This is a genomic window from Dokdonella ginsengisoli (genome assembly GCF_042652785.1).
In the GTDB taxonomy this organism is placed as follows: Bacteria; Pseudomonadota; Gammaproteobacteria; order Xanthomonadales; family Rhodanobacteraceae; genus Dokdonella_A; species Dokdonella_A ginsengisoli.
Map to the genome: position 1 here is coordinate 115,343 of NZ_JBHSHD010000007.1, position 53,938 is coordinate 169,280.

General features: G+C 68.4%; 57 protein-coding genes (2 of these 57 cut by a window edge). 20 read left to right on the forward strand and 37 right to left on the reverse strand.

Going from position 1 to position 53,938, the window contains the following annotated elements:
* From ACFO6Q_RS08140 to ACFO6Q_RS08150, 3 genes are all read left to right on the forward strand, one after another.
* Positions 1-921, forward strand: partial view of an amidohydrolase family protein gene (locus tag ACFO6Q_RS08140; RefSeq protein ID WP_380020131.1) — the 3' portion only. 453 nt of this gene lie to the left of the window's left edge; the window shows 921 of its 1,374 coding nt (coding positions 454-1,374); its start codon lies off the left edge, out of view; the stop codon is at positions 919-921.
* A 91-nt stretch (positions 922-1,012) separates the two neighbouring features.
* Positions 1,013-1,681: a dihydrofolate reductase family protein gene (locus ACFO6Q_RS08145; RefSeq protein ID WP_380020132.1), complete on the forward strand. Its 669-nt coding sequence runs from the start codon at positions 1,013-1,015 to the stop codon at positions 1,679-1,681.
* A gap of 200 nt (positions 1,682-1,881) precedes the next feature.
* Positions 1,882-3,126, forward strand: a complete 1,245-nt coding sequence (locus ACFO6Q_RS08150) for a TCR/Tet family MFS transporter (protein ID WP_380020133.1) — start codon at positions 1,882-1,884, stop codon at positions 3,124-3,126.
* A gap of 52 nt (positions 3,127-3,178) precedes the next feature.
* Here the strand turns inward: ACFO6Q_RS08150 and ACFO6Q_RS08155 are convergent, their stop codons facing one another.
* Entirely contained in the window at positions 3,179-4,096 is a 918-nt protein-coding gene (locus tag ACFO6Q_RS08155) for a hypothetical protein (RefSeq protein WP_380020134.1), read from the reverse strand.
* On the reverse strand, positions 4,093-4,782 hold the full coding sequence (locus tag ACFO6Q_RS08160; RefSeq protein WP_380020135.1) for a GNAT family N-acetyltransferase: 690 nt from the start codon (positions 4,780-4,782) through the stop codon (positions 4,093-4,095). The genes ACFO6Q_RS08155 and ACFO6Q_RS08160 overlap by 4 nt, the downstream gene beginning before the upstream one ends.
* A 166-nt stretch (positions 4,783-4,948) precedes the next feature.
* On the opposite strand from ACFO6Q_RS08160, the gene ACFO6Q_RS08165 reads away from it, so the two are divergent.
* Positions 4,949-5,530, forward strand: coding sequence for a hypothetical protein (locus ACFO6Q_RS08165; RefSeq protein ID WP_380020136.1), 582 nt, complete (start codon positions 4,949-4,951; stop codon positions 5,528-5,530).
* A gap of 84 nt (positions 5,531-5,614) precedes the next feature.
* Here ACFO6Q_RS08165 and ACFO6Q_RS08170 read toward each other — a convergent pair whose 3' ends face one another.
* On the reverse strand, positions 5,615-7,093 hold the full coding sequence (locus ACFO6Q_RS08170) for a LysM peptidoglycan-binding domain-containing protein (RefSeq protein WP_380020137.1): 1,479 nt from the start codon (positions 7,091-7,093) through the stop codon (positions 5,615-5,617).
* Between the two features lie 225 nt (positions 7,094-7,318).
* Between ACFO6Q_RS08170 and ACFO6Q_RS08175 the strand changes: the two genes are divergently transcribed.
* Both ACFO6Q_RS08175 and ACFO6Q_RS08180 read left to right on the forward strand, forming a co-directional pair.
* On the forward strand, positions 7,319-8,230 hold the full coding sequence (locus tag ACFO6Q_RS08175; RefSeq protein ID WP_380020138.1) for a prohibitin family protein: 912 nt from the start codon (positions 7,319-7,321) through the stop codon (positions 8,228-8,230).
* Between the two features lie 169 nt (positions 8,231-8,399).
* Positions 8,400-8,903, forward strand: coding sequence for a cytochrome C (locus tag ACFO6Q_RS08180; RefSeq protein WP_380020139.1), 504 nt, complete (start codon positions 8,400-8,402; stop codon positions 8,901-8,903).
* Positions 8,904-8,993: 90 nt separating this feature from the next.
* On the opposite strand, the gene ACFO6Q_RS08185 is transcribed toward ACFO6Q_RS08180, so the two are convergent.
* The 3 genes from ACFO6Q_RS08185 to ACFO6Q_RS08195 form a co-directional block, all read right to left on the reverse strand.
* On the reverse strand, positions 8,994-9,320 hold the full coding sequence (locus ACFO6Q_RS08185; protein ID WP_380020140.1) for a hypothetical protein: 327 nt from the start codon (positions 9,318-9,320) through the stop codon (positions 8,994-8,996).
* Between the two features lie 12 nt (positions 9,321-9,332).
* Entirely contained in the window at positions 9,333-9,722 is a 390-nt protein-coding gene (locus ACFO6Q_RS08190; RefSeq protein WP_380020141.1) for a GFA family protein, read from the reverse strand.
* 139 nt (positions 9,723-9,861) lie between these two features.
* A complete protein-coding gene (locus ACFO6Q_RS08195; RefSeq protein WP_380020720.1) occupies positions 9,862-10,329 on the reverse strand; it encodes a LuxR family transcriptional regulator in 468 nt (155 codons plus the stop codon).
* A 22-nt stretch (positions 10,330-10,351) separates the two neighbouring features.
* Between ACFO6Q_RS08195 and ACFO6Q_RS08200 the strand changes: the two genes are divergently transcribed.
* A complete protein-coding gene (locus ACFO6Q_RS08200; RefSeq protein ID WP_380020142.1) occupies positions 10,352-11,023 on the forward strand; it encodes a hypothetical protein in 672 nt (223 codons plus the stop codon).
* On the opposite strand, the gene ACFO6Q_RS08205 is transcribed toward ACFO6Q_RS08200, so the two are convergent.
* Positions 11,024-12,460, reverse strand: coding sequence for an MATE family efflux transporter (locus ACFO6Q_RS08205; RefSeq protein WP_380020144.1), 1,437 nt, complete (start codon positions 12,458-12,460; stop codon positions 11,024-11,026).
* Positions 12,461-12,754: 294 nt separating this feature from the next.
* On the opposite strand from ACFO6Q_RS08205, the gene ACFO6Q_RS08210 reads away from it, so the two are divergent.
* A complete protein-coding gene (locus ACFO6Q_RS08210; RefSeq protein ID WP_380020146.1) occupies positions 12,755-13,348 on the forward strand; it encodes a hypothetical protein in 594 nt (197 codons plus the stop codon).
* A 50-nt stretch (positions 13,349-13,398) separates the two neighbouring features.
* Here ACFO6Q_RS08210 and map read toward each other — a convergent pair whose 3' ends face one another.
* Together map and ACFO6Q_RS08220 are read right to left on the reverse strand one after the other, a co-directional pair.
* Positions 13,399-14,145, reverse strand: a complete 747-nt coding sequence (gene map, locus ACFO6Q_RS08215) for a type I methionyl aminopeptidase (protein ID WP_380020147.1) — start codon at positions 14,143-14,145, stop codon at positions 13,399-13,401.
* Between the two features lie 160 nt (positions 14,146-14,305).
* Complete coding sequence (locus ACFO6Q_RS08220) at positions 14,306-16,948, reverse strand: choice-of-anchor Q domain-containing protein (protein ID WP_380020148.1); 2,643 nt, start codon at positions 16,946-16,948, stop codon at positions 14,306-14,308.
* Between the two features lie 98 nt (positions 16,949-17,046).
* Here ACFO6Q_RS08220 and ACFO6Q_RS08225 point away from each other — a divergent pair, with 98 nt between their 5' ends.
* Entirely contained in the window at positions 17,047-19,779 is a 2,733-nt protein-coding gene (locus tag ACFO6Q_RS08225) for a serine/threonine-protein kinase (protein WP_380020149.1), read from the forward strand.
* A gap of 70 nt (positions 19,780-19,849) precedes the next feature.
* Here ACFO6Q_RS08225 and ACFO6Q_RS08230 read toward each other — a convergent pair whose 3' ends face one another.
* From ACFO6Q_RS08230 to ACFO6Q_RS08240, 3 genes are all read right to left on the reverse strand, one after another.
* Complete coding sequence (locus tag ACFO6Q_RS08230) at positions 19,850-20,443, reverse strand: ECF-type sigma factor (protein ID WP_380020150.1); 594 nt, start codon at positions 20,441-20,443, stop codon at positions 19,850-19,852.
* 190 nt (positions 20,444-20,633) lie between these two features.
* Positions 20,634-20,903, reverse strand: a complete 270-nt coding sequence (locus ACFO6Q_RS08235; RefSeq protein ID WP_380020151.1) for a hypothetical protein — start codon at positions 20,901-20,903, stop codon at positions 20,634-20,636.
* Between the two features lie 12 nt (positions 20,904-20,915).
* A complete protein-coding gene (locus ACFO6Q_RS08240) occupies positions 20,916-21,290 on the reverse strand; it encodes a hypothetical protein (protein ID WP_380020152.1) in 375 nt (124 codons plus the stop codon).
* Between the two features lie 156 nt (positions 21,291-21,446).
* Between ACFO6Q_RS08240 and ACFO6Q_RS08245 the strand changes: the two genes are divergently transcribed.
* Positions 21,447-21,602: a hypothetical protein gene (locus ACFO6Q_RS08245; protein ID WP_380020153.1), complete on the forward strand. Its 156-nt coding sequence runs from the start codon at positions 21,447-21,449 to the stop codon at positions 21,600-21,602.
* Positions 21,599-22,054, forward strand: a complete 456-nt coding sequence (locus tag ACFO6Q_RS08250) for a VOC family protein (RefSeq protein ID WP_380020154.1) — start codon at positions 21,599-21,601, stop codon at positions 22,052-22,054. The genes ACFO6Q_RS08245 and ACFO6Q_RS08250 overlap by 4 nt, the downstream gene beginning before the upstream one ends.
* Before the next feature lie 288 nt (positions 22,055-22,342).
* On the opposite strand, the gene ACFO6Q_RS08255 is transcribed toward ACFO6Q_RS08250, so the two are convergent.
* On the reverse strand, positions 22,343-22,996 hold the full coding sequence (locus ACFO6Q_RS08255) for a hydrolase (protein ID WP_380020155.1): 654 nt from the start codon (positions 22,994-22,996) through the stop codon (positions 22,343-22,345).
* A 187-nt stretch (positions 22,997-23,183) separates the two neighbouring features.
* On the opposite strand from ACFO6Q_RS08255, the gene ACFO6Q_RS08260 reads away from it, so the two are divergent.
* The gene (locus ACFO6Q_RS08260) at positions 23,184-24,080 is read left to right on the forward strand and encodes a LysR family transcriptional regulator (RefSeq protein ID WP_380020156.1); all 897 of its coding nucleotides are present in this window, start codon (positions 23,184-23,186) and stop codon (positions 24,078-24,080) included.
* A gap of 3 nt (positions 24,081-24,083) precedes the next feature.
* Here the strand turns inward: ACFO6Q_RS08260 and ACFO6Q_RS08265 are convergent, their stop codons facing one another.
* The 3 genes from ACFO6Q_RS08265 to ACFO6Q_RS08275 all read right to left on the reverse strand — a co-directional run bounded on the left by ACFO6Q_RS08265 (position 24,084) and on the right by ACFO6Q_RS08275 (position 27,415).
* On the reverse strand, positions 24,084-24,380 hold the full coding sequence (locus ACFO6Q_RS08265; RefSeq protein WP_380020157.1) for a hypothetical protein: 297 nt from the start codon (positions 24,378-24,380) through the stop codon (positions 24,084-24,086).
* Between the two features lie 77 nt (positions 24,381-24,457).
* Positions 24,458-26,902 (reverse strand): ADOP family duplicated permease, encoded by a 2,445-nt coding sequence (locus tag ACFO6Q_RS08270; RefSeq protein WP_380020158.1) that lies wholly within the window; start codon positions 26,900-26,902, stop codon positions 24,458-24,460.
* 171 nt (positions 26,903-27,073) lie between these two features.
* A complete protein-coding gene (locus tag ACFO6Q_RS08275) occupies positions 27,074-27,415 on the reverse strand; it encodes a YciI family protein (RefSeq protein ID WP_380020159.1) in 342 nt (113 codons plus the stop codon).
* Positions 27,416-27,681: 266 nt separating this feature from the next.
* On the opposite strand from ACFO6Q_RS08275, the gene ACFO6Q_RS08280 reads away from it, so the two are divergent.
* Positions 27,682-28,173 carry a hypothetical protein gene (locus ACFO6Q_RS08280; RefSeq protein ID WP_380020160.1) on the forward strand — a complete coding sequence of 164 codons (492 nt, stop codon included), beginning with the start codon at positions 27,682-27,684 and terminating at the stop codon, positions 28,171-28,173.
* Positions 28,174-28,455: 282 nt separating this feature from the next.
* Here the strand turns inward: ACFO6Q_RS08280 and ACFO6Q_RS08285 are convergent, their stop codons facing one another.
* The 12 genes from ACFO6Q_RS08285 to hutU all read right to left on the reverse strand — a co-directional run bounded on the left by ACFO6Q_RS08285 (position 28,456) and on the right by hutU (position 38,024).
* The gene (locus tag ACFO6Q_RS08285) at positions 28,456-28,971 is read right to left on the reverse strand and encodes a YybH family protein (RefSeq protein ID WP_380020161.1); all 516 of its coding nucleotides are present in this window, start codon (positions 28,969-28,971) and stop codon (positions 28,456-28,458) included.
* Between the two features lie 53 nt (positions 28,972-29,024).
* Positions 29,025-29,306, reverse strand: coding sequence for a hypothetical protein (locus ACFO6Q_RS08290; protein WP_380020162.1), 282 nt, complete (start codon positions 29,304-29,306; stop codon positions 29,025-29,027).
* 98 nt (positions 29,307-29,404) lie between these two features.
* Positions 29,405-29,797, reverse strand: coding sequence for a hypothetical protein (locus ACFO6Q_RS08295; protein ID WP_380020163.1), 393 nt, complete (start codon positions 29,795-29,797; stop codon positions 29,405-29,407).
* A gap of 54 nt (positions 29,798-29,851) precedes the next feature.
* On the reverse strand, positions 29,852-30,313 hold the full coding sequence (locus ACFO6Q_RS08300; RefSeq protein WP_380020164.1) for a hypothetical protein: 462 nt from the start codon (positions 30,311-30,313) through the stop codon (positions 29,852-29,854).
* Between the two features lie 334 nt (positions 30,314-30,647).
* Positions 30,648-31,157, reverse strand: a complete 510-nt coding sequence (locus ACFO6Q_RS08305; protein ID WP_380020165.1) for an HIT family protein — start codon at positions 31,155-31,157, stop codon at positions 30,648-30,650.
* Between the two features lie 122 nt (positions 31,158-31,279).
* The gene (locus ACFO6Q_RS08310) at positions 31,280-31,771 is read right to left on the reverse strand and encodes a nuclear transport factor 2 family protein (RefSeq protein WP_380020166.1); all 492 of its coding nucleotides are present in this window, start codon (positions 31,769-31,771) and stop codon (positions 31,280-31,282) included.
* 105 nt (positions 31,772-31,876) lie between these two features.
* Positions 31,877-33,049 (reverse strand): hypothetical protein, encoded by a 1,173-nt coding sequence (locus tag ACFO6Q_RS08315; RefSeq protein ID WP_380020167.1) that lies wholly within the window; start codon positions 33,047-33,049, stop codon positions 31,877-31,879.
* A 675-nt stretch (positions 33,050-33,724) separates the two neighbouring features.
* Complete coding sequence (locus tag ACFO6Q_RS08320) at positions 33,725-33,946, reverse strand: hypothetical protein (protein ID WP_380020168.1); 222 nt, start codon at positions 33,944-33,946, stop codon at positions 33,725-33,727.
* A 307-nt stretch (positions 33,947-34,253) separates the two neighbouring features.
* Positions 34,254-34,481: a hypothetical protein gene (locus tag ACFO6Q_RS08325; RefSeq protein ID WP_380020169.1), complete on the reverse strand. Its 228-nt coding sequence runs from the start codon at positions 34,479-34,481 to the stop codon at positions 34,254-34,256.
* Positions 34,482-34,895: 414 nt separating this feature from the next.
* Complete coding sequence (locus ACFO6Q_RS08330; protein ID WP_380020170.1) at positions 34,896-35,339, reverse strand: hypothetical protein; 444 nt, start codon at positions 35,337-35,339, stop codon at positions 34,896-34,898.
* An 89-nt stretch (positions 35,340-35,428) separates the two neighbouring features.
* Positions 35,429-36,124: a toll/interleukin-1 receptor domain-containing protein gene (locus tag ACFO6Q_RS08335; RefSeq protein WP_380020171.1), complete on the reverse strand. Its 696-nt coding sequence runs from the start codon at positions 36,122-36,124 to the stop codon at positions 35,429-35,431.
* Positions 36,125-36,353: 229 nt separating this feature from the next.
* Positions 36,354-38,024, reverse strand: a complete 1,671-nt coding sequence (gene hutU / locus ACFO6Q_RS08340; RefSeq protein WP_380020172.1) for a urocanate hydratase — start codon at positions 38,022-38,024, stop codon at positions 36,354-36,356.
* A 143-nt stretch (positions 38,025-38,167) separates the two neighbouring features.
* Between hutU and ACFO6Q_RS08345 the strand changes: the two genes are divergently transcribed.
* The 3 genes from ACFO6Q_RS08345 to ACFO6Q_RS08355 all read left to right on the forward strand — a co-directional run bounded on the left by ACFO6Q_RS08345 (position 38,168) and on the right by ACFO6Q_RS08355 (position 41,365).
* The gene (locus ACFO6Q_RS08345) at positions 38,168-38,749 is read left to right on the forward strand and encodes a TetR/AcrR family transcriptional regulator (protein ID WP_380020173.1); all 582 of its coding nucleotides are present in this window, start codon (positions 38,168-38,170) and stop codon (positions 38,747-38,749) included.
* Complete coding sequence (locus ACFO6Q_RS08350; RefSeq protein WP_380020174.1) at positions 38,733-40,172, forward strand: nitrilase-related carbon-nitrogen hydrolase; 1,440 nt, start codon at positions 38,733-38,735, stop codon at positions 40,170-40,172. The genes ACFO6Q_RS08345 and ACFO6Q_RS08350 overlap by 17 nt, the downstream gene beginning before the upstream one ends.
* A gap of 161 nt (positions 40,173-40,333) precedes the next feature.
* On the forward strand, positions 40,334-41,365 hold the full coding sequence (locus ACFO6Q_RS08355) for a hypothetical protein (RefSeq protein ID WP_380020175.1): 1,032 nt from the start codon (positions 40,334-40,336) through the stop codon (positions 41,363-41,365).
* Between the two features lie 371 nt (positions 41,366-41,736).
* Here ACFO6Q_RS08355 and ACFO6Q_RS08360 read toward each other — a convergent pair whose 3' ends face one another.
* The 4 genes from ACFO6Q_RS08360 to ACFO6Q_RS08375 all read right to left on the reverse strand — a co-directional run bounded on the left by ACFO6Q_RS08360 (position 41,737) and on the right by ACFO6Q_RS08375 (position 43,503).
* A complete protein-coding gene (locus tag ACFO6Q_RS08360; RefSeq protein WP_380020176.1) occupies positions 41,737-42,114 on the reverse strand; it encodes a hypothetical protein in 378 nt (125 codons plus the stop codon).
* Positions 42,111-42,443: a heavy-metal-associated domain-containing protein gene (locus ACFO6Q_RS08365; protein WP_380020177.1), complete on the reverse strand. Its 333-nt coding sequence runs from the start codon at positions 42,441-42,443 to the stop codon at positions 42,111-42,113. The genes ACFO6Q_RS08360 and ACFO6Q_RS08365 overlap by 4 nt, the downstream gene beginning before the upstream one ends.
* Positions 42,444-42,454: 11 nt before the next feature.
* The gene (locus ACFO6Q_RS08370; RefSeq protein WP_380020178.1) at positions 42,455-43,114 is read right to left on the reverse strand and encodes a hypothetical protein; all 660 of its coding nucleotides are present in this window, start codon (positions 43,112-43,114) and stop codon (positions 42,455-42,457) included.
* Positions 43,115-43,185: 71 nt separating this feature from the next.
* Positions 43,186-43,503 (reverse strand): hypothetical protein, encoded by a 318-nt coding sequence (locus tag ACFO6Q_RS08375; RefSeq protein ID WP_380020179.1) that lies wholly within the window; start codon positions 43,501-43,503, stop codon positions 43,186-43,188.
* Positions 43,504-43,661: 158 nt separating this feature from the next.
* On the opposite strand from ACFO6Q_RS08375, the gene ACFO6Q_RS08380 reads away from it, so the two are divergent.
* Positions 43,662-45,566 carry a hypothetical protein gene (locus tag ACFO6Q_RS08380; RefSeq protein ID WP_380020180.1) on the forward strand — a complete coding sequence of 635 codons (1,905 nt, stop codon included), beginning with the start codon at positions 43,662-43,664 and terminating at the stop codon, positions 45,564-45,566.
* Positions 45,567-45,575: 9 nt separating this feature from the next.
* On the opposite strand, the gene ACFO6Q_RS08385 is transcribed toward ACFO6Q_RS08380, so the two are convergent.
* On the reverse strand, positions 45,576-46,634 hold the full coding sequence (locus ACFO6Q_RS08385) for an NADH:flavin oxidoreductase/NADH oxidase (protein ID WP_380020181.1): 1,059 nt from the start codon (positions 46,632-46,634) through the stop codon (positions 45,576-45,578).
* A 391-nt stretch (positions 46,635-47,025) separates the two neighbouring features.
* On the opposite strand from ACFO6Q_RS08385, the gene ACFO6Q_RS08390 reads away from it, so the two are divergent.
* Both ACFO6Q_RS08390 and ACFO6Q_RS08395 read left to right on the forward strand, forming a co-directional pair.
* Positions 47,026-47,631 carry a cysteine dioxygenase gene (locus ACFO6Q_RS08390; protein WP_380020182.1) on the forward strand — a complete coding sequence of 202 codons (606 nt, stop codon included), beginning with the start codon at positions 47,026-47,028 and terminating at the stop codon, positions 47,629-47,631.
* 355 nt (positions 47,632-47,986) lie between these two features.
* Positions 47,987-49,231: an alkaline phosphatase family protein gene (locus ACFO6Q_RS08395; RefSeq protein WP_380020183.1), complete on the forward strand. Its 1,245-nt coding sequence runs from the start codon at positions 47,987-47,989 to the stop codon at positions 49,229-49,231.
* Positions 49,232-49,285: 54 nt separating this feature from the next.
* Here the strand turns inward: ACFO6Q_RS08395 and ACFO6Q_RS08400 are convergent, their stop codons facing one another.
* Genes ACFO6Q_RS08400 through ACFO6Q_RS08415 form a run of 4 tightly spaced genes read right to left on the reverse strand, consistent with a single transcriptional unit; the run spans position 49,286 to position 53,223 of the window.
* The gene (locus ACFO6Q_RS08400) at positions 49,286-50,359 is read right to left on the reverse strand and encodes an NAD(P)-dependent alcohol dehydrogenase (protein ID WP_380020184.1); all 1,074 of its coding nucleotides are present in this window, start codon (positions 50,357-50,359) and stop codon (positions 49,286-49,288) included.
* 52 nt (positions 50,360-50,411) lie between these two features.
* On the reverse strand, positions 50,412-51,404 hold the full coding sequence (locus ACFO6Q_RS08405) for an aldo/keto reductase (RefSeq protein ID WP_380020185.1): 993 nt from the start codon (positions 51,402-51,404) through the stop codon (positions 50,412-50,414).
* A gap of 24 nt (positions 51,405-51,428) precedes the next feature.
* Positions 51,429-52,430, reverse strand: a complete 1,002-nt coding sequence (locus ACFO6Q_RS08410; protein ID WP_380020186.1) for an aldo/keto reductase — start codon at positions 52,428-52,430, stop codon at positions 51,429-51,431.
* Between the two features lie 43 nt (positions 52,431-52,473).
* A complete protein-coding gene (locus tag ACFO6Q_RS08415) occupies positions 52,474-53,223 on the reverse strand; it encodes an SDR family oxidoreductase (RefSeq protein ID WP_380020187.1) in 750 nt (249 codons plus the stop codon).
* A gap of 79 nt (positions 53,224-53,302) precedes the next feature.
* On the opposite strand from ACFO6Q_RS08415, the gene ACFO6Q_RS08420 reads away from it, so the two are divergent.
* Positions 53,303-53,938, forward strand: the 5' portion of a protein-coding gene (locus ACFO6Q_RS08420; RefSeq protein ID WP_380020188.1) for a LysR family transcriptional regulator. The gene runs 279 nt beyond the window's last position; 636 of the gene's 915 nt are visible here — the first part of the coding sequence; the start codon lies at positions 53,303-53,305; the stop codon falls past the right edge of the window.

A 53,938-nucleotide genomic window follows, 5' to 3' on the forward strand; every position in this document is an offset into this window, starting at 1 on the left:
CGCTACGGCCACTTCAGCGTGACCAACGCGGATGAGGCGCGCTGGATCGTGCGGCTGGCGAAGACCAACGGCTACGAGTTCATCAAGGTTTACAACGACCTGTCGCCGGAGGCCTTCGCCGCGCTGGTCGAGGAAGGCCGCGCGCAGGGCCTGCCGGTGGTCGGCCACGGCGTCACGCGCGTCGGGCTGCAGCGCCAGCTCGACGCCGGCCAGCTGATGGTCGCCCACGCCGAGGAGTTCCTCTACGCGTTCTTCCCCACGTCCGACGCCGCGCCCGACGCCGCGCCCGACGCGCAGCGCATCCCCGAGGCGATCCAGACGATCCGGCGCAACCGCGCCTTCGTCACCGCGGACCTGAACACCTACGCGACGATCGCGCGGCAATGGGGCCGGCCCGACGTCGTCGCCGGCTTCCTGCGCCGGCCGCAGACGCGCTGGCTCGCGCCGCAATGGCGCATCGACTGGAGCGGCAGCGGTTACGCGAAGCGCAGCGGCAGCCTCGATGCGAAACTCGCCTTCCTCGCGCGCTTCATCAAGGCGATGAGCGACGCCGGCGTGCCGCTGCTCGCCGGCACCGATGCGCCGACGATTCCCGGCGTCGCGCCGGGCACGTCGCTGCACGACGACCTGCAGGCGCTCGAGCGCGCCGGCCTGAGCCGCTACCGCGCGCTGGAGACCGCGACGCGCACGCCGGGCGAACTGATCCGCCGCGCGATGCCCGGCGCCGAGCCGTTCGGCACCGTCGCGCCCGGCAGCCGCGCCGACCTGCTCCTGCTCGCAGCCAACCCGCTCGAGGACCTGTCCACCGTGCGCACGCCGCTGGGCGTGATGACGAACGGTCGCTGGTACGCGCGCGAGGATCTGCGCAAGCTGCTCGACGACGTCGCGGCGACGTACGCGCGGGCGACGACGCCGCGCTGACACCGGTCGCGCCGCGCGCCGGTTCGCGGATGTCGATCCGCGTCCCTCCCGCTCGTCATTGTCATGAACTTCCGAACGCAGAGGCACGACGATGAAACTGGTGGTAGGCACTTTCATCACCCTGGACGGCGTCATGCAGGCGCCCGGCGCGCCGGAGGAGGACCGCAGCGGCGGCTTCGCGCACGGCGGCTGGCTGGTGCCGTGGTTCGACGAGCGCATGGGCGAGCTGGCCGCCGGCTGGAGCGAGGCGGCCGACGCGCTGCTGCTCGGGCGCCGGACCTACGAGATCTTCGCCGCGCACTGGCCGCACGTCGGCGACGAGGATCCGATCGCGGCCAAGCTCAACCGCGTGCGCAAGTACGTCGCCTCGCGCACGCTCGATGTGCTCGACTGGGACAACTCGGTGCTGCTGCGCGGCGACGTCGCCGCGGAAGTCGCGCGGCTCAAGCAGCAGCCCGGCGGCGAGCTGCAGGTGACCGGCAGCGGCGAGCTGGTGCAGACCCTGCTGCGGCACGACCTGGTCGACGAATTCCGGCTGTGGGTGTTCCCGCTCGTGCTCGGCCGCGGCAAGCGGCTGTTCGCCGACGGCGCGCTGCCGGCCGCGCTGACCCTCACCGACACGATCATGACCAGCACCGGCGTGGCGATCCATCTGTACCGTCGCGCCGGCAAGCCGGCCTACGGTTCGTTCGCGCTGGAGCAGCCCTCGCCCGCCGAGATCGAACGCCGCCGCAGCATCGAGGCATCGGTGCGCTCCTGATGCGCACGTCGCATCCGGCGGCTCGACGCGCTTGCGCGAGCCGCCGGACGAGGTATCATCGCGCGCTCTCGCAACACCCGTTCCGAGGTCCGCCGCTATGCAAAGTGTCGTCAGCTGCTGAATAGCGCCTCGACGGACGCCTTCCGCGTCCGCCGGACTTCCATGCGCGCCTTCCGCGCGCCCGCCTCGGAAAAATCCCCATGTCCTCTCCCGCCTTTCGCGCCGGCAAGGCCGCGATCGCGTTCATCCTCGTCACCGCGATGCTCGACATCGTGGCGATGGGCATCGTCATTCCCGTCCTGCCGCCGCTGATCGAGCAGTTCACCGGATCGAGCGCCCGCGCCGGCATCATCAACGGCATCTTCGTCGCGCTGTGGGCGCTGATGCAGTTCGTCGCCTCGCCGATCATCGGCTCGCTGTCCGACCAGTACGGGCGGCGTCCGGTGATCCTGCTGTCCACCGCCGGCCTCGCCGCCGACTACGTGCTGATGGCGCTGGCGCCGAACCTGTGGTGGCTCGCGCTCGGCCGTCTCGTCGCCGGCGTCACCTCGGCCAGCTTCACCACCGTCTACGCCTACATGGCCGACATCACCGCGCCCGAGCACCGCGCGCGCGGCTACGGTCTGGTCGGCGCCGCGTTCAGCGCCGGCTTCGTCGCCGGCCCGCTGCTCGGCGGCGTGCTCGGCGAATGGTCGCCGCGCGCGCCGTTCTGGACCGCCGCGGCGATGAGCACGATCGCGTTCCTGTACGGTGCCTTCATCCTGCCCGAGTCGCTGCCGCCGGAACGGCGCATGGCGTTCTCGTGGCGCCGCGCCAATCCGCTCGGCGCGCTGCGCCTGCTGCGCTCGCACGCGGAACTCGCCGGTCTGGCGGTGGTGAACTTCCTGCTGTACTTCGCCCATCACGTGTTCTCGGCGGTATTCGTGCTGTACGCCGGGCACCGCTACGGCATGACGGCATGGCAGGTCGGCCTGCTGCTGGCGCTGGCCGGCGTGCTCGAACTGATCGTGCAGGGCGTGCTGACCGGCGCGGCGGTGAGGCGTTTCGGCGACCGCCCGGTGATGGTGTTCGGCCTGCTCGCCGGCAGCATCGGCATCGCCTGCATGGGACTGGCGCCGAACGGCTGGACCTTCACCCTGGCGCTGTTCCCGAACGCGCTGTGGGCGCTGGCGATGCCGACGCTGCAGTCGCTGATGACCCAGCGCGTGTCCGAGTCGGAACAGGGCCAGCTGCAAGGCGCCAACAACAGCGTCGGCAGCATCGCCGGGGTGGTCTCGCCGCTGTTCTTCGGCGCCGTCTACGCCGCCTCGATCGGGCCGGACGCGCCGCTGCCGCACGCGGGCACGGCCTTCCTCGTCGCCGCGCTGGTGCTGTTCGCCGCCTGCGTGCTCGGCGCGCGCGTCGCGCGGCGGGCGGCCCGCAGCGAGGCTGCGGCGTCCGACTAGGCCGGGCCGGCCGCACCGGGCCGGTCCGTCATCGGGCCGGCCCTGCGGCGCGTTAGCCGAACGTCACGCCCGGACGCAGCACGCACTGGAACAGCAGCAGCAGGGCCAGCACCGCCGCCGCCGGCCACGCCAGCGGCAGCGGTTGGCCGTGGCCGCGCGCCGGCACCGCGCCGACGCGCCACGCGCCGGCCTGCATCCAGACCAGGCCGATCGCGGCGACCACCAGCGGCACCACGATCACCTCGATCCACTCGCGCGGCACGCGGAACGCGACGATCGGCAGCAGCGAGAGCAGCAGCGGCACGGTCGCGACGCGGAACACGAAGCGCGTGCGCGCACCGACGCCGTCGATCGAGGCCGCCGCGTCGGCGAGTCGGAGCAGCTCGCGCACCAGCCACAGCGCCAGCGGCGGCATCGCCGCCAGCGCGAGCAGCGCGATGGCGGTCTTCGTCGCCGCGTTCAATCGCAGATAGTCCATCGCCATGCCGACGTCGCTGCCGCCGCTGAGCGCGCCGACGACCAGCTGCGGCAGCGCCATGAACGCACCGCAGTAGGCCATCCAGACCAGCAGCAGCCGCCACGCCGTCGAACGCACGCGGCTCGAGCGCAGCAACGCCATGCACGCCAGCGCCACGATCAGCGTCGCCAGCACACCGGTGCCCTGGAAGAGCCTGGCCAGCGGATGCTCGCCCTGCCAGCGGTGGTCGTTGTGGAACAGCGTCGCGCTCAGGCCCGGCGTCAAGGCCTTCGGCAGCACCAGGAACAGCTCCTGCACGAAGAAGATCAGGTTGAAGGCCAGCGTGTAGAGCAGCGCCGACAGCAGCGTCAGCCGTGCATTCCACGCAACGTGCGGCGCCGCCGCGCCGCGCGTGCGGCGCGCGCGCCGCCAGCCGGCCAGCGCGAACGCGAGCGGACCGGCGAGGAGCACCAGCGCCGTGCCGAGCGCGATCGCGATGCCGCCGGCGCTCACGCCGCCTCCTGCGGGCGCTGCAGCGACCAGAACGGAATGTCGCGGCGCAGGCGATAGCCGATGCGCTCGTACAGCTGCCCGGCGCGCGGATTGTCGTGGCTGACGTGCAGGAACGGCGCGACGCCGCGCGCGAGCACGTCGTTGGTCAGCATCGCGGTCAGCCGGCGCGCGTAGCCGCGGCCGTTGAAATCCGGATGCGTGCAGATCGCGCTCATCTCGCGGGTCGTGCCGGTGCCGAGGCGTTCGCCGATCATCGCGGCCAGGCGCCCGTCCTCGTAGAGGCCGAAGTAGCGGCCGAGCTGCATCGTGCGTTCGCGGAAATAGTGCGGATAGACCAGCGCGGTCAGCGCCAGCACGTCGGCACGATGCGCATCCGACAAGGCGACGACGTCGGGGCCGTCGACCGCGTCGAGCGGTTCGTCGCGGACCATCTGCGCCAGCGGGCGGAACGCCTGCAGGCGCCAGCCGGGCGGCACGCGCGGCGCGACGCCGAGCAGATAGACGCTTTCGCCGGGCGCGACCAGGGTCGCCAGCGCCTCGGTGACGTCGGCATCGGCATCGGCCACGCCGAGGAACGGCGCGTAGTCGGACGGATAGCGCGCGGCGAGGCCGGCATCGAGTGCGATCGCGCGATGACGGCTGCGCAGCGAGGACCAGAACGGGTTGTCGAGTTCGGAAAGTGGCATACGCGAAGTGTGCGTGGCCGCAGCGAAAACGGTCAACGCGTGCGGATGGCTCCATCGGATGGGCGCGCTTGTGTCCTTTCCCGGCCGGCGCCGCGGCGATACACCGTGCAGGCGCCCGGCGAAAGCCGCCGCGGACGCTCCCTGGATCACCCAACGAGGATCGAGCATGACATCCGCACGCATCGTACCGGCCGCCGCCTGCCTGGCGCTGGCACTCGCCGCCCCCGTCCACGCCACGCAGGACAATCCGCAGCCGCTGAAGAAGACCGATCTCGCCGGCCTGCACGCGTTCGACCATCGCACCGGCCAGTGGACGGCCCACCACCGCCGTCTGAAGGAGCGCCTGGCGGGCAGCACCGAATGGGTCGAGTTCGACGGCACGCAGACCGCCTGGCCGCTGATGGACGGCTATGCCAACGTCGACGAGAACGTCTTCGACATGCCCGGCGGCGGCGAGTACCGCGGCGTCACGCTGCGCGCCTACGACCCGGCCAGCGGCCAGTGGGCGATCTGGTGGCTCGACGGCCGCAATCCGTTCGGCAGCCTGGAGCCGCCGGTGAAGGGCCGCTTCGAGAACGGCGTCGGCACCTTCTACGCCGACGACGTGCTGCGCGGCAAACCGATCCGCGTGCGTTTCATCTGGTCCGGCATCGCGGCCGATTCGGCGCACTGGGAACAGGCCTTCTCCGCCGACCGCGGCAAGACCTGGGAGACCAACTGGGTCACCGATTTCCGCCGCGTGCGCTAGGCGCAGGCCGCCCTCGCGCGGTTCGACGGCGAACGCACCGCCGAGCGGAAGGCCGCTTGCGCATTCCGCTCGGCGCTCCCTTCGTCAGCTCGGATAGCCGGAAGCGTTGAGGCCGGCGTCGAGGCCGCGCGAGGCGGCGTCGATGTCCTGCTCGCTCCACGTGACCCAGCTCGCGTCGCCGGGGTCGCGCGGGTTGGCCGGCGCGTCCAGTTCCTCGAAGCCGAGGCGCAGGCCGCCTTCGACGGTGTAGAGCGGTCCGTTGTCGGCGGTCGCGTCGTCGATCAGGCCGGCGGAGACGCCGAAGAACTCCGATGCGCCCGCCAGCGCGACGGCGGCGGCCGGCGTGGCCGCGCCCGCGGAAAGGATCGAGAACCCGACCGCGGCGCCGGTCAGGGCGGCGCGGAACATGTCGTTCTGCCGGTTCCTGTCGTCGGTGATCGCCTGCACGCGATCCAGGCCGCCGCCGATGACGGCGCCGGACACGACGCCGACGGTGAACGGACTCAGGCCGATGCGATCCAGGCCGCTGTCGACGATGAAGTCCTGCGCCGCCTGCGCGATCGCGGCCGGATCCTTGCCGCCTTCCAGTTCGAGGTAGCGCTCGAACACGTTCGCCAGCGCGCCGATGGCGCCGGCCGCGTCGGTGTCGAGATTGAGTTCGTGCTTGCGGTCGATGCCGGCGGCGAGCAGGTTGCTCAGGGTGGTCAGCGCGACCGGGTTGTCGGACTTGTCCGCCAGGAACCCAGCGCTGGTCGTGGCGGCATCGAGATCGACCCGGCCGGCCACCTGCGGATCGGCCAGCACGGCGGCGTTGCGCGCCAGCACCATCTCGACCAGGTCGGCGGCGTCGCCCTTGCCGTAGCCGTGCTCGACGGCGCGGTTGATCGCGTTCAGCTGGTTGCTGACGAAGGCAGCCTGCGCGTCCGCGTCCAGCCCCGGCGGCACCGGCGAGGAGGCCAGCACGTTGGCGATGTCCTTGGCGCTGATCGTGCCGTCGCCGTACGAACCGCTGTTCGCGCCGTAGCCGATCTCCTGGTACAGCCCGCCGTCCACGCCGCGCGAATCGCGGATCTGCACGATCGCCTGGCCCTCGGCGCTGGCCGGATCGACGGTCGCGGCGTAGGCGTCGATCTCCTGCTCGGACAGCTTGCCGTTGCCGTCGGTGTCGATGGCGTCGAAGTTCCTTTCCAGCACGTAGGCGCCTTCGGCGACGTCGATGCCGTCGGAGGCGTCGACCACCTCGCTGCGGCCCGCGGCGGGCGCTGCCGGCGGAGTCTGCGCGACGGGCTCGTCCAGCGGCGGCAGGACCAGTTCGTCGCCCGGCAGCAGCACGTCGTCGGTGCGGGTGCCGTTGGCGGCGGCGATGCGCTCCATGTAATCGACGATCTGCGCCTGGCTCGGGTTCTGGATGCCGCCGTGCACGAGGTGGTCGCGCGCGATGCCGTAGTAGCTGTCACCGGCCTTCACCGTGTACGTGATGTCCGCGTCGGCCGCGCGCGGCGCGAAGGAGGCCCTGGCGTCGAAGAAATGGCGGCTGACCGTGCTGGAATTGAGGAGCGTCATGGCGTGGATTCCTGTTCCGGTGGAAGTCTCGCGGACCGGCGGCTCGATGCCGGCGGTCCGCCTCATTGACAGGGTTCGGAATCCGGCGGCGGAACGGCTCATCCATCCGGCCCCGCCCGCCGGACGGCGCACGCGGGCCGGCGGCAGGCGAGCCGGAACGCGCCGCCCCGCGTGGTACGCTCGCGCGCCTCGAGGGACCCGCCGACCACGAAAAGGGAGAGAGACATGTCGCGCTACCGTGGCCCGAGTGGCCAGTTCCAGCCGGAAAAGATCGTCCGCGACGCCGCCATCGCCGCCGTCGCCGTCCTGCTCGTGTGGACGTTCTGGCCGTTCCGCCAGGTGCCCACCGGTTCGCGCGGCGTGCGCACGCAGTTCGGCGCGATCAAGGGCATCGAGTCGGAGGGACTGGTCTTCGTGCCGCCGTGGCAGAACGTGAACCTGTTCTCCGTGCGCGCCGAAGCCGCGCACATCGACAAGGCGACCGGCTCGACCAGCGACACGCAGCCGGTCGACACCGACCTGACCGTGCGCTACTCGATCCTTCCCGACCGCGTCAGCGAGGTGTACGAGAAATACAGCCACAACGGCGACCTGTCCTCGTACGTGCAGACCGCCACGCAGGAGGTGTTCAAGGCCGTCACCGCGCGCTACAACGCGCCGGACCTGATCGGCAAGCGCGCACAGGTGTCCAACGACATCCTCGAACAGCTGCGCCAGAAGCTCGAGAAGTACGGCGCGCAGGTGATCAACATCGACATGCGCACCTTCGCCTTCTCCGAGAGCTACATGAAGGCGATCAACGACAAGGTGACGCAGGAACAGCTGCGCCTGGCCGCCGAGAACAAGGTGCGCACCGTCGAAGCCGAGCAGAAGCAGAAGGTCGCCGTGGCCGAAGCCGAGGCGAACGCGCTGAAGGCGCAGGCCGACGGCGAAGCCTACGCGACGATCAAGGCCGCCAATGCGCAGGCCGAAGCGCTGCGCGTGCAGAACGAGGCGCTCGCGCGCAGCAAGGAAGTGCTCGAGCTGCGCCGCATCGAGGTCGAGCGCACCAAGGCCGAGCGCTGGAACGGGCAGCTGCCGACGAACATCTACGCGGGCACGCCGATTCCGTTCTTCGATCCGCAGAAGGGCGGATGAGGCGCGGAAGCGGAAATCGCCGTTCGCGGCATGCGCCGCCTTGAAGCAGGCCGGTGGCCGTCCGGCTGAACGACTCCGCCCGCGAAGGCGTGTCGCGCGATAGGAAATCCCGCGCGGCTCCGTTATTGCCGACGTAGGACCGCATCGTGCCGGTCGTTCGGACGTTCCCATGCTCAGGATTCTCATCACGGCGAGCCTGCTGCTCGCCGCGCTTTCCGCCGTCGCGGCGCAACCCGCCGCCCCCGCTTCCGACCCCGACAGGATCCGCCGCGGCCGCTACGTGGCGCTGATCGGCGGCTGCAACGACTGCCACACGAAAGGCTTCGCGCCGAGCGGCGGAAAGGTTCCCGAGTCGCAGTGGCTCACCGGCAGCGATCTCGGTTTCAGCGGCGCCTGGGGCACGACCTATCCGGGCAACCTGCGCACGAAGATCGGTGCGATGGACCTGCCGACCTGGAAGGCCTACGCGCGCGCGCTGACCACGCGTCCGCCGATGCCGTACTGGGCGCTCAACGAGATGAGCGAGGCAGACCTGGAAGCGCTGTGGGCATTCGTCCATTCGCTCGGCGCTTCCGGCGACGCCGCGCCTGCGGCGCTGCCGCCCGGACAGGAGCCGTCCGGACCGGCCGTGCGCTTTCCGATGCCGCCGCCGGAATCGGGCGGGAAGCATTGACGGACCCAGTGGGCGTTCGCCTCGCGTATCCCAGGGAAGGGATTGCCGGAAGCTGCAACACCGAAGGCCCGGCGCAGGCGACGGGAATGATCAGACCGCACGGCGTGACGGCACGGCCTCGTAGCCGTTTCCGCGGCCGCTGAGCCAGTTCAGATGCGCCTTGCCGACGTCGCGCAGATGCGCCGCGGCGGCGAGGAACAGCGGGTGACCGAGGTCCGCGTCGGCGAGCAGGCGACGCTGCCCGTCCGATTCCAGGCACAGGAAGTGCGCCTCGTCCGACGTGTCGGTGTAGCTGCGCGCGACGAAGCAGAGGCCGTCTTGCGTGAAGCGATAGACGTCGTACTCGTAGTGGTACTCGTACGTGCCGTCCGCATCGGGTTCGCTGGCGTCGACTTGCCGGACGCATTCCACGTGCATGGATCGCCCCGCCTAGGACCAGTAGTCCGCGACGCAGCGGCCGTCGCGCGGCAGGTCCTCGAAGGTGTCCAGTCCGTCGAAGTGGTCGATCGGAACGTCCGCGACGGCGCCGGGCTCGGCCAGGCGCAGGTTGACGGCGACCCGCCGGCGTCCCTGCTCGTCGATCCGCTTGCCGCGCCAGAAGACCATGCAGCCGCAGACCGGACAGAAGTGGAAATCGAGCGCGGTGCCGCGCGCGAACGGCTGCGTGCGGCCGGAGACCGAGATGCCTTCGTTTTCGTAGTCGTAGGCCCACAGCACGCCGTAGCGACGGCAGGCCGTGCAGTTGCACGCCGTCGCTCCGTCGGGCCGGCCGGCGAAGGTCCAGCGCACCGCGCCGCAGAGACAGGAGCCTTCGATCACGACGTCACCTCCTCGTTCGATTGCCGCCCTTCCCGGACCGCAAAGGCATGAATGGATTCCCGCGTTCGCGGGAATGACGCCGTGATACGAGGCTCGCTTGCGCAGCGTCCGGGTTCGCGTGCGTACCCGCCGGCGAAGTTCAGGATTTCTCGGGCACGCGATTGAAGACCACGGTGCGCATCGCCGGCGTGCCGTCCTTCTTGAAGTACGCCTCCGTCTCGGTCAGCGCCTTGCCGTCTTCGCTCAGCGAATAGACGCGCGTCGAGGTCGGCGCGCCCTTGTACGCGAACTGCATCACCAGCACGTTCGGCGCCGGCATCTTCGCCGCACAGGTATCGACCCAGTACGTGCCGGACGCCTGCCCCGGCGTGCCGTCCAGGGACAGCATCGACTCCGAGTACAGCGTCTTGTCGGCCTGGTCGACGATCTCGACGTGCGTCTTCCATTTTCCGTCGGCCGCGCTGCGGAATTCGAGGTCGACGCGCTTGGGCCGCATCTCCTGCGGCATCGGCAAGGTGCCGACGTCCAGGCTCCAGTGGCCGGCCAGCGACGAGCCGGCGGAAGACTTGGCGGACACGGGCGCGGCTGCGGCAACGGCGGCGGTCATCAGGGCGGCGAGTATCGTTTTCATGGGGTTCCTCGTGATGGAGAGACGTGCAGCGCCGATGGAGCCGATGCAGCGAAAGCCGCATCGTTCCGACGCCTTGGCCGCCGTACCCCGAGAACGCCGGCAGCGCGCCGATCATCGACGCCGACCGGCGGCCGGTCAAGCTGATCTCCTGCGCGAATTCATGGAGCTGCGCGCCGACGTCGTCGAAAAAAGCATTCCGCCGCGTTCCGCGCTACCGTTGCCTGCTGCAGCGAGCCATCCGGCGCGCCCGATCACGCCCAGAGGCACATCCGCAATGAGCTACATCGTCATTTCCAGCTTCGAGAACGTCGACACCGGCGATCTTCAATCCGAGGGCGAAGCGATCGCCGTGTTTCCGTCCGAAGCGCCGGCTCGCGCCCACTTCGCCGATCGCGCATCGACCATTGCTGCCGCCGTCCGCAATGCCCGCGAAGGCGACGCCGACGCGACGTTCGTCACCTGGCTGATGATCCTGCGCATGCCGCTGGAGGTCGCCGGCGTCGAAGATGCGCTGGAAGACCTGGAGCTGGTCATCGAGGAAACCGACGCGGTCGACGACCCGTTCGGCGAACTGGTCGTCGACTACCAGGGGCGCCGGCATGGACCGTCCGGAGAAGCGGAGCATCCGCGCAAGGACGCGCTGCAGACGCTCGAAGCCTGGCTGACCTGACTACACCTTCGCCTGCTTCCACGTTCCGCGCGTGAACAGCCATAGGGTGAACAGGCCGACCGAAGTCTCCGAGACGAACACGCCCCAGAACACGCCCAGCTCCTTCCAGCCCAGGTGGATCGCCAGCAGGTAGCACAGCGGGATCTGGATCAGCCAGAAGAACACCGCGTTGATCTTGGTCGGCGTGATCGTGTCGCCGGCGCCGTTGAACGCCTGCACCGTGACCATCCACCAGCCGTAGACGAAGAACGAATACGACAGGATGCGCAGCCATTCCGCGCCGACCTTGACCACTTCCGGATCGCTGCTGAAGAAGGCGACCAGCGATTGCGGGAAGGCGAAGAACAGCACCGACACGCCGACCAGATAGGCCATGTTGTACCAGCCGATGCGCCACACCGACGCCTCGGCGCGGTCGGCGTGGCCGGCGCCGAGGTTCTGTCCGACCAGGGTCGCCGCCGCGTTGGACATGCCCCAGGCCGGCATCATCGTGAACATCATGATGCGGATCGCGATGGTCGCGCCGGCCACCGCCTCGCTGCCGATCGCGGCGAGGATGCGCATCAGGAAGATCCACGCCGTCATCGCCACGATCATCTGGCCGATGCCGCCGAGCGAGGTGCGCACGATGTTCCACAGCATCGCGCCGCGCCAGACCAGCTGCTCCAGGCTTACGCGCAGATGCTTGCCGGCATGGAACAGCATCCACAGCTGGAACAGCACGCCGCAGCCGCGGCCGATGTTGGTGGCGATCGCCGCGCCCTCGATGCCCAGCGCCGGCACCGGGCCGAAACCGAAGATCAGCAGCGGGCACAGCAAGATGTTGAGTCCGTTGGACAGCCACAGCACGCGCATCGCGATCGCCGCGTCGCCGGCGCCGCGGAAGATCGCGTTGATCACGAACAGCAGCACGATCACCGCGTTGCCGCCGAGCATCCATTGTGTGTAGCGGTAGCCGTGCTCGATCACCCAGGCGTCGGCGCCCATCAGGCGCAGCAGGTCCTGTGCGTAGAAGACGCCGACCAGCGCCGGCAGCACCGCCACCAGCAGGGCGACGAAGATCGCCTGCACCGCGGCGACCGCCGCCTCCTCGCGCTTGCCCTCGCCGATGCGCCGCGCCACCACCGCGGTCACCGCCATCGCCAGGCCCATCGCCACCGCGTAGAGCAGGAACAGGTAGCTCTCGGTGAGGCCGACCGTGGCCACGGCCGAAGGGCCGAGCTTGGAGACGAAGAAGATGTCGACCACCGCGAAGGTCGATTCCAGCACCAGCTCCAGCACCATCGGCACGGCCAGCAGGAACACCGCGCGGCGCAGCGGGATCGTGGTGTAGTCCGCGTCGGTGCCGCGCACGGCGTCGCGCAGCTCGCGCCAGAGGGACTGCGGGGGATGGACGGTGGCGGCGGGCGAGTCGGGTGCCGGCGTTTCAGAGGTCATTGCACGCTCCTGGGCCTGGATCGCAATCGCTGGTGACGACGGTACGACGATCGGCCGGATGAGAAATCGACAGGAAACGAAGACGGGCCACTGATCCGGCCGATGGGAGCGGCCAGCGGCCGCCTGGAAAAGCGCTCCGCCTTCGCCTTCGCCTGCCTGGACGATACCGGCCACCTGGCGCTGCTTGCGGCCCGGTTCAGCGGGCGCATGCGGGAACCCTGATTTTGACGGCTCGCCCGTATCGCCCGACCATCATGGCCAGGCGATTCTTTTGCTTTTCAGGACGAGCGGCACATGAGGATCGGAATGGTTCGGCTGTTCAATTTTCTTACTCTCGTCTCCGCCTGCCTTCTGCCGTGCGCCTGCGCCTACGTACCGCTGTCGACCATGGTAAAAATGTACTCATTCGACGAGCGCGACTTTGCAGAACTTGATCCCCAGCTCATCAAGGTACGAATCACTGTCCCGCCAGACTTCGAAGTGAGCATCGAAGATAGCTTGATGGATGTTCGCGTCGAGGCTTCCGGCCAATCGTTCGGCGGGGAATTCAAACTGACTGACCAGCAGCGGCCAGGGGATGGAATTGCCGGGCTCCTTGGCAAACAGGAGACCAAAGACAGCACCATTTACACGTTGAGACTGTCGGATGAATCCGCGAGGCAGTTCGCCCGACTTCAGGGAGCTCTTTCCGGGAGAACCGTGGAAAGGTCCAAGATCAACATCTCCGCAGTACTGAAGAGCGCGCCTTGCGGCGCCAAGGAGGTGATCGTCCACGTCGATCTGTCGCCCAGGCCTGCCGAAGGATTCATTCCCATCGTTGACGGAGCCAGACTTCAGATTGACGACGGATCGTCCGGCCGGCCTTGCACACCTTCGGCTTCGCGTTAGGCAACGAAGAAGCGCCATCCGCAACGCGCCCGGACCTCGTCCGACTCCCCTCAGTGCCGCGTCACCACGATCGGCTCGCCCCGCGTGATGATCATCGTGTGCTCGTACTGCGCCGACAGGTTGCCGGGTGCGCCGACCAGGGTCCAGCCGTCGGAGGTCTCGGTCACGATGCGGCTCCTCGTCGAGAGGAAGGGCTCGATGGTGATCACCATGCCTTCCTCCAGGATGCGCCGGTCCGTCGGGTCGAAGTAGCCGGGAATGTGTTCGGGTGCCTCGTGCAGCGCACGACCGACGCCGTGGCTGCCGAGGTTCTCGATGATGCGCAAACCGTAGGCCTTCGCCGTGCGCTGGATGGCCGCGCCGATGCCGTTGATCGGCCGGCCCGCGCGTGCCTGCCGCATGGCCTGCTCGAGGGCCGTGCGCGTGGCATGGCACAGGCGCGTCTTCTGCGGATTGGTCGGCGGTATCACCCGGGTTCCGCCGGTGTCGGCGAAGTAGCCGTCCAGCTCGGCGGAAACGTCGACGTTCAGCACGTCGCCGGGCCGGATCACCCGGTCGCCCGGAATGCCGTGCGCGGCTTCCTCGTTGACGCTGATGCAGGTGAAGCCGGGAAAGTCGTAGGTGAGCTTCGGCGCCGAGCGCGCGCCGTGCCGGTCGAGCAAGCGCTCGCCGAGCGCGTCCAGCTCGCGCGTCGTCATGCCGGGTTCGGCCGCGTCGAGCATCTCGTGAAGCACGCTGGAAACGATCCTGCCGATGCGCTTGAGCGCGACGACGTCGTCTTCGGTTTCGATGGTCATGGGGCCATGAGGGATCGGAGTCGCCCGCGATTATCGCCTACGTCGACGGGAAAGGAAGCGCCCTTGAAAGAAGCAGGGCGGAGGCGCTCGTCCGCCGAGCGCGCTCCGACCTTTGCAAAAGACCTCCCGGTCCGTTGCGCGATATCCGGCCCCGGAACCGTTACGTCGGCCCGTCGACGCCATCGGCGAAGATCGCGTCGCCATCGGCATGGCCCAAGGCGAAGCAGGTGCCGATCTCGGACGTGTTGCCGGTGGCGTCGGTGGCGGTGAGGCTGACGTACGCCGCGTCGGCGAGTTCCGGGATCACGACGGGCATCTCGAACGTCGCCTCGCCTGCAAGCAGGTCGATGCGGCGCGTTCCGATGAAGGCCTCGGCCTCCCCGCGACCCGTGAGGTGCACCGCGGGATTGCAGGTGTGCGAGTAGTACGCATCGATGCGATAGCTGCCCGGTGCCGCGTCGAGTTGGCCTCCGACGGTGGCGGGCACGTCCGTCAGTGATCCTCCCGCCTGCGCGAGCACGATGCGTTGGATCGTCGGAAAGTTCTGCATCCGGTTCGCTCCGTCGTCGAGATCGCCCGCATCGTTCGCGTCGGGCCCGGCGACGCCGAGGTCGATCGCCATGCCCTGGCCCTGCGCGCCATTGCCGTACACCAGGTTGGTGCGCAACACATTGTCGCTGCCAGCGACGGCCACGATGCCGCCGGCGCCCATGCCGCGGATGGTGTTGCTGAAAATGGTGCCGGCGACGGCGCTGGTGGCCGAGGCGCCGACGACGTTGCCGCTGCCCGCGCCGATGCGCACGCCCGCACCGGCGCTGAACAGCGTGTTGCCGTTCACGCCGACGCCGATGATGTTGCGCTGGACGACGTTGTCGCTGCCGCCGTTGATCCAGATCGCATCGTTGTCGTTGCCGGCGATGCGATTGCCCACGATCGAGCAGCCGCTGCCACTGAGATTGATGCCGGTGAAGTTGGGCAGAGCGGTATTGCCGCTCGGACTGAGGCCGATCAGGTTGTTGAGGATGGCGCAACGGTCCGGCGAACTGACCACGCTCCCCATCACGTTGATTCCGCCCAGGCTGGCGCCGCTGATCACGTTGCGATCGTCGACGTGCACACCGCCCACGCTGAGGCTGCCGCTGGCGTTGACGCCGATCGACACCGCGTACAGCCCCGCCCCGGGCAGCTGCACCCCGCCGACCAAGCCGCCGAAACGATTGCCCGCGATCACGTGGTTGCTGCCACCGAGCAGGACTACCGGCTGGGTGATGGCGCCGATCGCGACACCGCGCAGGGTCAGCGACGCCGCGGCGGCATTCTGCGGGACGGCGAAACCCAGCGGCAGCGTGCCGCTCGCCGGCTTGACGATCACGCAGACGTTCGCATTGAACGCGTCCGCATCATCGTTGAGCGTGGAGCCGGGCTGGCTGGTGCCGTCGATGATCATCGGCGAGGTGACCTTCGGCAGAACCGTGAGCGGCGCGATCACGTGCGGACAGGCTCCCGGGATCGCGAACGTGATGGTCGCCGGGTTGGGCAGCGAATTGGCCTGCTCCATGGCCGAACGCAGGGAACCGGCGCCGCTGTCGGCGACCGTGGTCACGACGTAGTTCGTCGCATCGTCGAACGGCGATTCGTACGCGCCCCGGTCGGGGCGGCTGCCGACCCAGCGCGCGTGGCCCTCGACGTCGGTGGCCGGAAGTCCGGTCGGCACGATCACGGTACCCGAGTTGACCGACGCCGAGGCGGCCAGCAGCCGATAGTCGCCATTGCCCGGCGCAGCCCACAGCGGATCGACATGGAGAACGTCGATGGTCTGGCCGTTCGCTCCGTGGCGAAGCAGCGCGAAGTACGTGCTGTTCACGACGTTGACCGTGTCGATGAAGCTGGCGTCAATCGACGAGGTCTGCACCGACGACCACAGGATGCTGTTGTGGATGTTGGCCACGCTGTCACCGCTCGAGGGGCCCGCCAGGCAGAATTTCTTGTTCCAGGCGATGTCCGCGGTGACGCTGCTCAGCGAGATCGAGCCTCCACTGATCGCTTGGATCTCGAATGTGCATTCGTTGCTGGCCATCTGGGTGGCCATGCGGTCGATCAGCACGTTCTCCAGATCGATCGTACCCTCGCCCCACATCCATATCTCGCTCTGCTCGCCGAAGCCCGGCACGCCGCTGATGCGCGTGCGCGACAGACGTATCGCGCTGTCCTCGCCCCAGTCCCCGACGTAGAGCTTGAACGGAGCCGCGTTGAGGAAGGACACCCCGTCGACGACGATCTTCGACTGCGGCGTGCCGGAAATCTGCTGCAACAGCACCCCGGAGCCGCCGAAATCGAGCACGGTATTGGCCGCGCTCACCGGTGCCGTCCGTGACGTGCAGTCGCCGTTGTATCCCCCCAGCAGCGTCACCGGTGCGGCGAAGTGCACGATCATGCCGGGCAGCGCGTAGGAGCCGCTGGCGATCTGGATGGTCACTTCCTGCTGCACGATTTCGCTCACCGAGAACGCGGCCTGCAGCGAAACCGCCGAATTGGCGCACAGGGTCATCGCGCGGACGTGGCCGCCCGCACCCAGCAGCAGAAGCAACACGGCCATCCAGGCGCGCAGGCCGGGGCCATGGAGGAAGCGCGTCCTCCTTCGAGGGTTCGCGGGTGCCGATCGCGGCTGAAATCGTGCAGGCAAAGGATTGGGTGTCGTATTCAGGCGCATGGAGGGTTCCGGGTCGAAGCCAGTGGGCGTGTCCTCCTCATTACGAGATTGCCGCGGCAAGGGGACACGCGCGTGCTCGCCGCTGGCGTACACTCGCCGCGAGGGCGGGACGGATCGTTGCGGGTGAGCGTGTCCCTGTGGCCGGAGCGGCGCCTTTCCCCGGCGGAGAAAACCCGATGCAGGCCACGCCGATGGATCCGCAACGATGGCAGCGGCTGCGCCGGCTGCTCGACGAGGCGCTGGATCTGGACGAGCGCGGATACGAGCGCTATCTCGCCGATCTCGCCGACGCCGATCTGCCCCTGCGCGAGGACCTGCGGCGGCTGCTGCTCGAACACGCCAACAACCGCCGGCAGCCCTGGGTGCCGCCGATCGAACGCATGGCGCCGCAGCTGGTCGAGGCCGGCGAAGTCACCCAGACGGCCGACGCCGCGCGTGTCGGCGAGTGCATCGGGCCGTTTCGCCTGCTGCGGCTGATCGGCATCGGCGGCATGGGTGCGGTGTACCTGGCCGAGCGCAGCGTCGACAACCTCGTGCATCGCGTCGCGCTGAAGGTCGTGCGCAGCGACGGCACGTCGCCGGCGGCGCGCGAACGCTTCGAGCGCGAACGGCAGATCCTCGCCAACTTGGCCCATCCGCACATCGGAACGCTGTTCGAGGGCGGACAGACCGCGGACGGCCAGCCCTACTACACCATGGAATTCGTCGACGGCATCGCGATCGGCGACTATTGCCGCGACCACGAACTGGATCTGGCACAGCGTCTCGGGCTGCTGATCGACGTGGCCGGCGCGCTCGCACACGCGCACCACAGCCTGATCGTGCATCGCGACATCAAACCCTCCAACATCCTGGTCACCGCCGACGGCCGCGCCAAGCTGCTCGATTTCGGCATCGCCAAACTGATCGGAGCAGACGGCGACGCGGCGACCCGGGCCGCCTTCGGGCCGATGACCCCCGAATACGCCGCGCCCGAACAGTTCCGCAATGCGCCGATCACGGTGTCCACCGACGTCTATCAGTTCGGCGTGCTGTGCTTTCGCCTGCTCACGGGAGCCCTGCCCTACCGCGCCGACTCGAGCGACGGGCTGGCATGGGCCCAAGCGGTCAGCGAGGAAGACCCGATGCCGCTTTCGCGGGCGCTGGAGGAGACCGGCACGCGCGGCGCGTGGGGCGATGCGACCGCCCTGGCGCGCCTGAAACGCCGTCTCGGCGGCGACCTCGACGCGATCGTGCGCAAGGCGCTCGCCAAGTCGCCGGGCGACCGCTACCCGTCGATGGATGCGCTGATCGCGGATCTGCGTGCGTTCCTGGACGGGCGGCCGGTGAGCGCGCGTCGCGCCGGGCTCGCCTATTTCGCGCGCCGCTTCGTCACGCGCAGGCCGTGGACCGCCGCCGCGGCCGCGGCAACCGCATCGGCGCTGCTCGCGGCGACCGTTTTCAGCGTGCAGGCCGCGCGGCGCGCCGAGCTGCAGGCACACCGCTCGGATGTGGCCAATCGCTTCCTGCTCACCACGCTCGACCTGACCGACCGGTTCAGCGGCAACAACCGCGGCGACTTCACCCTCGCCGAGGTGATCGAGCGTGCGGTCGAGCAGGCCCACGTCGAACTGCGCGACGAGCCGGAAGTGCGCGCCGACGTGCTGCTGCAGCTCAGTCGCGCGTTGCAGAATCGCGGCCGGCTTGACGCCGCGCTCAAGGCGGCGCGCGAAGCCTACGCGCTGCGCTCCGGTTCCGGCGTCGATCCGCGCGACGGCGCTGCAGCGAGCCAGCAGCTCGCCAGCGTCGAGATCGAATCGGCGCATCTGGACGAGGCGTCCGCGCATCTCGCCCGGACCATTGCCCTGCTCGCCCGCGCCGGCAATCCGCAGCGCGCGCTGATCCAGGCCTACACCAGCCACGGCAAGCTCGCCAGCATGCGCGGCGATGCCGCAGCGTCGCTGGACTGGTACCAGCGCGTGCTGCCGCTGCGCCGCGCACTGGACGGCGATCACCAGGTCGATCTGGCGATGGACTACGGCAATCTCGGCACCGGGCTGTACAACCTCAGCCGCTTTCGCGAAGCGGACGAGGCGTTCATGCACGGCATCGCCATCCTGCACGCGCGCCTGGGCGGCACGCACCCGCGCATCGGGTTCCTCCTGTTCGGCCGCGCCTCGGCCCTGATCCAGCTCGGCCGCTTCGACGAGGCGCGCGCGCTGCTCGACCAGGCCGACGGCATCCTCGGCAGCCTCGACGGCGGCGGCAATCCCGGGGCGGTCAACACCGGACGCTCACGTGCGCTGCTGGACTACTACGCCAGCGACTACGCCGGCGCGCTGCGCCGGGTGGACGAGGCGTTGCGGCAAACCCGCAGCGCGAGCCCGGTCAGCGTGGCGTCGAACCTGATCTTCCGCGGGCGCATCCAGCTCGCCGATGGCGCCGTGGCCGACGCCCTGGCGAGCTTCAGCGACGCGGAACGCCTGTTCGCGGAAAACGGGCGCGCCGCGCATGCCCAGCGCTGGTACGCGCGCGGACTCGGCGGCGTCGCGCGAAGCGCGACGGGCGAGGTCAGTCGGGGCGACGCCGAGCTGGACGAAGCACTGGCGCATCTGGAGGGCGCGCACCCCGGTTTCGAACTGGCGGACCTCGCGCTGTACGGTGGCGCCGCCGCGCGCCGCCGCGGCGACGGCGCGACAGCGCTCGCGCGCCACCGCCGCGCCGGCCAGCTGCAGCGCGAGACCGGCTGGCTCGGCGAACTCGGCGCTGCCCACGTGGACGCCGAACTCGCCACCGACGGTCTGGGCGATGGAGCCGACGCTGAAGCGCGCGATGCGGCACCCGCGCGGCTGGCTTCCGCCATCGCCACGATGCAGCGCATCGGCCCGCACGATCCGCGCCTGCGCCCGCTGCTGTCCCTGCAGCGCTCGCGCCCGCCGGGCTGAGCGGCGCGCCGCGCAGAGCCGTCGCAGGCCTGCCGGCGGTCGCCCGCGACCGCCACCGCGCGCAATCGGTTCAGGGCGCGGGCGCCGATGGCGCGTCGCCGCGGATCGCATCGGCCAGGAACGCGCGCGCGATCGCCCAGTGGCGCTTGGCCGTGCGCTCGCTGACGCCGCGTACACGCGCGATCTCGTTGAGGGGCAGGCCGAGAAAGGAATGCCACTCCACCAGCTGCGCCAGCTCGGCATCGCAGGTCTGCAGGCGCACGAGCGCCTCGTCCAGCGCGAGCAAATCGTCGAGCGGCTTGTCCGGCTGCTCGATGCGCTCGGTCAGCTCGGTGCGCAGCAGGCCGCCGCTGTGACGGGCCGTCGCATTGCGGATGGCCAGATCCATGAGGGTCTGGCGCATTGCCTGGGCGAATACGTTGTAGAAATGCGCACTGCCGTCGATCTCGCCGCGGCCGCGGGCGAATCGCAGCCAGGCCTCGTGCAGCAGTGCGGTCGGATTCACCGTCACGGCGCCGCCGGAACGGCGCAGGTGCCCGCGCGCGATGCGCTTGAGTTCATCGTAGGCGAGCGCGAACAGCGCATCGTGCGCCGCTGCCTCGCCGCGATCGAGAGCCGCCAGCAGTTCCGAGACGTCGGGATGGCCGACGGACATGCGTTGCATGATTCCCCCTGGTGCAAGATGACGCCGACGCCGCGCGGAACCGGCCTGTGACCGCGTTCGCGCCGCCAGTATCCCGCACATCGCGCGGAAAGAAAGCAAAGCATCGTCGGCGTCGCCTCGACGGCGGTCCTCGAGTGGGCCGCGTCGACGCCGCGGGCATGAACGGCGCTTTCTGCCCGGACGCCGGCCTCTACCGGTCGAGAACGAAGACGATGCGCGCTTGCACCGGCGCCTTGGGAAGCGGGCTCGTGCGATACCCTCTTCCGTGTACGCGGCGACCGTCGATTCGAACGATCGCGCGGCGCGCCCGAACGGCGCGCGGCGACGACATCGCTCGCTCCGCCTCGTAAGCCGGGACGTAGGGATCGGCATTGCTCTTGTCGGACGGCTGCACGGTCTCCTCGGCGATCTCGCGTGGGTGGAGCGGGCGATCCGATCGGCAGGCCTTGCAGGCTCTCACCCCGCTTTCCGCTCAGGCGTCACGAATGCGCCAGAGCTGATCGCGGAACACGTGCTCGATGCCCGCACGAAACTTGGCGATCTGCGAGTCCCGGCAGGCCAGCTCGACAATGATCAGCCGATGGCCGAAGAGCTGGTTCTTGGGCGGGGCGAGCGCAATCGTCATCGACCGATCGGCCAGAACAATGCTCCTGACGCCGTTGTAGAAGCCTTGCGACTGGTCGTCCAGCTCGAAGTAAGGACCGCTGTCGTCATCGAGACTGCGGTGCGCGCGCATGAATATGAAGGAGTGCCACTCGGCGTCTTTCGCGTTCGAATTGGAAGCGCCGCAGATCAGGGTTCCGTGATCGACCTTGCTTCCGCACTCGGTGGCCGTGAACTTCAACATGCGACATCCAGCGATCGGGACAGGCGGCGGCAGGCCGCGAGCGTTGCGATCTTACCGCGGCGCCGTTCCGGCGGCCTCGCGTCGAACCTGCGTCCCGCCAGCGAACCCGACCCCGTTCAGTCGGCGCCCTTCTCCATCGGGCCGCGCAGGGCCATCATGTCGTCGATCCTCTGCCTGGGAGCGAGCCGCAACCCGGCCCTGCCGAAGACCTCGGACGACCATCGCGACACCACGGGCCACGGAGGCGCGCAACGAATGTCTCCGCTGCCGTCCAGCCGCCGCACCATCCGCACGGACACGACGAAATCATGACCCAAAGCCAACTGCTGCGAATGGACAACCTCGGCATCGTGGTGGAATCGCTCGACGATGCCGTCGCTTTCTTCACCGAACTCGGTCTGACGCTGGAGGGCCGCGCCACCATCGAAGGCGAATGGGCCGGGCGCATCACCGGACTGCGCGATCAGCGCGTCGAGATCGCCATGATGGTCACGCCCGATGGCCACAGCCGCCTGGAGCTTTCGCGTTTTCTCGCCCCGCCCGTCGTCGCCGACCATCGCAATGCTCCGGTGAATGCGCTGGGCTACCTGCGCGCCATGTTCGCCGTGAGCGACCTCGACGACACGCTCGCCCGGCTGCGCAAGCACGGCGCGCAGCTCGTCGGCGAAGTGGTCCAGTACGAGGATGCGTATCGGCTGTGCTACCTCCGCGGACCCGAAGGGCTGCTCATCGGACTGGCGGAACCGCTCGGCGGGAATCGGTAACGGTCGCGGGAGAAACCCGCCCGAGCTCCGCGCCCGAAGCGCCTGCCGCAATGGGCGACGCCCCGTCAGGGCGCAGCCCGACATGGGCAGGTTCTACGCGCTCCCCTCGCGGGATCGAACGTCGAAATGCCGGCGGCGCTCGCTGCTGCCGGCACCTCGTCCTGCCGCACGTCCCGGTGCTCGCCAGCTTGCCGCCTTCGCTCCAGCGACATCGTCGCGGTCCTGTCGATACGTGATGAAAAAAAGGGATGGCGCAATCCGCCCGCAGTGGCACCATCCCCACACGGATCAGCCCGCGTTGCGCGGCACCGGCGTGTTGAGCAGCTGCTGTTCCCACAGGTAGGCGATGCCGCTGCCCGCGGCATGCTGCTTGAGTATCTCGGTCAGTCCGGCGGCGTGTTCGGTGCGGGCCCAGTCGCGCTGCCACTCGGCGGCCAGCGCCAGCCACGTCATCGTGTTCGCGCCGGCGGCGATCATGCGCTGGATGGCGACGTGGTGCGCCTCGACCGACACGGCGCCGCAAGCATCGGTGATGACCGTGACGTCCCAGCCTTCGCCGAGCGCCTGGATCACCGGCATGGCCACGCAGACCTCGGTCCACAGGCCGGCGATGATCAGCTGCTTGCGGCCGGTCGCCTCGACGGCGTCCACCACCTTCCTGTCTTGCCAGGTGTTGATGAGCGTCCGGTCGATCACTTCCTGGCCGGGAAACACGTCGGTGATCTGCGGGAAGATCAGGCCGCCGCGGTCGGCGATGACGCTGGTCAGGATCGTGGGCACGCCGAAGACCTTGGCGGCCTTCGCCAGCGCGGTCGAGTTGTTCACCACCATGTGCGGATCGTGGCTGTTGAGATTGGTGAGCTGGTACGGCTGGTGATCGATCAGCACGAGGACGGAGTCCTCGGGCCGGAGGAGCGAGGCGAGGCCGTTTCGGAAAGTCATGCGTACATCCTTTGACGAGGGAAATGTGCGGGTGAGAAACGCCCCGGTGGGTGCGTCGTCTCTGCGACGAACCTTGTCATTGCCTCGCGTGACGCGGTAGCCGCGTTTCCTGCCGAACTGTGTCGCGCGAACCGGAACGCCGCCGCCCGCCGCTTTGTGTCAGGCTGTGGCGCGAACCGGGAATGCCATGTTGGATATCGAAGCACTGCGCACATTCGTCGAGGTCGCCGATGCGGGCGGCGTGTCGCCCGCGGCACGCCGGCTCGGTGTTTCCAAGTCGATCGTCAGCCGGCGGCTCGGCCGGCTCGAAGCGGAACTGGGCGTGCAGCTGCTGGCACGCACCACGCGCGGTGCCGCGCTCACCGAAGCCGGCAGCACGTTCCGCGATCACGCCGCCAGAGCCTGCGCGGAGATCGACGCGGCCCGCGAGACGATCCTGCCCGAGGGCGACCTGCGCGGCCGCCTGCGCGTCGCCGTGCCGGTCTCGTTCGGACCGACCCACTTCGCTCCCGTGTTCGCCGAAATGGCGCGGCGCCATCCGCAGCTGCACATCCACACGGCCTACAGCGACCGCTTCGTCGATCTCGTCGGCGAGGGATTCGACTGCGCGATCCGCGTGGGCTACCTGCCGGATTCCAGCCTGGTCGCCCGCTGCGTCGGGCCCATCTACGGAAAGCTGGTCGCCAGCCCGGACTACCTCCGCGCGCACGGCTCGCCGGAAACGCCGGAAGACCTGCTGGCCCATCCGGCCCTCATGCAGGGCACCGAAACCTGGCAGTTCATGGACGGCGACGAGATCGTCACGGTGCACCCGCAAGGGCGCTTCAAGGCCGACAACGGCATCGCGCTCGTCGCCGCGGCGGTGGCCGGGCTCGGCATCGCCTGGCTGCCGGACGGCCTGACGCGGGAGCATCTAGCATCCGGCGCGCTGGTGCCGGTGATGACGCGCTACCCGCCTCCTTCGGCGGGCATCTACGTCATCCGCCCGCCCGGCCAGCACCCTTCGCGGAAGGTCCGCGTGCTCACCGAACTGCTGATCGAGTGTTTCGAGCAGGCATCGCACCTGGTGGATGGCAGTCCCTAGGACTCAAGCCGTCTTGGCGAGACCCAGCGCCACCAGCGTGACGGCAACGGCGGAGCCCACACCGATGAGCAGGGACAGGAGCGAAACCAGAGACGCGAGAACTTTTCGTGTTCGACTCCGGCACGACCTGGCGCCGCGGAAGCAGAGAAAGGCGCTCACGAGCATGAGCACGCCGACGAGGTTGGAGTAGAAGAAGACGGAAGGCCCGTCCCGCTGCACGATGGCGCCACGGCTCAGCAAGATCATCGCGCCGAGCGTCGCGATGCAAAGCGCATATCCGGCGGCGAGAGTCTTGCTCATGGCTCAGGGGTGACCAAAAAAAGTCTGCGCTGCGGCCAGGTCAAAATACGCCACCTTGCGCTTCAAGGTCACCGGCCCTACTCCGCGCGAAGCGCCCTGGCCGGATCCACCCGCGCCGCCCGCCACGCCGGAACCACGCTGGCCAATCCCGCCGCGATCACCAGCAGCAAGGTCGCTTCCAGCAGCGTGGCGGGATCGAGCATCGTCACGCCGAACAGATGCGCCCGCAACAGCGGCGCCGCCACGGCGTACAGGGTGAAGCCGGCCGCGATGCCGGCGCCCGTCAGCGACAGTCCGCGTTTTGCGACGAGCCGCGCGATGCGTTCGGGGGCCGCGCCCAAAGCGATTCGCACGCCGAATTCACGCGTGCGCAAGGCGACCAGGTAGGCCATCATGCCGTACAACCCCACGATGCCCAGCAGCAGCGTGATGGCCGCGGCTGCCGTCACCAGAACGAGCAGCAGCTGGAGCTTCGACGTGGACGCCGCGATCACGTGGCTCATGGTTTCGACCTTGTAGATCGGCACGGTGCGGTCGAGCTCGTGCACGATCCGCCGGATCGCCGGCACGGTGACCTCCGCGGGCGCGGCCGATCGGACGAGCAGCGCCATGTTGCGCGGGGTCGGCGGTTCGGCTTTCGGATCGGTCGGCACGATCAGCGGCCGGTACACCATCGGTGCCGGCGCAGTGGCGAGGTCCTGGTGGCGCACATCGCCGACCACGCCGACGACGGTATAGGTCACGCCCGACGACGCGAGCGCCAGCGGCTTGCCGACCGATGCCGCACCGTCCGGATCGCCGAACAAGGTCGCCGCCGCCCGCCGGCTGATCACGACGTCCGTGCCGCGTTCCAGTTCGATGCGGCGGTAGCCGTGTCCTGCGAGCAGCGGGATGGACAGGGCCGCAAAGTAGCCGTCGTCGACGAGGGTGACGGGCAGCGTCCGGGTTCCCGCGTCGGAACCGGGCTGGAACGTCTGTTCGTGCAGCGGCCCGGTGTCCAGGGGCACTTTCGTCGCAAGGCCGGCGCTGCGGACGGACGGCAGCTCGCGAACGCGCTCGATCAGGCGGGCGTAGAACGCCACCGAAGCGGTCTCGTCGTAACGCGCGAATGGCAGCTGGATGCGCAGCGTGACCACCCCCGTGCCGTCGAATCCGGGATGCACCAGGGAAAGTCCATGCGCCGTGCGCAGCAGCAAGGCCGATCCGATCGTGACGACGAGCGCCACGGCGATCTGCAACGTGGCGATCGCGGCGCGCACGCGAAGCCGCGACGCCCCCGCCGACGCACCGCGACCGCCCTCCCGCAGAGGGAGCGGCAGCGTTTTTCGCCACCATCGCCCCGCCGGCACGGCGGCACACACGACCATCCCGAAGACGGTGATCAACACGGTGAAGCCCACGGCGGGAAGTCCGAGGCCCAGTTCGGCGAGCCGGGGAATGCCCGGGGGACCGAACGCCACCAGCGCCTCGACGGCGCCGAAGGCCATCGTCAGCGCCAATACGCCGGCCGCCGCGCACAAGAGCACCGCCTCGGCGAGGAACGGTGCTGCGATGCGCAGGGAACCGGCGCCGAGCGCGGCGCGCACGGCGAGCTCGGGCTCGCGACCGTCGGCGCGGATCAGCAGGAGATTGGCCACGTTCGCCCACGCGACCACCAGCACGAGCCCCGCCGCTGCCGCCAGCAGCCACAGCGTGGATGCGATCCCCGACGTCAGGTCTTCGCGCAGCGGCACCACCACCGGCGCCGGCCTGGTATCGGCCAGCCATGCCGCCGTCGACGTGCCCGACGGCAGCCGCGGAAAGGATTCCGGCAGCCGCGGCAGGATCGCCGCGAGTTCGCGCTGCGCCTGCTCCACGCTGGCACCGGGGGCAAGCCTGGTGACACCCGAGTAGATGAAGTCGCCGACGGAGGCATCGTCCGGGCGCTTGGCCGGCAGCCACAGGCGCGTGGCGGCGGTCGGGAAGGAAAACCGCGCCGGCATCACTCCGACGATCTGGCGGCGCACGCTGTTGACCATCAGCGTCTTGCCGATGACGTCGGGGGCGGCGCCGAATCGTGCGCGCCATTCGGCTTCGCCCAGAATCACCGCTTCCGGTCCGCTGCGCAGCTCCTCCTCCGCGGTGAACGGCCGACCGAGGAGGGGCGGAACGCGGAGCAACGGCATCATCGACGCGCTCACCCAGGTCGCGATGACGCTGTCGGCGCCGTGGTCGTCACCTTCGACCCAGACGTTCGTGCTCCCGGTGCGATGGAATCCGACGCCGTCGAGCGTCTGCGCATGGCGATCGTAGGTGACCTGCAGCGCGGGAGGCATTTCGATCTCGCCGGCCTGCGGCGCCTGGAGGTGGATGCTGACCAGGCGATCGGGCTCGCCGTACGGCAACGGCGCGAGCAGCACGCCATACACGATGGCGAACATCGCGCTCATCGAGGCGAAGCCCGCGGTGAGGGTCAGAATGACCGTCAGCGTGAACGCCGGCGAGCGGCGCAACGACCTCAGCGCGTATCGGAGGGTGGCCATCGGCGGGGCTTGCTCGGCAGGGAAGGCCATACTAGTCGTGCCGGCCGCCTCATCGGGGCCGGATTTGTGGCATTCCCGTGGCCGGAAGCGGATTGCCGAATCCAGACCGGCCCGGCTATCGCAAAGCGATTCGCGCACCGCGGCCCAGATCGCCCACCTGCGCCGCCGTCCTCAGGACTGCGGATCGAACTGAAAGACGCGCAGCTCCTGGTCGCAGCGACAGGCCCTCGCGATTCGCGCGGCCCACGCCACCGCCGCCTCGCGCGAGGGCAGCTCGAGCACGGTGAAGCCACCGTCGAGTGTCGGCGCCCACGGGTAGCCGCCCTCGACGACGCCACCATCGGCCGAGACGAGCACGGGCGGCACCGCCTCGTCGATGCCGCCGCCGAAGACGTAGACGCCGGCGGCCTTCGCCTCGTCGATCACGGCGTGCGCGTCGCGGCCCACCGCCTCCCACTCGCCGTCGGGCACGACCATCGCCTTGCCCGGAAAGGAAATGAGGTACTTGGCCATGGGGTTCCTCGCCGTTGGGAATCCGTGCGCCTGGGTGAGAGCGGCCGGCTTCGCCGGCGCCGGATTCGTGGAAGGTCGCTGAGGAGAACCCTTCCCCGCCCGCTCCATCGCAAAGAAATCTACAGCGCGACCCGTCAGTTGCAAACCGTAAGGTTTCCAGAAGGTCGGCGGAGACCAAGCCCGGCAGGCTGCCTCGGCGCGCGACGGACCGGCCATCCCGGCGGTGCGCGGCGCGCCCTTGCCTCTTCGCCAATCCGGAGACTGCCATGCACACGAAAATCTCGACGACGGGCCGGCTGCTGGTCGCCGCCTGCACTTCCGCCCTGCTGTTCGGCTGCGCGATGAATCGCCCGAGCAAGCCGCCTTCCGTGTTTCTTCCGCCGTGCAACGACGGCAGCACGATCTGCCTCTACCGCGGCGTCAGCGCGAAATCGAACGGGAACGCCTCGCTGGGCCCCGGCACGTTCAAGTTCAACCCGGGCCTTTCGACCTTCAACTACGAGAACACCAGCGGCCCCAAGCCGCCCGACTGCTACTTCGTCTTCAGCGTGACGAATCCGAATCCGGGCACGCCCGTCGCGCCGCTGACTCAACTGCCGGTGAACGGCGTGGCGGGCTGCGATGCGATCTTCGACAACACGCCGGCAGGTCACTGGGACATCCTGCCCTCCACGCAGTGCGATGCGAGCGTGATCTCTGCCTACGCCCAGTCGCATCGATCCGACGTGGCGAACGGGTCGAACAGCAAATGCTACTAGCCGCGGAACGCGACGTCGGGCCGGCAGCGGCTCGGCGTCGGGGCTGAAGACCGAGAGCATCGGCACGATGCACTGGCTGTCGCTCGCGCATTTGTGTTCACGGGGTCGAAGTCGCCTTTCCGTCAGCATGGGCCTTACGGAAAGGGGCTTCGACCCCGCTTCCCGAACGCTTCGGCACGAAGACGCGCATCGGTTCCGCTACATCCGCGGAACCGATGGAACCGCCCGGCTCTTTCGGTAGCGGTCATGGAAGAACCCAGCGCGCGCTGCAGGCGCGAACCGCTACTGCGCCGGCGAAGATCCCGACGGTGCCTGCGGTGCACTCCGCGGCTTCGGCGCAGCGTTCTGGTTGTCCATGTCCGAATGGATCAGCCATGGCTTGCCGGGCGCTCGCCGCAGAGTGAGGGTGAACTTTCCCATGTCGCCGGGCTGGTCGCCGTAGCCGTAGCCGCCGACGATGTAGGCGATCGTGTCTTCGGAGGCGAAGGCGAGCGCACGCAGCCGCAACGGGCCGCCCCCTTCACCGGCATAGGCGGCCTGGATCGCCGCACGCCCACGAACCGGCGGACGGTTGCTCTGCAGCACGAATCCGTCCTCCGCAAACAGCGCCGCCAGCGCCACCGCGTCGCCCGCGCGCCAGGCGCGCTCGTAGTCGCGCAGCACGCGGTCCAATTCGGGCGGGAGGACGACGCTGGGAAGCGCTTTGGCGGTGCCTGGTTCTTGAGCGCTCTGCCCGAATAGCGGCCCCGCTGCCAGCATCAGGGCGAAGACGACAATGGCGGGTAGCAAACGGCTCATGCGTGCAATCCCTTCCTTCTGGGAGAGAGGCACGCCGGCCCGTCTCTCCCCTGTCAATATTCCCGGCGCTCCAACAGCTTTCCGTCGGAATCGAGGGCGAAGATCTTCTGCTCGTCGGGCGTTACCGGGAGCGGATAGTAAAGAACATGGTAGGTGCAATTCTTCCAGTTCACATACACCTTTCCAGGCTCAAGCCTCCGGACCTGACGGTACAGCAGGCCCTCGACCTCCGCGTCGCTGAACTTCCGCTGGCACGAGGCGTCCGATGGAACCTGGGCGCAGGCCGAGAGTGCAAAAGCGACGCAGGCAATGATGGTTCGCGCGGTGTTCGTCATGATCCGAAACGTCCAGATACGAGGTGCCGAGATCCAGCAGCGTACTCCGGCCTTCCGTGCAGGCGGGAGCTTCCAGGCAGGCTTACCCGGCGGCTGACCTATTTCCCGCCGAGGAATTCGACACCCTCGATGTCCTTCAAGTACGGAGCGCAGCAACCTTCCGTGGCGGCGGGAAGCGTGAAGCGAAGGCGTTGTCCGAGTTCGAGGCGCTTGCCGTCCACCATCGGCAGGCCCTGATACTGGAGTCGGATCGACCTCCAACCTACAACGTCGTCCTCGCTGACGAGCACGATGCTGTGATAGCGGACGGTGACGTCCGGGAAGTCGATGAAGCCGCCGAGGTTCTCGAATGATTCGACGCGGGCGACGAGCCGGACGGGCACGCTCGATACCAGCCTCGGAGCCTCACCCGAACCGTCCCTGGGACACGGCGTCGCGCATCCGAGGCACGACAAGGCCAGTGTGAGCAGCAGCCAGCTTCTGGGTTTCATGGTCTTGGGACAGATCCGTGCTCACCGCCAGAACCAAAGACTCGAACATGGGCATCACATGCTCCAGGCAAGAATCGACTCCTGAAGTACATCGGCATAGCACTGCGCCTCAATTTCCTCGAGATGGACGTCCGCGATGAAATCCATGCAGCGCAAGACCAGCAACCTATGCTCAGAGCCAAGACATGAAAGCTGCGGCGAGCCCTTTCCTTGGCTTAGAACCTGGTTGAGAAATTGGCAAACAAACGAATCCCCTTCTACATTTCGCTCACCACGCAACGCCAGCTCGGCAAGACGCGGAAAATAGTAGGCGAGAGCTTGCGGGGTGAGAAATGGGATTGCCCCCCACGCGACAGTTCCAATTTGCGCCACGGTGAGCTCCGTGCGCGCGACACTTCTCAGCAGAAGATCGTACTCGGCGCATTCTTCGCAATGAGAATAATTTGTCGAATGCTCCGGCTTCGCAAAGATCGCGAATGCACAGTACATGGCCTCGCTGAGTTCTTGTGCGTTCAACTTGCACCAATGCCGGAGCGAGCGGCCGCAGGTCGGCTGCGTCGTGGACGAGCCAAGCATATCCCGAACGGCCTACCGTGATGCACCGTCATCAACTGGATCACGCCCCAAATACCATGATGCACACTCCGAAAGGCGCCACCTCCAGGAAGGCGGCAAGCATGAACTCTGGCGCCGAAGCCTGCTCGTAGCCGGACACTGAAAAAAATGGCACGGATAGAAGACCACGGTCCTGCACGAGCGATACCGCCCAGCGGTGATCGCCTTGAATAGACAAGAGCGAGGCCAGTCAACGCCAAGCCACGCGCGCTGCCCTCAATGACGACCCGGATCACTACTCCGGCAGATTCGAGCGGATCAGATCCGCCGTTTCGGCAAGCCGCTCGGCGGAAGCCTGAACGCGCTCCCGGCGCTGCGCATCCCCGCTCGGATCGTGAGACGTACCCCTTTTGCGTCCCGCACCATCGAATGTCGCGAGCTGCGGCGGCCCTATGCCCCAGTCACTGCCCTGCTGCCGAGGCACGACGTGGAAGTGGAAGTGCGGGGTTTCCTGTCCGCTGTAGACCCCGTTGTTCTGGAACGTAAGGATTCCGAGGGGCCGATACGTCCTGACGAGTGCTTCGGCGACCCGCCTGGCCGAGAGCAGTATGGCGCTGCACTCCTGGTCGGAAAGGTCGAGCAGCGTCGCGACATGCCGACGCGTGATGACGCAGCACTGGCCGACTTCGAACTGCCACGGGTTGATCACCGTCAGCGTGTGTTCGCCTTCCTCGATGATCTTCCACGTTTCCTCGCGGGCTGCCACGCAGAGGTCGCATGGGTCTCTTATGGGAAGTTCGATCATCGTTCTCTCCGACCCGTCCATTCGCTCCAGTGATCCAAAGCCTTCCGATTCCGTTCCGTCGGGAAACGCACTCCGGCTCCGCTTCCACCGAGCCGCGAAGCCGCCGCGGCTTGAATGAATCGTCAGGACTTGCCCGCGGCCGCACGATGACCGTAGCTGAGCACCCGCGTGATCTCCCAGCGGTTGCCACTTTGATGCCACAGGATGGTGAAGTCCGCCATGCCCTCGCACTTGCCGCTCGAGACCTGGCAGAAGCGGTGCGTGCCTTTCGAGAGCGCACCGAAATCCTTGATGGGATAGACCTGGAGCGTGCCCGGAACAAGCTCGCGAGTGAAATTTCCGCACACGTACTTGCGGGTATTGGCGAGCATGTCGTTCCGATTCCAGGTCACGCCGCCGGTGTCGTGGTAGAACTCGACGTTCTCGGCGAAGTAGCTGGCGTGCTTTTCAAGCTGGCCCGGATCGCTGCAGTGATTGAAGGCGTCGAACACGGCCGTATCCAGCGCCGAGATCGTCTGTTCCAACGGTGCGTCCGGAGAGGTTTCGCGTGGTTCGGCAGCGGACGCCAGGTTGCCTCCCGCAAGAGCAGCCAGTACAACGAGCATTGCTTTCATGCCTATCCTCAGGACGATTGGTGCGGACCCTGCCGCTTGAGTTAAGCCGTGCCGCGAAGCGGCGTCGGCGGATTCTGCGAACCGACGCATCGACATGACGAATCGTCAATCCGAGTCGTCTTCGTCCCGCCCCAGATATCGCTTGATGCGTTCTGGCCTCTGGGGAATCGCTCGATCGATGTCGATCGGGATGATCTCGCAGCGCAGCGGTCGGAGTATGCCGCGCACTTCTTCCAGGTGCTCCTGGTCGGTAGCGACATAGACCCGTGCCGAACACAGAGAACCTGGCTTCACGCGGGTGATTTGCTCCCTCAGAACGTCGATCATGACCGACTGTGATGGAGAGCCGATCATGATGATTCCATCCGTGCCCAACCTCTCGACCAATGCATCTCCGAGATAGCCGGATAGACGTGAGAATCCCTCGTCCTCACGAAGAGGAATCACTTGCGTAGCCGGATAGTGGTCACGCCCATCCGGCACCGTCCTGAAATAGGCCTCGACCAGATAGGCGTGCCAATCGCCAGCGTCATTCGTGGCGGGGGCGGTGAGCGGCGACACGAACCGCTCTCGAGCTTCCTTCTTGTCTTCCTGTTGCTGGTCGTACGCCTCGCCAGCCCTGTCCAGTGCGGCGCTCCATGCGTCGTGATCGATGATGACGCGCTGTCCGTCCGACAAGCGGAAGCGGACATCGACATGAGCCGCCTCCTCGAAGATTCCGGCGCCGGGGTGTCCGGCCTCGGGCACGACGACGGGTACGATCAGCTCTTGCTGGCTGTCGGAAAATCTCGGCGTTCCGCGCCAGGAGATTGAACTCACGCTGCGCGGTAACGCGGCAACATAGGTGTCGGGCAAGAAGTCGGACAACGCCATGCGGCGTATCAAGTTCCCGTCGGAACCGTAGATCGCGATGGCGCTGGATCCATGGCCCATGCTGTGCCAGTTGTCGAAGGTTGCCGTCGCCCCCTGATTGGATACGACGACCTCGACCGGCGCGACCTCGTTGATCAGGGGCTTCTCCCACGACACATGCCATTGGCCGTTCCGCTGCTGCTGCATACGGCCCGTGGCGTGAGTCCGGGCTTCGCCGGCCGCTGCGCCGGCGTTGGCCTTTCCCGCAACTTTGTCCTCGAAATAGACCAGCGGATTGACGACAGGGCGCGGCTCCACGACCAGGCGCCAAGTCCCGTCAGCAGATACGTAGATGGTCGTCTCCGGCGGCGCCCACGTGTCGGCTGCCGCCGGAACCGTGGCAAGAACCGAAAGCAGCAACGCCATTGCCGCAGTCCATCGCTTCGCCATTGCAGTGCCCTTCCTCTCACAAGTCGGAAACGGGAGACGGCGAGCCTCTTTGTTACGAGCTCGCCTGCTGCTCAATCGTGCGTCCGGCACATCGTCCTCGGCCTCGAAAGGCACTCTGACTCCGCATCCAGAACCCGTAAGCCGCTGCGCCGAATCGATACCGACGGCCGTCCGTGAGAGCGCTCCGTCCCGCCTCAGTCTCTCCAGGGCACACGGTTTCGTCATATCGGCGCTGGAAGCAGGTTGAAACGCACGCCCCCGGCCTCCACCGCAGCACTTAGCTAGATCTCGTTTTTCCGAGGCGCCATCAGGATGACTTCGGCGGGCTGAAGGCTGAACCAGGGATCCCGTTCACCGAACCACACGTTCCCGTAGCCATCGATCTCCAGGATGCGCATGACTCTACCCTCGCATGTCTTCAATCGCGCAACGTCTTCGGCGGGAAGATCGCGAGTCAGCCAACGAGGCATTTCCGGGATGAGGACCCAATCACCCTCGGCGATCGTCCGGCCGCGAGCGTCGATCGGCCGGAGCGGGTAGCCCGGAGGCAGAGGCAGCTTGGGTGGTCCGAAGAACGACATCTAGTGGCATTTGACGCCGGAAGTAAGCCGCGCCGCGGAGCGGCGTCGGAGCGAGTCTTCAAGCGGCTGCTCAACGTCGGATAAGTACGAAGTCACCAGCCGTCTCCGACGTGTAGTGAACCAGCCCGCCGAAATCCGTGTCTACCATGATGCCAGCACCGAGGTATGCCCAGCGATCCTCGCCCGGCAGGTACTCGCCCGTATCCATTGAAGCGATGACGCGACCGCGGTAATCGACGTCAATTTGAATGACGTCTCCTGGCCTAATATCGGTTCCATCCGCATATTTCATGTCGTCACTTACTCACGGCGGCTCAAGAATCAAGCGCAACACGTTGAGAGGGAAAAACGGGGTCAGAGTGCTTTTTTCGAATCGTTCCGGCATCGAAGCGTGGAATGCAGCGATCCCCCGGAACAGGCTCTCTGCGGAGCTTACTCCAAGCCCGCCTACTCCGCCGCTAGCTCGCACGTCTACACCGGACGCGAGCGTTGCGCGCTCGCACGACTGCTCTGGCGTCCCCGAACGCAAAGGCACTCTCGTTACCGGAGCAACGAACAAGAAGGACGCCGGGCGGCGCGAAGCCGCCCGGCGCGACGCGTCAGCGGCGCTGACTGCCTTTGCGCTCCAGGCGTTGCAACTGCTTCTGCAGCAACTCTTCGCACAAGGCGGTGACCTTGCGCGCCTGCGTGCCGTAAAAATCGACCGCGCCGTAGCCGGTACGGATGTAGACGTGACGCTTCATCGCCGGAATGTGGCATCGCAGTGCGTAGCGCAGGTTGGCGATCTGCAGAGTGCGTTCGTCGGGTTTGTCGTTGGCGTTGTGCATGGCCTTCTCCGATTCGCCCGCGACCCGGGATGGATCGCTGTGGGCGAATCCCTCCCAGCGCCGCGCGCAGGCGGGTCAAGGCCGCGCGAAGCGCGCCCGAAGGGCTTGGCCTTGAGGCGGCGAGCACGGTGCTACGCTGAGACGACCATAGTGAGCCCTTGTGTCTCGACCTCATCTGCCTCTCTTTGAACCCATCTCTCAAAGTTACGGCGTGGCTTTGCATTGAGATTTTACCGATGCTCCGCCGAAGACCGTCAAAGCGGGAATGCACCGCGCCCACTTACTGTCTATCGAATCACGGAGGAAAAGTACTCCGACCCCGTTTTCCGCCAAGCATGCTTTGTTCGCCCGCTTATCGCCAAACGTAAGCAGCCTCGGAACGCGGTTCGCTTGATTGATTTTTTAGGCCACGCGTCATTGCAGACACATTTCGGCGACGTGCCAAGAAATGTAAAAAACGGCACCGGCTATTAGAAAGTAAAACTGACGTTTGGATAGCGAATTTGCGACGTTTGATTTGGATTCAATTGCAGTACGGATGCCAATACAAGCAGCCTTCTGCCTTTGAGGGTCACGACCGATCTCCGGATGCTCTCCGTTTTGTACGCGGATAAGTTCGGCATTTGCATACAAAGTCGAATTTACGTATGCAATGTTACGACAACCGAAGAAAAAACTAAGTCCCCAACAAAGAACAGCGAGCCCAAGAGGAACTTGGAACCAAGAGATATGATGACCGCGTGTTTGTGTAATCGCAAAAGCGATTGACGCACCGGCAGCAGCAAGCAGGAAATACGCATACTTGTCTTGCGATGTCCGCAAAGCACGGTAAACCTCAAACTGAGCCTCATTTGACATGCGATGCACTCCCGTAGCGGCCTAACACTTGAATTAAGCCACACCGCGGAGCGGTGTCGGCTTGAATGAATTGTTAGAGCGCACCTCTCTTACGCGGCAACAAGCTCGGCAATTTTTGCAGCCACTTCCGACATAGAGTCCTCTGCGGTATCTAGACCTGTTCGCGAAGCCAGCATCGGACTCACATCGCGGAGCGCTTCATACGTTGTGTTGTGCACAATGGGAACAAGCCGATTTCCTGCGAGTAGTGCTGAAAGTTCCTTGTCAGCGACGCTCTCTTTCGGGAGGCGCGCAAGAAGTGCTGGTGTTACAAGCACTAGGCCAACCTTTGAATTGGCCAGCCCCTTATCAATTGCGCGCATCATTGGAACGCCCAGGCCAAGATCTTTTTCACTGAACCAGACTTTGACACCCGCATCTTCGAGGAGGTCGTGTAACTGCTTTGCTGCTCCCTGCCGGTCATCCCAAGCGTGGCAAAGAAATACATCGCGTCGGTCGGGGTGCAGCGCGATCTGAGCCTCCACCGATTCACGGATTGGCGTTAGCGATTGCACCTCTAGAGGTGTATAGAAGACTGCAGATCCTTTGCTGGACCAGCGAGGTTTTGAGCTCTTGCGACCGCCACCGCTGCGTGAACTGCTGTAGTTGGAGCTGCTCGTTGATGGATAGTACGAACCGCTATAGCCACCGCTGTAACGTGAGCTGCTGCGATAACGGCAAGCCGGACATGCAGCAGCGGCAGCCGCTGAGCTGTGTCCACGTACTGGTGCTGTGCATCTGGCCATGTATCAATCCTTCGATCTTGGGTTGAATATCAAAGTGCGGGAAGTGATGATCGGTGCGCTCTAACTACAACTAAACCCCAAATAGACCCCGAAAACGACGTGCGGCACGGATGGTCAGGGAACGCACATCCTCCGTCAAGCCGTTTCCAACATAAAATTAGGAAGTTGCCAATCCCGTTCACCATCAAAAACAGGGAATGAAACAGAGGTCAGGTCAGCTATTCTTCCCTCACCCCATCGGCAACTTCACCCCCTGCTCCCGCGCACACCGCTGCGCCACCTCATACCCCGCATCCGCATGCCGCATCACCCCGGTCCCCGGATCGTTCCACAGCACCCTTGCGAGGCGCTTGTCGGCCTCCTCGCTGCCGTCGCAGACGATGACGACGCCCGAATGCTGTGAATAGCCCATCCCCACCCCGCCGCCGTGGTGCAGCGACACCCAGGTCGCGCCGCCGGCGGTGTTGAGCATCGCGTTGAGCAGGGGCCAATCGGACACGGCATCCGAGCCGTCCTTCATCGCTTCCGTCTCGCGATTGGGACTGGCGACCGAGCCGGAATCCAGATGATCGCGGCCGATCACGACCGGCGCCTTGAGTTCGCCCTTGCGCACCATCTCGTTGAAGGCCAGGCCCAGCTTGTGGCGCTGGCCCAGGCCGACCCAGCAGATGCGCGCCGGCAGCCCCTGGAACGAAATGCGCTCCTTCGCCATGTCGAGCCAGTTGTGCAGGTGCGCATCGTCGGGGATCAGCTCCTTCACCTTGGCGTCGGTCCTGTAGATGTCCTCCGGGTCGCCGGACAGCGCGACCCAGCGGAACGGGCCGACGCCGCGGCAGAACAGCGGGCGCACGTAGGCCGGCACGAAGCCGGGGAAGTCGAAGGCGTTGGCGCAGCCTTCGTCCTTGGCCATCTGGCGGATGTTGTTGCCGTAGTCGACGGTGGGGATGCCCTGCGCGTGGAAGGCGAGCATCGCCTCGACGTGCACACGCATGGATTTCTTCGCCGCGTCGCGCACCTTCTCGGGGTTCGCTTTCTGCTCGGCCAGCCATTGCTCGACGCTCCAGCCGATCGGCAGGTAGCCGTGCACGGGATCGTGCGCGCTGGTCTGGTCGGTGACGGCGTCGGGCTTCATGCCGCGCCGGACCAGCTCGGGCAGGATTTCCGCCGCGTTGCCGAGCAGCGCGATCGACTTCGCCTCGCCGGCCTTCGTGTACTGGGCGATGCGCGCGAGCGCGTCGTCGATGTCCTTCGCCTGCTCGTCGACGTAGCGCGTCTTCAGGCGGAAGTCGATGCGGCTTTGCTGGCATTCGATGTTGAGCGAGCAGGCACCGGCGAGCGAGGCGGCCAGCGGCTGCGCGCCGCCCATGCCGCCGAGGCCGGCGGTGAGGATCCACTTGCCCTTCAGCGAACCGCCGTAGTGCTGGCGGCCGAGTTCGACGAAGGTTTCGTAGGTGCCCTGCACGATGCCCTGGCTGCCGATGTAGATCCATGAGCCGGCCGTCATCTGGCCGTACATCATCAGTCCTTTCTTATCCAGCTCGTTGAAGTGCTCCCAGGTCGCCCAGTGCGGCACCAGGTTGGAATTGGCCAGCAGCACGCGCGGCGCGTCCTTGTGCGTGGGAAACACGCCGACCGGCTTGCCGGACTGGATCAGCAAGGTCTCGTCGTCTTCGAGTTCGCGCAAGCTGCGCAGGATCGCGTCGAAGCATTCCCAGTTGCGCGCGGCGCGGCCGATGCCGCCGTAGACGACCAGCTCGTGCGGGTTCTCGGCCACCTCCGGATCGAGGTTGTTCTGGATCATGCGGAACGCCGCTTCGCTGAGCCAGCTCTTGCAGGTGAGTTCGCTGCCGCGCGGGGCGCGGATGGTGCGCGTGGTGTCGATGCGGGTCGGGGCGTTCATCAGGGACTCCGGCGTTCGGGGATGCCGGGATTATCGCGCCGCGTTCTGCGCCACGGCCACGCAAGCAACGCCACAAAACGCCCTGCCAGGCCGTTTTCGCGGCCGGATTGCGTCCGCGGGCCGGGAAAGTATACGCTGTATACATGAGCCCGCCCGCCACCGCCGAACGCATCCTGCGCGCCGCGCGCGCGCTGTTCGAGCAGGACGGCGCCGGCGCGGTCAGCATGCGTCGCGTGGCCGAGGCGGTCGGCATCACGCCGATGGCGATCTACCGCCACTTCCCCAATCGCGAGGCGCTGCTCAAGCGCATCAGCGACGACAGCTTCCAGGAGATCGCGCACCACTGGAGCGCGCGCAACGAGGGCGGCGACGTGCTCGCGCGGCTGCTGGCGATCCAGCGCATCTACCTCGACTACGCGCTGTCGCATCCGCACCTGTTCGACCACGCCTTCTCGGTGCGCCGCGAGGATGCGCGCAAGTTCCCCGAGGATTTCCGCGCGCGCCGCTCGCCGACGCTCAACGTGGTCGCCGACGTGGTGGTCGAGGCGCAGCGCGCCGGCCTGCTGCGCGAGGGCGACGCCTGGGACATCGCGATGACCTTGTGGGCGCACACGCACGGCCTGATCGCGCTGTACCGCGCCGGCCGCTTCAGTTACGACGAGCGCGCCTTCCGCGCGTTCTACGACGCTTCGCTGGGGAGACTGCTCGATGGACTCAAGACCTGATTTCGCGCCGGCCTGGGCCGGACTGATCGCCGTCGCGACGAGCGCGGCGCTGTGGTGGCTGGCCAACGACCTGCAGCCGGCGTGGTGGGCGGCCTGGCTGGCGCCGCTGCCGCTGCTCGTCTACGCGCTGCACGCGCGTGCGCGCTCGGCGGCGCTGGCGACCTTCCTCGCCTTCGCCATCGGCGGCGGCGTGCAGTGGCACTACCTGCACGACGTCGTGCGCCTGCCGTTGACCGTCACGCTTTCGGCGATCTTCCTGCCGGCGCTGCTGATGCTGCTGGTGGTGCTGCCGTTCCGCGCGCTGGCGCGGCGCGGCCGCGTGCTGGCGGCGACGTTCTTCGCGCCGGCCGCGGCGACCGGGCTGGCCTGGCTGTCGGCGGTGACGTCGCCGCACGGCACCTTCGGCCACATCGCGTATTCGCAGATGGACGCGCTGCCGGCGATCCAGGTCGCCGCGCTGCTCGGTGCGTGGGGCATCGCGTTCCTCGTGTGGCTGCTGCCGGCGGCGCTGGCGGTGCTGATCGGCGCGAACGCGCCGGCACGGCGGCGCGCGGCGTCCACCGCGCTCGCCTTCGCGCTGCTGGCGTGCGCGCTCGGCTACGGCGCGCGGCGCCTGCACGACGACGGCCCGGCGCAGAGCGTGCGCGTCGGGCTGGTCAGCATCGGCGCGTCGAAGGAGGCCCAGGCGGACCTGGACAAACCCGAGGGCGAGCGCATGCTGGCGCGCTACGTCGAGGAGATCGACCGCCTCGCCGCCGCCGGCGCACAAGTGGTGCTGGCGCCGGAATCGGCGCTGCTGCTGCGCTCGCACGCGATTCCCGCGCTGCAGGAACTGTCCACGCGCCGCGGCGTGCGCATCCTGATCGGCGCCGAGGACCACAGCCAGGCGCCGGTCAAGCGCAACGCCGCGCTGGTGTTCGAACCCGGCCGCGCGACGCCCGTCGCGTACGCCAAGCGGCATCTGATTCCCGGCTTCGAGGACCGCTACACGCCGGGCGACGCCCGCGTGATGCTCGACGGCACGCCGCGCACTGGCGTGGCGATCTGCAAGGACCTGGACTTCACCGCCACCGGCCTGGCCTACGCGCGCAGCGACACGCAGCTGCTGCTGGTGCCGGCCTGGGACTTCGACGAGGACGCCTGGCTGCACGGCCGCATGGCGGTGCTGCGCGGCGTCGAAGGCGGCTTCGCGATGGCGCGCGTCGCACGCAACGGCCTGCTCACGCTCAGCGACGACCGCGGCCGCGTGCTGGCGCAGGCGTCCAGCGTCGGCCGCACGGAGCCGGCCACCCTGCTCGGCGAGCTGCCGCTGCACAGCACGCGCACGCTCTATGCGCGCATCGGCGATGCGTTCGGCTGGCTGTGCCTGATCGCCGCGGCCGGGATGGCGGCGAGCCTGCTTCTAGGGCGCAAGCGAGCCTGATAAACCTTCAAGGGCGTCATTCCCGCGAACGCGGGAATGACGACGCAGGGTCGGACGAGATCAGACGATACGCAGGGTTGGACGAGGGGCACTCGAGGCTCTCTTAAGGTTTCCAGCGCGCATCTGCGTAGAGGGAGGCAACCTCCCCACGCCCGACGACCATGCGCCCTTCCCTCGCCGCCGCCTGCCTGCTGTCCACCTTCGCCCTCGCCGCCTCCGCCGCCCGCGCCGAAATGGCCATCGGCGGCTACGCGCCGCAGATCGCCTTCTTCGGCGCGAACGCGCAGGGCGCCGACGCGCCGCTGGCACTGATCGCCGGAGCGGACACGCAGACGGTCGAGCCGGCGTTCGGCGTGTACGAGCCCCACGAACAGCTGATCTACGTCTCCGATTTCAACGGCCGCGCGCTGCGGGTCTATCCGGCCTTCGCACGCGGCAACGTCGCGCCGCTGCGCGTGCTCAACCCGCCGCAGTTCGGACAGACGCGCGCCAGCGCGCCGGTGTACGCGCACGACGAGATCGGCATCATCGTCTCCAACTGCTGCATCGCCACCTACCCGCTGCACGCCAGCGGCAGCGACACCTTCGCGATCCGCACCATCAACTGGGGCGGCCTCAGCGGCAGCGCCACCGACCTCAACAACCCGCTCTCGCTGCGCTACCTGCCCGACACCGACGAATACCTGGTGTCGGAATACGATCGCCTGGTCTTCCACGCGCGCACCGCCGCCCCCTACGACGCGCCGACGCGCCGCATCACCGGCGCCGCCGTCGCCAACTGCGTCAGCGTCGCCCACGACCCGGCCGCGCATCGCCTGTTCGTGCTGTGCCAGGCGCCGTGGGACGGCAGCAGCGCCGTCACGCACGTGCGCATCGGCGTCTTCGCCGACGACGCCAGCGGCGAGGCGGCGCCGCTCTACACGATCGAGGGCGACGCCACCGGACTCGACCTGCCGCCCGGCTTCTACGTCAACGGCATCGGCCACGACCCATACCTGCACCGGCTGATGGTCGCCAGCGGCACCGGCTCGGGCGATCCGGCGCACAACCGCGTCGTCGCCTTCGCCGACGACGCCAGCGGCAATGCCGCGCCGGTGCAGGAGGTGAGCGGCGCCAACGTCGGCCCCGGCTCGCTCGGCACGCCGTTCGCGGTGCCCACGGATGCGATCTTCGCGAACGGGTTCGACGGTTAGGTCGCTCCTGTCCACGTGCACAGAGGCCGTCCGATGCCTTCCCTTCTCCCGGTGACGGGAGAAGGTGGCCCGCAGGTCGAAGCCGCCCTCCGGCGGCTGAGGGTGAGGCAGGGATGCCGATCGGAAAGCGCACCAGGGAAGGTGGCTTGCGCGATTTCCCCTCACCCGCGCCTGCGGCGCGACCTCTCCCGCAAGCGGGAGAGGTGAAATAGCGCCAGCCTATCGCAGCGCGACGCATCCTTTCCTTCTCCCGATAACGGGAGAAGGTGGCCCGCAGGGCCGGATGAGGGGCCCCTTGCGACACGGCCACGATCCTCGCCGCCTTGCCCGAACGATCGGACAAGGCGGCGAGTTCTCTCCCAGCCGGCCGGCTACACCCGCGGCAGCACGAACGCGAACGCGACACCGAGCGCGAACGCCGCCAGCGCGATGGCGTACAACCCGACGCTCCAGCGCCGCAGACGCCGGCACGACCTCGCCAACGCCGGGTCGGCCGGACACGGCAGGCGCCGCGCCTGCCACAGCAGGCCGCCGGCCAGCGCCAGCGCGACCGCGGCGACGCCGAACACCAGCGCCTTGTGCTCGCTGAGCCAGACCAGCTGCGGTACCGCGCCGACCAGGCCGGCCAGCGCCGCGCCGGCACCGAGCGCCACCATCACCGCCGGCAGCACGCAGCAGAGCAAGGTGCCGCTGCTGGCGAGCAGGGCCGCGGACGCCGCCCACACGTTGCCGCGCAGTTGCGCGCTCATTTCTCCGGCTCCTTCAAACGGTCGCGCACGGCGCTCAGCGGCTCGTCGCTGCGGCGGATCGCCTTCACGGTGTAGCCGGCGTCGGTCAGCGCCGTGCGCAGCACGTCGTCGCCGATGTCCTGCCCCGGCCTGGTCGATACGGCCACCAGCCGCCGTTCGAGGCTGACGACCAGGTCGTCGGTAGCCTCGAACGCGCGCAGCTTCTTCTCAATGCCCTGCGCGCAGAACGCGCAGACCAGGCCGTTGACGTCCATCTCGATCGTCGCCGCCTGCACGTTCGCGGCCGCGAGCAGAACGCCGATACCCAACCCTTGCATGATCTTCTTCATGATCGTTCGCCTCAGAAATTGAACATGGCCATGACTTGCGGCTTGCCTTGGCCGGTCACGCCGGCCTCGACCCAGGCGCCGCCCTTGAACAGCCGCAGCAGGAAGGCCGTCTCGGTGCCGCGATGGATCTGCCCGGTGTAGCGGCGCGCCTGCACGACGAACCAGGTGGCCAGGTCGCGATAGTCATGCTCGTACGGCGCCAGGCCGAGCTGCACGGTGTCGATGCGGTGCGAGAACGCCGCGCTCTCCCACAGGTCGCTTTTCAGCGCGGCGTAGACGCGGCGCGTCTCGTAGTCGAGCTGGAAGCCGGCGTTGCGCGCGAGGCGGCTGCCGCCGAACCCGTCGCCTTCGCTGCGGCCCAGGCTCCCCCAGACGAACACGTTCGCCTGAGCCGCTTCGAGGTTCCAGCGCTTGAGCAGGTAGTTCGCGCGCACGTATTGGATCTCGCGCGAACGCCCGTCGAGATCGCTGTCCAGGCGCAGGTAGCCGCCGCCGGCCGAGAAGCGGTAGCTCGGCGCGTAGAACGCCTGCACCTCGACCATCGTGCCGGCGCCGTACTCGGCCATCACGGTGGTGCCGTCGGCGAACGCGATCGGCTTCGCCTGCGCCGCACTGGCGGCACAGGCACACAACAGGGCCGCCGCTCGGCGGCCCGCAACAGGCAATGACATGTTTCCTCCACGAAAAAAACGCGCGCGAACGCGCGAAGCGGCGATGCGCCGCGGTTCCGGTGCGGGAGGAATCAGGCGATCGGAGGTCGCGTCTGCGGCGGCGCGATCCAGCTGCGCGATGCGACGGAGACGTTCGCCGGCGCGGGCTGCGCGACGGGCACGAGGTGGCCCGACACGGACGGCACGATGAACAGCGGCGCACAGACCTGGGCGCAGTCCGGAGCGCTGGCGCAGTCACCGCAGCACGGTGCGGACGGCGACGGCGCGCCCGCATCGGCGTGGCCGCAAGGATGCGCCGTCGCGGCCAGCACCGGCGCGACCGCGCCGACGAAGCCGGCGGCCACCAGCAGCAGGGCGAGCAACAGGATCGGCAGACGGCGCGGCTTCATCGTCGGCGCAGCTTACGCCTGCGCATCGAACGCGTCGACAGCACCGTGTCGCCGGCACGGACCGCGCGGGAACACCGGCGGCGCCGTTTCGCGCGGCCGATGTCCTCGTTCGGCGCGTTCCTGCGCTTGGCATCGCAAACCCCCGAGGAGCCGTTGCCATGAAACGCCTGTCCGCCCTTGCCTTCCTGCTGCTGGCCGCACTCGCGCCGACCGGCGCGCACGCACTCGACCTCAGCGTCGGCAGCGGCGCCGGCTGCGACCACGATTCGCTGCAGGCCGCGTTGCTGGCGATCCGCAACCAGCCGGGCAGCCACACGATCCGCCTGCGCAAGGAGACGCACGCCAGTCCGAACGGCGTGATCTACGCGCCGTCGGTCGACCAGGGCACGGTGTCGATCGAAGGCGGCTACGCCCAATGCGGCGACACGGCACCCGGCGGCCTTCCGGACGACGTCAGCGTGCTCGACGGCAGCGGCGGCCTCGAACGCCCGGCGCTGCGCCTGCTGATCGCCGGACGCGTCGGCTCGGTGCAGATCCGCCGCCTGACGATCCGGGGCGGCGACGCGCTCGAAGAAGACAACGCCTACAACGGCGCCGGCGGCGGCCTGTCGATCCGCGGCCCGGCGTCGGTGCTGCTCGGCCGCGGCGCCAGCGTGCGCGACAACCGCGCCGTCCGCGGCGGCGGCATCGCGCTGGTCGGCGGCCGGCTCGACCTGTTCGACTCGGCCACGCCGGAGCGGGTCGACCTGTATCTCGTCGAAGGCGCCTCGGTGAGCGGCAACGAAGCGCTGGACATCGGCGGCGGCCTGTACTGTGGCGGCGGGATCGTCGACGGCGCGCCGACGTTCGCGTCCCGGCACGGCAGCATCGTCGTCCACGACGCGACCATCGGTTTCAACCAGGCCGGCACGCTCGGCGGCGCGTTCCACTGCCACGGCACGGTCGAGGGCGGCGGCGGATTCCAGCCGCGGCCGGGCGACGGCCAGGCCGTGCTGATCGTCGGCAACCGCGCCGCGTCGAACTGCGCGGCGGGCTCGGCGACGTTCGACACCCTCGTGCCGATGGGCCCCGACGGCTTCCGCCCGATCGGCGCCGCCGATGGTTCCAACGGCATCGTCGCGATCGCCAGCAACGAAGGCGGCGGGGCCGCGCTGTGCATCGGCGCCAGCCGCAGCCTCGGCAGCGACACCAAGCCGGAGGGACCGAGCACGTTCCGCCTGCAGAATCTCGTGATCACCGGCCAGAGCGGCACGGGGCCGCTCGGGCTGAGCCTGGACGACCCGCAGGCGCGACTGCGCGTGAAGCCGTCGGGGCGGCACGTGGCATGTTCGTTCTTTGAACCCACGCCCTGCGTGTCGTTCACCGGCAACGCCGCCTCGGCGACGCCCGGCACCGGCGGGACCACGCCCTTGATCGCCGGACGCGGCCAGCTCGAGCTGTTCCGCGCGAACATCCGCGACAACGACGTGCGCACCGCCCTCTTTTCTTCCCTGCAGGGAACCGTCGTGCTGGTGAGCACGCTGGTCGCCGACAACACGGTGCAGGCGTCGGCGGCTTCGCCGCTCCGGTCCGTCTTCCTGGCCAGGGAGGAACTGGGCCAGCGCAGCGACTTCGTCGTCGTGCACTCGACAGTCGCGTTCGACACGCCGCTGGATCGCTTCTTCAGCCTCCAGCAGGCCGACTCGACCGCGCTCGCGCGCGCCAGCATTTTCGTTTCGACGACGCCGGGCGCGCCGGCCAACGTCGGCGGCGCCGCGCCGCCGGCGAACCTGCGCCGCGAATGGTGCGGTTTCTTCCAGAGCACCGCCGACTTCGCCACGCACACCGAGCTTCCCGACCCCACCAGCGGGCAGTTCGAGACGCTCGGCCCAAGCGACAAGTACGCGCTGGACCCGGCCACGTACGTGCCGGCAGGCGCGCTGCGCGACCGTTGCACGCGGTCCGTCGAGGACGACTTCTACGGCAACCCGTTCGGCGGCGGCGCGCCGTCGGGCGGCACCATGGCCGACATCGGCGCGGTCGAAAACCGCGATGACGTCATCTTCGAGGACGGCTTCGACTGATCCGAACCCTCACCACGCGCGGCGGTACTGCGGCGGCGCCTCGATCGCCGCGCCCAGTTCTGCCGCCGCGCGGCGCGGGAAGTACGGATCGCGCAGCAGTTCGCGCGCGAACAGCACGAGGTCGGCCTCGCCGCGCGCGAGGATCGCCTCGGCCTGCGCGGCACCGGTGATCAACCCGACCGCGCCGGTGGCGATGCCGGCCTCGCGCCGGATGCGCGCGGCGAACGGCACCTGGTAGCCGGGCTCGACCGGCACCTTGGCGTGCGGCACCAGGCCGCCGGAGGAGGTATCGATCAGGTCGACGCCGTCGTGCTTCAGCCAGCGCGCCAGCTCGACGCATTCGTCGATGTCCCAGCCGCCCTCGGCCCAGTCGGTGGCCGACACGCGCACCAGCAGCGGCGCCGGACGCGGCCAGACTTCGCGCACCGCGGCGACCACTTCGCGCAGCAGGCGCGCGCGGTTCTCCAGCGAACCGCCGTAGCCGTCCTCGCGCCGGTTCGACAGCGGCGACAGGAACTCGTGCAGCAGATAGCCGTGCGCGGCGTGGATCTCGATCACGCCGAAGCCGGCCGCCTTCGCGCGCAACGCGGCGGCGCGGAAATCGTCGACCACCTTGGTGAGCCCCGCGCGATCGAGCGCCTGCGGCACGGCATGGCCGTCGGCGAAGGCCAGCGCGCTCGGCGCGACCGGCGTCCAGCCGCCGTGCGCCGCGTCGAGCGGCTTGCCGCCGAGCCACGGCAGGTCGGTGCTCGCCTTGCGCCCCGCATGCGCGAGCTGCACGCCGGCCACCGCGCCCTGTCCGCGCACGAACTCGACGATGCGCGCCCACGCCGCCGTCTGCACCTCGTTCCACAGGCCGGTGTCGGCCGGCGAGATGCGCCCTTCCGGCGATACCGATGTCGCCTCGGTCAGCACCAGCGCGGCGCCGCCGACGGCGCGGCTGCCCAGATGCACCAGGTGCCAGTCGTTCGGCACGCCGTCGACGGCCGAGTACTCGCACATCGGCGACACCGCGATGCGGTTGCGCAGGACGACGTCGCCCAGGGGCAGCGGTTGGAACAGGGTCATGCGGATTCTCCGGGAAGCGAGCCGGCGAGATGGAGGCTCGGCGGCGGGGAGCAATGGCGTCGATGGAATGGGCTCATGAAAGAAAGTTTTCCTGCCGCCGCGGGTGCGTTTCCAGTCCGCTCAGGCGCTTGGCCCGTATCGCTCGCGCGGCGGCTCATCCGTACGCGCGCGTTGCCCGCAAACCTTAGCGCCAGCTTAACGGCGACTGTGGTGCAGTCGGCTCATCGGTTGCGGCGGCCGTCGGGAGACAGCCTGGCCGCGACCTGCGGGAGGAAGCGCGAATCGCCCGGCAGGCGGGCGGCTCGCGCCTCCGCCATGCGGCTGTGCCGCGACCGTACGCGCCGAACGAGGACGGGATCGTCCTTCGCCGGCCACTGGCTAGGGGTGTTGCATGTTGTCGATCGATCTGGACGTGACGCGCAGCGTCCGTGCGTACATGGCTTCGCATCTGCGCGACGCGGAATTCTCGCTCGATCGCCTGCATCGCGGCCTGCGCGACGCCGTGTGGTACTCGCCCAAGGACCGCCGCGCGCTGCGCGCGCTGTGCGACCAGCGTCCGCACGAATTCACGCGCTGGCTGTACGAATGCGAGCGCGAGGGCCGCTACACCGGCCTGATCATGGTCTGGCCGGCGGGCCACTCCACGCCGGTCCACGACCACGCCGGCCTGTGGGGCATCGAGATGGTGCTGCAGGGCGCGCTCGGCGTCGAAGACTACGAACTGGTCGACGACGGCAGCGGCGACGTGCAGCCGCGCTTCGTCGGCACCACCCTGCTCGAGGAAGGCCAGTCCTGCGCGTTCCTCGGCACGCAGGGACACGCGCACCGCTGCGCGAACCTGTCCGCGCGCCGGCCGGCGGTGACCCTGCACGTCTACGGCGGGCTGCTGGAGACCTACCGCAACTTCGACGCGCTGCGCGGTGGACGCTTCGCCGCACAGCCGACCGTGGCGAAGATCGACGGCCGCATCGGCAGCGAGCACGCGCGGCGCGCCTAGGCGAATCGCGCGGAGGCACACCTGCTCGCGCGGGCGTCTCCGCCCCCTCTCCCTCTCCGACGTCATGTCCGCGAACGCGCGGCCATGCATCCCCGTCCCCTATCGACGTCATGCCCGCGAACGCGGGCATCCATTGCGGGCGCGATGCGCTCGGCACCCCGCATGCGCAGACGGGCTGCATCGAAAAGCCCTTTGGATTCCCGCGTTCGCGGGAATGACGCAGCAAGTGCATGCGAACGCGGGCATCCATCAAAAGACACCCGAACGGCGTACAGGTGCGCAACCTGAGCACCGCACCCTGTCAAACCGTCATCGCGATCGGCGACGATAGGCGTTTTCGTACCGGAATCCCGCGATGCGCCTGCGCCTTCTGCTCGTCCTCGTCTGGCTCCTGCTCGCCGCCGGCTGCGCGTCGACGCGAACCGCGCCGCCGCCGGCCGCGCGCGTGGATCCCGTGGTCCTGGTCTCGATCGACGGCTTCCGCCCCGACTACCTCGACCGCGGCGCCACGCCGACGTTGAACGCGCTCGCCGCCGCGGGCGTGCGCGCGAAGGCGATGAAGCCGGCCTTCCCGAGCCTGACCTTTCCGAATCACTACACTCTGGTCACCGGCCTCTATCCGGACCACCACGGCATCGTCAACAACCGCATGACCGACCCGGTCAGCGGCGCGCGCTTCGTCTACAACGATCCCAAGACCACCAGCGATCCGGCCTGGTGGGGCGGCGAGCCGATCTGGGTCGGTGCGCAGAAGCACGGTCTGCGCGCGGCGACGGTGTTCTGGCCGGGCTCGGACGTCGCCATTGCCGGCACGCGTCCGAGCCGCTGGCTGCCGTTCGACGGCAACATGAAGCCGGACGCGCGCGTCGATCAGTTGCTCGCCTGGATGGACCTGCCGGAAACCGAACGCGCGACCTTCTACACGCTGTACTTCGAGCAGGTCGACCACGCCGCGCACGAGGACGGCCCCGATTCCGCCGCGGTCGGCGAGGCGCTGCGCGAAGTCGACGCCGCGCTCGCGCGGCTCGTCGATGGCCTGAAGCGCCGTGGCCTGGACGGGCGCGTGAACCTCGTCATCGTGTCCGACCATGGCGGCACGGCGACCGCGCCCGAGCGCGTGATCTATCTCGAGGACCTGGTCGGCGAGGATCTCGCCGAGCGGGTCACCTTCGGCATCCTCGCCGGACTCAATCCGCGTCCGGGCAGGACCGCCGACGTCGAAGCGCGGCTGCTGAAGAAGCACGAGCACATGCAGTGCGCGCGCAAGAGCCAGATGCCGGCGCACCTGCACTACGGCACGCATCCGCGCATCCCTGCCCTGCTCTGCCTGGCCGACGACGGCTGGATCATCACCACGCGCGAGTACCTGGCCAAGCGCAAGCGCTTCCCCGGCGGCGACCACGGCTACGACAACGACGATCCGAACATGCGCGCGCTGTTCATCGCCCACGGCCCGGCGTTCAAGCGCGGCCTGGTCGTGCCCGAGTTCGACAACGTCGACGTCTACCCGCTATTGGCGCGCCTGCTCGGCATTGCGCCGCAGCCCAACGACGGCGACATCGCCGCCGTCGCTCCGATGCTGAAGGCAGGCGCCCGCTGACCGGGCGCCCCGTATCCTTGTCCCTGCCGCCGCCGCGTTCTACGGCGGCGCGACTCAGGCCGCGTTCTTCAGCGAGGCCATGTCGATCACGAAGCGGTACTTCACGTCGTTCTTCAGCAGGCGCTCGTAGGCCTGGTTGACCGACTGGATGTCGATCATCTCCACGTCGGCGACGATGCCGTGCTCGGCGCAGAAGTCGATCATCTCCTGCGTCTCGGGCATGCCGCCGATGGCCGAGCCGGCCACGCTGCGGCGCGCGCCGATCAGGCTGCCGCCGAACAGCGGCGGGTCCAGCTCGGTCAGCACGCCGACCAGCACCATGTGGCCGTCGCGCTTGAGCAGGGCCGCGTAGGGGTTGAGGTCGTGCCCGTTCGGGATCGTGTTGAGCAGGAAGTCGAAGCTGCGCGCGTGCTGCTTCATCGCCGCGCGGTCGGTCGACAGCAGCACCTCGTCGGCGCCCAGGCGCATCGCGTCGGCGGCCTTGCTCGGCGAGGTGGTGATCATCACCACGCGTGCGCCGAGCGCCTTGGCGAACTTGATGCCCATGTGGCCGAGGCCACCGAGGCCGATCACGCCGACCTTGTGTGGCGTGCCGTCGGCAGTGCGGCCCACTTTCCAGTGGCGCAGCGGCGACCAGGTGGTGATGCCGGCGCACAGCAGGGGCGCGGCGGCCTTGAGGTCGAGCGTGGGCGGAATCTTCACCACGAAGTGCTCGTCGACCACGATCAGGTCGGAATAGCCGCCGAAGGCCAGTTCCTCGCTGTCGCGCAGCTTGGAGTTGTAGGTATAGGTCGGGCCGTTCTCACAGTACTGCTCCAGGCCTTCGGCGCAGGAGGCGCAGGTGCGGCACGAGTCGACCATGCAGCCGACGCCGGCGAAGTCGCCGACCTTCAGCCGCGTCACTTGCGCGCCGACCGCGGTCACGCGGCCGACGATCTCGTGACCGGGCACCATCGGGTAGATCGAGTTGTGCCAGTCGTTGCGTGCCTGGTGCAGGTCGGAATGGCAGATGCCGCTGTAGAGGATCTCGATCTGCACGTCGCGCGGACCGGGCGAGCGGCGCTCGAACGAGAACGGCGCGAGCGGCGAATGCGCGTCCTGCACGGCGTAACCTTTGGCTTGCAGCATGGGAATACCTCGAGGTTGGGAGACGGGTGACGGATACGGCAAAAACGGGGAACTAGCGGTCGACCTCGCGCAGGCCGGCGTCCGGATAGCGGGCGCCGGCGGCGACGCCGCGCGGCGCGATCGCGTCGATCGCGGCGAGTTCCTCGGCGGAAAGCGTGATGCCGGCCGCGGCGACGTTCTGCTCCAGCCGGCCGCGGCTGGTCGTGCCCGGGATCGGCACCACCTGCGCCTGCGCCACCAGCCAGGCCAGCGCCAGCTGCGACGGCGTGCAGTCCTTCTCGGCGGCCAGATCCTCGATGCGGTCGACCAGCGCGAGGTTGCGCGCGAAGTTCTCGCCCTGGAAACGCGGCGAGCCGCGGCGCCAGTCGTCCTCGGCGAGATCGTCGAGGCTACGGAACCGGCCGGACAGGAAGCCGCGGCCGAGCGGACTGTAGGCGACGAAGCCGATGCCCAGTTCGCGGCACAGCGGCAGCACCTCGTCCTCGGGATCGCGGCTCCACAGCGAGTACTCGGTCTGCAGCGCGGCGATCGGATGCACGGCGTGCGCGCGGCGGATGGTCGCCGCCGAGGCTTCCGAAAGACCCAGCTGGCGCACCTTGCCCTGCTCGACCAGGCGCGACATCGCACCGACGGTGTCCTCGATCGGCACATCCGGATCGACGCGATGCTGGTAGTACAGGTCCACGTGATCGACGCCCAGGCGCCGCAGCGACGCGTCGCACGCGGCGCGCACGTACTCGGGCCGGCCGTTGATGCCGCGCGGCGAACCGGCCACCTGTTCGCGATACTCGATGCCGAACTTGGTCGCCAGCACGACCTCGTTACGGCGCCCGGCGATCGCTTCGCCGACCAGGCGTTCGTTGGTTTCCGGCCCGTACATGTCGGCCGTGTCGAGCAGGGTGACGCCGAGGTCGAGCGCGCGGCGGATCAGCGCGACGGCGTCGGCGCGATCGACGCGGCTGGTCGAATACGCGTAGGTGAGCCCCATGCAGCCGAGGCCGATCGCGCCGACGTCGAGGCTGCTGCCGAGGGTTGCGTGCTGCATCGTGGTTCTCCCGGGTCGTGGGCCTCAGAGATTGACCTGGCGCATGCCGGACTCGCCGTAGCGTGCGCCGGCCGCGACGCCGCGCGGAGCGACGCCTTCGATCGCGGCCAGTTCGGCAGCGGACAACTCCACGTCGGCGGCGGCAAGGTTCTCCTCCAGCCGCGCGACGCGAGTGGTGCCGGGAATCGGCACGACGTGTTCGTCCTGCGCGAGCAGCCAGGCCAGCGCCAGCTGCGAGGCGGTCACGCCGCGTGCCGCGGCGAGCGCACGGATCTTCTCCACCAGCGCGAGATTGCGCGCGAAGTTCTCGCCCTGGAAGCGCGGCGAACCGCGGCGGAAATCGTCCTCGGCGAAATCCTCGATGCGCTGGAAGCGGCCGGACAGGAAACCGCGGCCGAGCGGACTGAACGGCACGAAGCCGATGCCCAGTTCGCGGCAGGCCGGCAGCACCTCGTCTTCGGGATCGCGGCTCCACAGCGAGTACTCGCTCTGGATCGCACTGATCGGATGCACCGCATGCGCGCGGCGGATGGTCGCCGCCGAGGCTTCCGACAGACCCAGGTGGCGCACCTTGCCCTGCTCGACCAGACGCGCCATCGCGCCGACGGTATCCTCGATCGGCGTCTGCGCATCGACGCGATGCAGGTAGTACAGATCGATGTGCTCGACGCCCAGGCGCCGCAGCGAATCCTCGCAGGCGCGCTGCACGTAGCCGGGGCTGCCGTCGATGCGGCCGCCGCCGATCGCGGTCACGCCGCCGCGATCGAAGGCGAAGCCGAACTTGGTCGCCAGCACGACTTCGCCGCGGCGCCCGGCGATCGCCTCGCCGACCAGGCGTTCGTTGGTTTCCGGACCGTAGATGTCGGCGGTGTCGAGCAGGGTGACGCCCAGGTCGAGCGCGCGGCGCACCAGCGCGACGGCGTCGGCGTGTTCGGGGCGGCCGGTCGAATAGGCGTGCGACAGGCCCATGCAGCCCAGGCCGAGTGCGGACACCTGCAGGCCCTGGCCGAGAGTGCGGGTTTTCATGGCGGTTCTCCGAAAAAACGGCAAAAGGTTCGACGCGGCGCGCTCAGCGCTCCTGGTCGGTCGGCCGCATCAGCACTTCGTTGATGCTGACGTGCGGCGGGCGCGTGACGCAGAACAGGATCGCCTCGGCCACGTCGTCGGGCTGCAGCTGGCGCAGGCCGTCGGCCCAGGCGTTGATCGCGTCCTTCACCGCGGCGTGGCCGATGTGGTCGCGCAGCTCGGTCGCGACCAGGCCGGGCTCGACCACGCTGACGCGCACGCGGTCCTGGTACACCTCGCGGCGCAGCGCCTCGGAGAACGCGACGACGCCGAACTTGGTCGCCGAGTACGCCGCGCCCATCGGGTTGGCGATGCGCCCGGCGGTCGAGGCGATGTTGACGATGTCGCCTTCGCGCCGCTCGCGCATGCCGCGCAGCGCCGCCTGCGTCGAGGCGATCAGGCTCAGCACGTTGAGTTCGAGCATGCGCCGCCAGCGGCCCAGATCGGCCTCGGCGACCGGCTCGAGGTACATCACGCCGGCGTTGTTGACGAGGATGTCGAGCCGGCCGTAGTGCGCCTCGGTCTCGGCGACGATGCGCTGAGCCTCGTGCTCGTCGAGCAGGTCGGCGGGCAGCACCAGCGGTTCGGCGCCGAGCGCCTGCAGGCGGCCGGCGAGTTCGTCGAGGCGGTCGCGGCGGCGGGCGGCGATGGCGACCTTGGCGCCGGCCTCGGCCAGCGCGATGGCGGTCGCCTCGCCGATGCCGGAGGAAGCGCCGGTGACCAGGGCGATGCGTCGAGCGAGACGTGGGGACATGGCGGAATTCCTTGGGTGGCGAGGAGCGCATCCTGCGCCTTGCGATTGCGTTGAAAAATCCCCAGGATCGACATGGACCATGAAGCCATCCTTCACAATCGAAGCCGGCCAGCTGCCCGCCCTGCTCGCCTTCTCGCGCATCGCCGAGCTGGGCAGCTTCACGCGCGCGGCGCGCGAGCTGGAAGTCTCGCCCTCGGCGTTGTCGCAGACGATCCGCGCGCTGGAAACGCGCATCGGCGTGCGCCTGCTGAACCGCACCACGCGACGCGTCGGGCTCACCGAGGCCGGCGCCGCGCTGCTCGCGCGCGTCGGGCCGGCCCTGCTCGACATCGACGCGGCGGTCGACGACGCGCGCCAGTCGCGCGAACGACCGGCCGGCACGCTGCGCATCACCCTGCCGCAGGTCATGCTGCCGGCGCTGCTGGAGCCGCACCTGGCCGACTTCCTGCGCGCCTATCCGGAGATCCGCCTCGACGTCGTCGTCGACAGCTCGCTCAACGATCTCGTCGCCGACGGCCTGGATGCCGGCATCCGCCTCGGCGAGAAGATGCAGCTCGACATGATCGCGCTGCCGCTCGGCGGCCCGCAGCGCTCGGTGGTGGTCGGCTCGCCGGCGTACTTCGCGCGCCGCGGCAAGCCGAAGCATCCGCGCGACCTGCAGGCGCACAACTGCCTGCGCTCGCGCTTCAGCGCGGCCGGCGCGATCTACCGCTGG

What these genes read in the sequence shown, in the direction of transcription:
- ACFO6Q_RS08145 (WP_380020132.1), top strand. Translation starts at nt 1,013, where the DNA reads ATGAAACTGGTGGTAGGCACTTTCATCACCCTGGACGGCGTCATGCAG.
- ACFO6Q_RS08150 (WP_380020133.1), top strand. Translation starts at nt 1,882, where the DNA reads ATGTCCTCTCCCGCCTTTCGCGCCGGCAAGGCCGCGATCGCGTTCATC.
- ACFO6Q_RS08160 (WP_380020135.1), bottom strand. Translation starts at nt 4,782, where the DNA reads ATGCCACTTTCCGAACTCGACAACCCGTTCTGGTCCTCGCTGCGCAGC.
- ACFO6Q_RS08165 (WP_380020136.1), top strand. Translation starts at nt 4,949, where the DNA reads ATGACATCCGCACGCATCGTACCGGCCGCCGCCTGCCTGGCGCTGGCA.
- ACFO6Q_RS08170 (WP_380020137.1), bottom strand. Translation starts at nt 7,093, where the DNA reads ATGACGCTCCTCAATTCCAGCACGGTCAGCCGCCATTTCTTCGACGCC.
- ACFO6Q_RS08175 (WP_380020138.1), top strand. Translation starts at nt 7,319, where the DNA reads ATGTCGCGCTACCGTGGCCCGAGTGGCCAGTTCCAGCCGGAAAAGATC.
- ACFO6Q_RS08180 (WP_380020139.1), top strand. Translation starts at nt 8,400, where the DNA reads ATGCTCAGGATTCTCATCACGGCGAGCCTGCTGCTCGCCGCGCTTTCC.
- ACFO6Q_RS08185 (WP_380020140.1), bottom strand. Translation starts at nt 9,320, where the DNA reads ATGCACGTGGAATGCGTCCGGCAAGTCGACGCCAGCGAACCCGATGCG.
- ACFO6Q_RS08195 (WP_380020720.1), bottom strand. Translation starts at nt 10,329, where the DNA reads ATGACCGCCGCCGTTGCCGCAGCCGCGCCCGTGTCCGCCAAGTCTTCC.
- ACFO6Q_RS08200 (WP_380020142.1), top strand. Translation starts at nt 10,352, where the DNA reads ATGGGGTTCCTCGTGATGGAGAGACGTGCAGCGCCGATGGAGCCGATG.
- ACFO6Q_RS08205 (WP_380020144.1), bottom strand. Translation starts at nt 12,460, where the DNA reads ATGACCTCTGAAACGCCGGCACCCGACTCGCCCGCCGCCACCGTCCAT.
- ACFO6Q_RS08210 (WP_380020146.1), top strand. Translation starts at nt 12,755, where the DNA reads ATGAGGATCGGAATGGTTCGGCTGTTCAATTTTCTTACTCTCGTCTCC.
- map (WP_380020147.1), bottom strand. Translation starts at nt 14,145, where the DNA reads ATGACCATCGAAACCGAAGACGACGTCGTCGCGCTCAAGCGCATCGGC.
- ACFO6Q_RS08225 (WP_380020149.1), top strand. Translation starts at nt 17,047, where the DNA reads ATGGATCCGCAACGATGGCAGCGGCTGCGCCGGCTGCTCGACGAGGCG.
- ACFO6Q_RS08230 (WP_380020150.1), bottom strand. Translation starts at nt 20,443, where the DNA reads ATGCAACGCATGTCCGTCGGCCATCCCGACGTCTCGGAACTGCTGGCG.
- ACFO6Q_RS08240 (WP_380020152.1), bottom strand. Translation starts at nt 21,290, where the DNA reads ATGTTGAAGTTCACGGCCACCGAGTGCGGAAGCAAGGTCGATCACGGA.
- ACFO6Q_RS08245 (WP_380020153.1), top strand. Translation starts at nt 21,447, where the DNA reads ATGTCGTCGATCCTCTGCCTGGGAGCGAGCCGCAACCCGGCCCTGCCG.
- ACFO6Q_RS08250 (WP_380020154.1), top strand. Translation starts at nt 21,599, where the DNA reads ATGACCCAAAGCCAACTGCTGCGAATGGACAACCTCGGCATCGTGGTG.
- ACFO6Q_RS08255 (WP_380020155.1), bottom strand. Translation starts at nt 22,996, where the DNA reads ATGACTTTCCGAAACGGCCTCGCCTCGCTCCTCCGGCCCGAGGACTCC.
- ACFO6Q_RS08260 (WP_380020156.1), top strand. Translation starts at nt 23,184, where the DNA reads ATGTTGGATATCGAAGCACTGCGCACATTCGTCGAGGTCGCCGATGCG.
- ACFO6Q_RS08265 (WP_380020157.1), bottom strand. Translation starts at nt 24,380, where the DNA reads ATGAGCAAGACTCTCGCCGCCGGATATGCGCTTTGCATCGCGACGCTC.
- ACFO6Q_RS08270 (WP_380020158.1), bottom strand. Translation starts at nt 26,902, where the DNA reads ATGGCCACCCTCCGATACGCGCTGAGGTCGTTGCGCCGCTCGCCGGCG.
- ACFO6Q_RS08275 (WP_380020159.1), bottom strand. Translation starts at nt 27,415, where the DNA reads ATGGCCAAGTACCTCATTTCCTTTCCGGGCAAGGCGATGGTCGTGCCC.
- ACFO6Q_RS08280 (WP_380020160.1), top strand. Translation starts at nt 27,682, where the DNA reads ATGCACACGAAAATCTCGACGACGGGCCGGCTGCTGGTCGCCGCCTGC.
- ACFO6Q_RS08285 (WP_380020161.1), bottom strand. Translation starts at nt 28,971, where the DNA reads ATGAGCCGTTTGCTACCCGCCATTGTCGTCTTCGCCCTGATGCTGGCA.
- ACFO6Q_RS08290 (WP_380020162.1), bottom strand. Translation starts at nt 29,306, where the DNA reads ATGACGAACACCGCGCGAACCATCATTGCCTGCGTCGCTTTTGCACTC.
- ACFO6Q_RS08295 (WP_380020163.1), bottom strand. Translation starts at nt 29,797, where the DNA reads ATGAAACCCAGAAGCTGGCTGCTGCTCACACTGGCCTTGTCGTGCCTC.
- ACFO6Q_RS08305 (WP_380020165.1), bottom strand. Translation starts at nt 31,157, where the DNA reads ATGATCGAACTTCCCATAAGAGACCCATGCGACCTCTGCGTGGCAGCC.
- ACFO6Q_RS08310 (WP_380020166.1), bottom strand. Translation starts at nt 31,771, where the DNA reads ATGAAAGCAATGCTCGTTGTACTGGCTGCTCTTGCGGGAGGCAACCTG.
- ACFO6Q_RS08315 (WP_380020167.1), bottom strand. Translation starts at nt 33,049, where the DNA reads ATGGCGTTGCTGCTTTCGGTTCTTGCCACGGTTCCGGCGGCAGCCGAC.
- ACFO6Q_RS08320 (WP_380020168.1), bottom strand. Translation starts at nt 33,946, where the DNA reads ATGAAATATGCGGATGGAACCGATATTAGGCCAGGAGACGTCATTCAA.
- ACFO6Q_RS08325 (WP_380020169.1), bottom strand. Translation starts at nt 34,481, where the DNA reads ATGCACAACGCCAACGACAAACCCGACGAACGCACTCTGCAGATCGCC.
- ACFO6Q_RS08330 (WP_380020170.1), bottom strand. Translation starts at nt 35,339, where the DNA reads ATGTCAAATGAGGCTCAGTTTGAGGTTTACCGTGCTTTGCGGACATCG.
- ACFO6Q_RS08335 (WP_380020171.1), bottom strand. Translation starts at nt 36,124, where the DNA reads ATGGCCAGATGCACAGCACCAGTACGTGGACACAGCTCAGCGGCTGCC.
- hutU (WP_380020172.1), bottom strand. Translation starts at nt 38,024, where the DNA reads ATGAACGCCCCGACCCGCATCGACACCACGCGCACCATCCGCGCCCCG.
- ACFO6Q_RS08345 (WP_380020173.1), top strand. Translation starts at nt 38,168, where the DNA reads ATGAGCCCGCCCGCCACCGCCGAACGCATCCTGCGCGCCGCGCGCGCG.
- ACFO6Q_RS08350 (WP_380020174.1), top strand. Translation starts at nt 38,733, where the DNA reads ATGGACTCAAGACCTGATTTCGCGCCGGCCTGGGCCGGACTGATCGCC.
- ACFO6Q_RS08355 (WP_380020175.1), top strand. Translation starts at nt 40,334, where the DNA reads ATGCGCCCTTCCCTCGCCGCCGCCTGCCTGCTGTCCACCTTCGCCCTC.
- ACFO6Q_RS08360 (WP_380020176.1), bottom strand. Translation starts at nt 42,114, where the DNA reads ATGAGCGCGCAACTGCGCGGCAACGTGTGGGCGGCGTCCGCGGCCCTG.
- ACFO6Q_RS08365 (WP_380020177.1), bottom strand. Translation starts at nt 42,443, where the DNA reads ATGAAGAAGATCATGCAAGGGTTGGGTATCGGCGTTCTGCTCGCGGCC.
- ACFO6Q_RS08370 (WP_380020178.1), bottom strand. Translation starts at nt 43,114, where the DNA reads ATGTCATTGCCTGTTGCGGGCCGCCGAGCGGCGGCCCTGTTGTGTGCC.
- ACFO6Q_RS08375 (WP_380020179.1), bottom strand. Translation starts at nt 43,503, where the DNA reads ATGAAGCCGCGCCGTCTGCCGATCCTGTTGCTCGCCCTGCTGCTGGTG.
- ACFO6Q_RS08380 (WP_380020180.1), top strand. Translation starts at nt 43,662, where the DNA reads ATGAAACGCCTGTCCGCCCTTGCCTTCCTGCTGCTGGCCGCACTCGCG.
- ACFO6Q_RS08385 (WP_380020181.1), bottom strand. Translation starts at nt 46,634, where the DNA reads ATGACCCTGTTCCAACCGCTGCCCCTGGGCGACGTCGTCCTGCGCAAC.
- ACFO6Q_RS08390 (WP_380020182.1), top strand. Translation starts at nt 47,026, where the DNA reads ATGTTGTCGATCGATCTGGACGTGACGCGCAGCGTCCGTGCGTACATG.
- ACFO6Q_RS08395 (WP_380020183.1), top strand. Translation starts at nt 47,987, where the DNA reads ATGCGCCTGCGCCTTCTGCTCGTCCTCGTCTGGCTCCTGCTCGCCGCC.
- ACFO6Q_RS08400 (WP_380020184.1), bottom strand. Translation starts at nt 50,359, where the DNA reads ATGCTGCAAGCCAAAGGTTACGCCGTGCAGGACGCGCATTCGCCGCTC.
- ACFO6Q_RS08405 (WP_380020185.1), bottom strand. Translation starts at nt 51,404, where the DNA reads ATGCAGCACGCAACCCTCGGCAGCAGCCTCGACGTCGGCGCGATCGGC.
- ACFO6Q_RS08410 (WP_380020186.1), bottom strand. Translation starts at nt 52,430, where the DNA reads ATGAAAACCCGCACTCTCGGCCAGGGCCTGCAGGTGTCCGCACTCGGC.
- ACFO6Q_RS08415 (WP_380020187.1), bottom strand. Translation starts at nt 53,223, where the DNA reads ATGTCCCCACGTCTCGCTCGACGCATCGCCCTGGTCACCGGCGCTTCC.